General features: G+C 64.2%; 52 protein-coding genes, 1 tRNA gene and 1 pseudogene (2 of these 54 cut by a window edge). 39 read left to right on the forward strand and 15 right to left on the reverse strand.

Translation table 11 applies throughout. From position 1 onward, the window contains the following. The 19 genes from ftsH to E3O06_RS04205 all read left to right on the forward strand — a co-directional run. Positions 1-992 carry the final stretch of an ATP-dependent zinc metalloprotease FtsH gene (ftsH, locus tag E3O06_RS04120; RefSeq protein WP_134501730.1) on the forward strand. Its footprint begins 1,018 nt before the window's first position, so only the last 992 of its 2,010 coding nucleotides appear in the window; its start codon lies beyond the left edge, outside the window; it ends in the stop codon at positions 990-992. A gap of 6 nt (positions 993-998) precedes the next feature. Next, positions 999-1,568, forward strand: a complete 570-nt coding sequence (folE, locus tag E3O06_RS04125; RefSeq protein WP_134501731.1) for a GTP cyclohydrolase I FolE — start codon at positions 999-1,001, stop codon at positions 1,566-1,568. Next, positions 1,565-2,422, forward strand: coding sequence for a dihydropteroate synthase (folP, locus tag E3O06_RS04130; RefSeq protein WP_134501732.1), 858 nt, complete (start codon positions 1,565-1,567; stop codon positions 2,420-2,422). The genes folE and folP overlap by 4 nt, the downstream gene beginning before the upstream one ends. Then, positions 2,415-2,777 carry a dihydroneopterin aldolase gene (gene folB, locus E3O06_RS04135; protein WP_134501733.1) on the forward strand — a complete coding sequence of 121 codons (363 nt, stop codon included), beginning with the start codon at positions 2,415-2,417 and terminating at the stop codon, positions 2,775-2,777. Before folP ends, folB begins: the two co-directional genes overlap by 8 nt. Beyond that, entirely contained in the window at positions 2,774-3,307 is a 534-nt protein-coding gene (gene folK / locus E3O06_RS04140; protein ID WP_134501734.1) for a 2-amino-4-hydroxy-6-hydroxymethyldihydropteridine diphosphokinase, read from the forward strand. Before folB ends, folK begins: the two co-directional genes overlap by 4 nt. Next, positions 3,304-3,786, forward strand: a complete 483-nt coding sequence (locus tag E3O06_RS04145) for a DUF3180 domain-containing protein (protein WP_134501735.1) — start codon at positions 3,304-3,306, stop codon at positions 3,784-3,786. Before folK ends, E3O06_RS04145 begins: the two co-directional genes overlap by 4 nt. Next, a complete protein-coding gene (locus E3O06_RS04150; RefSeq protein WP_420898866.1) occupies positions 3,779-4,342 on the forward strand; it encodes a PH domain-containing protein in 564 nt (187 codons plus the stop codon). Before E3O06_RS04145 ends, E3O06_RS04150 begins: the two co-directional genes overlap by 8 nt. Next, complete coding sequence (locus E3O06_RS04155) at positions 4,339-5,994, forward strand: PH domain-containing protein (protein ID WP_134501737.1); 1,656 nt, start codon at positions 4,339-4,341, stop codon at positions 5,992-5,994. Before E3O06_RS04150 ends, E3O06_RS04155 begins: the two co-directional genes overlap by 4 nt. After that, on the forward strand, positions 5,991-6,752 hold the full coding sequence (locus tag E3O06_RS04160) for a Rossmann-like and DUF2520 domain-containing protein (RefSeq protein WP_134501738.1): 762 nt from the start codon (positions 5,991-5,993) through the stop codon (positions 6,750-6,752). The genes E3O06_RS04155 and E3O06_RS04160 overlap by 4 nt, the downstream gene beginning before the upstream one ends. Next, positions 6,749-7,621, forward strand: a complete 873-nt coding sequence (gene panC, locus E3O06_RS04165) for a pantoate--beta-alanine ligase (protein WP_134501739.1) — start codon at positions 6,749-6,751, stop codon at positions 7,619-7,621. The genes E3O06_RS04160 and panC overlap by 4 nt, the downstream gene beginning before the upstream one ends. Positions 7,622-7,736: 115 nt before the next feature. Beyond that, positions 7,737-9,206, forward strand: coding sequence for a lysine--tRNA ligase (gene lysS, locus E3O06_RS04170; protein ID WP_241979863.1), 1,470 nt, complete (start codon positions 7,737-7,739; stop codon positions 9,204-9,206). Further along, positions 9,206-9,352: a hypothetical protein gene (locus tag E3O06_RS17445; protein ID WP_166788096.1), complete on the forward strand. Its 147-nt coding sequence runs from the start codon at positions 9,206-9,208 to the stop codon at positions 9,350-9,352. Before lysS ends, E3O06_RS17445 begins: the two co-directional genes overlap by 1 nt. A gap of 34 nt (positions 9,353-9,386) precedes the next feature. Continuing rightward, positions 9,387-9,566, forward strand: coding sequence for a hypothetical protein (locus E3O06_RS04175; RefSeq protein WP_134501741.1), 180 nt, complete (start codon positions 9,387-9,389; stop codon positions 9,564-9,566). Positions 9,567-9,572: 6 nt separating this feature from the next. Continuing rightward, positions 9,573-11,036: a cardiolipin synthase gene (cls, locus tag E3O06_RS04180; RefSeq protein WP_134501742.1), complete on the forward strand. Its 1,464-nt coding sequence runs from the start codon at positions 9,573-9,575 to the stop codon at positions 11,034-11,036. 193 nt (positions 11,037-11,229) lie between these two features. Beyond that, on the forward strand, positions 11,230-13,755 hold the full coding sequence (locus E3O06_RS04185) for an ATP-dependent Clp protease ATP-binding subunit (protein ID WP_134501743.1): 2,526 nt from the start codon (positions 11,230-11,232) through the stop codon (positions 13,753-13,755). A gap of 202 nt (positions 13,756-13,957) precedes the next feature. Continuing rightward, the gene (locus E3O06_RS04190) at positions 13,958-14,473 is read left to right on the forward strand and encodes an amino-acid N-acetyltransferase (protein ID WP_134501744.1); all 516 of its coding nucleotides are present in this window, start codon (positions 13,958-13,960) and stop codon (positions 14,471-14,473) included. 168 nt (positions 14,474-14,641) lie between these two features. Continuing rightward, positions 14,642-19,372, forward strand: a complete 4,731-nt coding sequence (locus tag E3O06_RS04195) for an ExeM/NucH family extracellular endonuclease (protein ID WP_134501745.1) — start codon at positions 14,642-14,644, stop codon at positions 19,370-19,372. 133 nt (positions 19,373-19,505) lie between these two features. After that, on the forward strand, positions 19,506-20,153 hold the full coding sequence (locus tag E3O06_RS04200; protein ID WP_134501746.1) for a hypothetical protein: 648 nt from the start codon (positions 19,506-19,508) through the stop codon (positions 20,151-20,153). A 76-nt stretch (positions 20,154-20,229) separates the two neighbouring features. Beyond that, the gene (locus E3O06_RS04205; RefSeq protein WP_241979854.1) at positions 20,230-20,637 is read left to right on the forward strand and encodes a dehydrogenase; all 408 of its coding nucleotides are present in this window, start codon (positions 20,230-20,232) and stop codon (positions 20,635-20,637) included. 88 nt (positions 20,638-20,725) lie between these two features. Here the strand turns inward: E3O06_RS04205 and radA are convergent, their stop codons facing one another. Continuing rightward, positions 20,726-22,090 (reverse strand): DNA repair protein RadA, encoded by a 1,365-nt coding sequence (gene radA / locus E3O06_RS04210; protein ID WP_134501748.1) that lies wholly within the window; start codon positions 22,088-22,090, stop codon positions 20,726-20,728. A 53-nt stretch (positions 22,091-22,143) separates the two neighbouring features. Beyond that, the gene (locus E3O06_RS04215; RefSeq protein WP_134501749.1) at positions 22,144-22,923 is read right to left on the reverse strand and encodes an SGNH/GDSL hydrolase family protein; all 780 of its coding nucleotides are present in this window, start codon (positions 22,921-22,923) and stop codon (positions 22,144-22,146) included. An 86-nt stretch (positions 22,924-23,009) separates the two neighbouring features. On the opposite strand from E3O06_RS04215, the gene E3O06_RS04220 reads away from it, so the two are divergent. From E3O06_RS04220 to E3O06_RS04265, 10 genes are all read left to right on the forward strand, one after another. After that, positions 23,010-23,099 (forward strand) — tRNA-Ser (locus tag E3O06_RS04220). Between the two features lie 283 nt (positions 23,100-23,382). Then, positions 23,383-23,625 carry a hypothetical protein gene (locus tag E3O06_RS04225; protein WP_134501750.1) on the forward strand — a complete coding sequence of 81 codons (243 nt, stop codon included), beginning with the start codon at positions 23,383-23,385 and terminating at the stop codon, positions 23,623-23,625. 63 nt (positions 23,626-23,688) lie between these two features. Then, the gene (locus tag E3O06_RS04230; protein WP_134501751.1) at positions 23,689-24,402 is read left to right on the forward strand and encodes a phosphatase PAP2 family protein; all 714 of its coding nucleotides are present in this window, start codon (positions 23,689-23,691) and stop codon (positions 24,400-24,402) included. Beyond that, entirely contained in the window at positions 24,392-25,066 is a 675-nt protein-coding gene (locus E3O06_RS04235; protein ID WP_134501752.1) for a response regulator transcription factor, read from the forward strand. The genes E3O06_RS04230 and E3O06_RS04235 overlap by 11 nt, the downstream gene beginning before the upstream one ends. Continuing rightward, positions 25,063-26,070, forward strand: coding sequence for a sensor histidine kinase (locus E3O06_RS04240; protein WP_134501753.1), 1,008 nt, complete (start codon positions 25,063-25,065; stop codon positions 26,068-26,070). Before E3O06_RS04235 ends, E3O06_RS04240 begins: the two co-directional genes overlap by 4 nt. Positions 26,071-26,254: 184 nt before the next feature. Further along, positions 26,255-27,058: a COG4705 family protein gene (locus tag E3O06_RS04245; protein WP_198415777.1), complete on the forward strand. Its 804-nt coding sequence runs from the start codon at positions 26,255-26,257 to the stop codon at positions 27,056-27,058. A gap of 69 nt (positions 27,059-27,127) precedes the next feature. Further along, a complete protein-coding gene (locus E3O06_RS04250; protein ID WP_166788097.1) occupies positions 27,128-27,781 on the forward strand; it encodes a DedA family protein in 654 nt (217 codons plus the stop codon). 138 nt (positions 27,782-27,919) lie between these two features. Continuing rightward, a complete protein-coding gene (locus E3O06_RS04255; protein WP_134501756.1) occupies positions 27,920-28,600 on the forward strand; it encodes a response regulator transcription factor in 681 nt (226 codons plus the stop codon). Continuing rightward, positions 28,600-29,547: a sensor histidine kinase gene (locus E3O06_RS04260; RefSeq protein WP_134501757.1), complete on the forward strand. Its 948-nt coding sequence runs from the start codon at positions 28,600-28,602 to the stop codon at positions 29,545-29,547. Before E3O06_RS04255 ends, E3O06_RS04260 begins: the two co-directional genes overlap by 1 nt. A gap of 101 nt (positions 29,548-29,648) precedes the next feature. Then, a complete protein-coding gene (locus E3O06_RS04265) occupies positions 29,649-29,963 on the forward strand; it encodes a hypothetical protein (protein ID WP_134501758.1) in 315 nt (104 codons plus the stop codon). A 665-nt stretch (positions 29,964-30,628) separates the two neighbouring features. Here E3O06_RS04265 and E3O06_RS04270 read toward each other — a convergent pair. The 3 genes from E3O06_RS04270 to E3O06_RS04280 all read right to left on the reverse strand — a co-directional run bounded on the left by E3O06_RS04270 (position 30,629) and on the right by E3O06_RS04280 (position 33,039). Further along, the gene (locus E3O06_RS04270) at positions 30,629-31,333 is read right to left on the reverse strand and encodes a hypothetical protein (RefSeq protein WP_134501759.1); all 705 of its coding nucleotides are present in this window, start codon (positions 31,331-31,333) and stop codon (positions 30,629-30,631) included. A 90-nt stretch (positions 31,334-31,423) separates the two neighbouring features. Further along, positions 31,424-32,500: a TM2 domain-containing protein gene (locus E3O06_RS04275; RefSeq protein WP_166788098.1), complete on the reverse strand. Its 1,077-nt coding sequence runs from the start codon at positions 32,498-32,500 to the stop codon at positions 31,424-31,426. A 50-nt stretch (positions 32,501-32,550) separates the two neighbouring features. Further along, entirely contained in the window at positions 32,551-33,039 is a 489-nt protein-coding gene (locus tag E3O06_RS04280) for a hypothetical protein (protein WP_134501760.1), read from the reverse strand. Positions 33,040-33,274: 235 nt separating this feature from the next. Between E3O06_RS04280 and E3O06_RS04285 the strand changes: the two genes are divergently transcribed. From E3O06_RS04285 to E3O06_RS04310, 6 genes are all read left to right on the forward strand, one after another. Continuing rightward, positions 33,275-35,296 carry a hypothetical protein gene (locus E3O06_RS04285; protein WP_134501761.1) on the forward strand — a complete coding sequence of 674 codons (2,022 nt, stop codon included), beginning with the start codon at positions 33,275-33,277 and terminating at the stop codon, positions 35,294-35,296. A gap of 38 nt (positions 35,297-35,334) precedes the next feature. Continuing rightward, positions 35,335-36,912, forward strand: coding sequence for a class I SAM-dependent DNA methyltransferase (locus tag E3O06_RS04290; protein ID WP_166788105.1), 1,578 nt, complete (start codon positions 35,335-35,337; stop codon positions 36,910-36,912). Next, positions 36,909-38,129: a restriction endonuclease subunit S gene (locus E3O06_RS04295; protein ID WP_134501763.1), complete on the forward strand. Its 1,221-nt coding sequence runs from the start codon at positions 36,909-36,911 to the stop codon at positions 38,127-38,129. The genes E3O06_RS04290 and E3O06_RS04295 overlap by 4 nt, the downstream gene beginning before the upstream one ends. Before the next feature lie 298 nt (positions 38,130-38,427). Next, positions 38,428-39,543 carry a PDDEXK nuclease domain-containing protein gene (locus E3O06_RS04300; protein ID WP_134501764.1) on the forward strand — a complete coding sequence of 372 codons (1,116 nt, stop codon included), beginning with the start codon at positions 38,428-38,430 and terminating at the stop codon, positions 39,541-39,543. Between the two features lie 133 nt (positions 39,544-39,676). After that, positions 39,677-40,678, forward strand: a complete 1,002-nt coding sequence (locus E3O06_RS04305; RefSeq protein ID WP_241979855.1) for a 5'-nucleotidase — start codon at positions 39,677-39,679, stop codon at positions 40,676-40,678. A gap of 33 nt (positions 40,679-40,711) precedes the next feature. Next, entirely contained in the window at positions 40,712-43,924 is a 3,213-nt protein-coding gene (locus E3O06_RS04310) for a type I restriction endonuclease subunit R (RefSeq protein WP_134501765.1), read from the forward strand. Positions 43,925-44,626: 702 nt separating this feature from the next. Here the strand turns inward: E3O06_RS04310 and E3O06_RS04315 are convergent. From E3O06_RS04315 to E3O06_RS04340, 6 genes are all read right to left on the reverse strand, one after another. Beyond that, positions 44,627-45,268: a nucleoside/nucleotide kinase family protein gene (locus E3O06_RS04315; protein WP_134501766.1), complete on the reverse strand. Its 642-nt coding sequence runs from the start codon at positions 45,266-45,268 to the stop codon at positions 44,627-44,629. Then, positions 45,268-46,365 carry an ABC transporter permease gene (locus tag E3O06_RS04320; protein WP_134501767.1) on the reverse strand — a complete coding sequence of 366 codons (1,098 nt, stop codon included), beginning with the start codon at positions 46,363-46,365 and terminating at the stop codon, positions 45,268-45,270. Before E3O06_RS04320 ends, E3O06_RS04315 begins: the two co-directional genes overlap by 1 nt. Further along, positions 46,362-47,390: an ABC transporter permease gene (locus E3O06_RS04325; RefSeq protein WP_134501768.1), complete on the reverse strand. Its 1,029-nt coding sequence runs from the start codon at positions 47,388-47,390 to the stop codon at positions 46,362-46,364. Before E3O06_RS04325 ends, E3O06_RS04320 begins: the two co-directional genes overlap by 4 nt. Continuing rightward, on the reverse strand, positions 47,377-48,951 hold the full coding sequence (locus E3O06_RS04330) for a sugar ABC transporter ATP-binding protein (RefSeq protein WP_134501769.1): 1,575 nt from the start codon (positions 48,949-48,951) through the stop codon (positions 47,377-47,379). The genes E3O06_RS04325 and E3O06_RS04330 overlap by 14 nt, the downstream gene beginning before the upstream one ends. A gap of 74 nt (positions 48,952-49,025) precedes the next feature. Next, positions 49,026-50,051 (reverse strand): autoinducer 2 ABC transporter substrate-binding protein, encoded by a 1,026-nt coding sequence (locus tag E3O06_RS04335; protein ID WP_134501770.1) that lies wholly within the window; start codon positions 50,049-50,051, stop codon positions 49,026-49,028. A 116-nt stretch (positions 50,052-50,167) separates the two neighbouring features. Further along, the gene (locus E3O06_RS04340; RefSeq protein ID WP_134501771.1) at positions 50,168-50,749 is read right to left on the reverse strand and encodes a phosphoheptose isomerase family protein; all 582 of its coding nucleotides are present in this window, start codon (positions 50,747-50,749) and stop codon (positions 50,168-50,170) included. 161 nt (positions 50,750-50,910) lie between these two features. Here E3O06_RS04340 and E3O06_RS04345 point away from each other — a divergent pair, with 161 nt between their 5' ends. Then, positions 50,911-52,035, forward strand: a complete 1,125-nt coding sequence (locus E3O06_RS04345; RefSeq protein ID WP_166788099.1) for a LacI family DNA-binding transcriptional regulator — start codon at positions 50,911-50,913, stop codon at positions 52,033-52,035. 319 nt (positions 52,036-52,354) lie between these two features. Here the strand turns inward: E3O06_RS04345 and E3O06_RS04350 are convergent, their stop codons facing one another. Then, positions 52,355-52,747, reverse strand: coding sequence for a MerR family transcriptional regulator (locus tag E3O06_RS04350; RefSeq protein WP_134501773.1), 393 nt, complete (start codon positions 52,745-52,747; stop codon positions 52,355-52,357). Positions 52,748-52,929: 182 nt separating this feature from the next. Here E3O06_RS04350 and E3O06_RS04355 point away from each other — a divergent pair, with 182 nt between their 5' ends. Then, entirely contained in the window at positions 52,930-54,459 is a 1,530-nt protein-coding gene (locus E3O06_RS04355) for a SulP family inorganic anion transporter (RefSeq protein ID WP_134501774.1), read from the forward strand. A 172-nt stretch (positions 54,460-54,631) separates the two neighbouring features. After that, the gene (locus E3O06_RS17900) at positions 54,632-55,798 is read left to right on the forward strand and encodes a Fic family protein (protein WP_166788100.1); all 1,167 of its coding nucleotides are present in this window, start codon (positions 54,632-54,634) and stop codon (positions 55,796-55,798) included. A gap of 210 nt (positions 55,799-56,008) precedes the next feature. Here E3O06_RS17900 and E3O06_RS17905 read toward each other — a convergent pair. Next, positions 56,009-56,233, reverse strand: a pseudogene (locus E3O06_RS17905) (ABC transporter substrate-binding protein); the annotation flags it as partial. Between the two features lie 290 nt (positions 56,234-56,523). Continuing rightward, on the reverse strand, positions 56,524-56,742 hold the full coding sequence (locus E3O06_RS04370; RefSeq protein WP_134501776.1) for a hypothetical protein: 219 nt from the start codon (positions 56,740-56,742) through the stop codon (positions 56,524-56,526). A gap of 83 nt (positions 56,743-56,825) precedes the next feature. Between E3O06_RS04370 and E3O06_RS04375 the strand changes: the two genes are divergently transcribed. Next, positions 56,826-57,596, forward strand: coding sequence for a hypothetical protein (locus tag E3O06_RS04375; protein WP_134501777.1), 771 nt, complete (start codon positions 56,826-56,828; stop codon positions 57,594-57,596). Here the strand turns inward: E3O06_RS04375 and E3O06_RS04380 are convergent. Further along, positions 57,589-57,671, reverse strand: partial view of a heparan-alpha-glucosaminide N-acetyltransferase domain-containing protein gene (locus tag E3O06_RS04380; protein ID WP_134501778.1) — the end only. Its footprint extends 937 nt past the window's final position; 83 of the gene's 1,020 nt are visible here — the last part of the coding sequence; the start codon falls outside the window, past its right edge; it ends in the stop codon at positions 57,589-57,591. The two genes, E3O06_RS04375 and E3O06_RS04380, sit on opposite strands and share 8 nt — an antisense overlap.

Here is a 57,671-nt window from a genome sequence, read left to right on the forward strand (position 1 = left end):
GCATCCTCGAGGTGCACTCCAAGGGCAAGCCGATGGCTGACGGCGTCGACCTCGAGGTGCTCGCCCGCAAGACGCCCGGCTTCACCGGTGCCGACCTGGCGAACGTGCTCAACGAGGCCGCGCTGCTCACCGCGCGATCCAACGCCCAGCTCATCGACAACCGTGCCCTCGACGAAGCCGTCGACCGGGTCATGGCCGGTCCTCAACGCCGCACCCGCGTCATGCGCGACAAAGAGAAACTCATCACCGCGTACCACGAGGGCGGTCACGCCCTGGTCGCGACCGCGATGAACTTCACCGACCCGGTGACCAAGATCACCATCCTGCCGCGCGGCCGGGCCCTCGGTTACACGATGGTCATGCCGCTCGAAGACCGCTATTCGGTCACCCGCAACGAACTGCTCGACCAGCTGGCCTACGCCATGGGCGGCCGCGTCGCCGAAGAGATCATCTTTCACGACCCGACCAGTGGCGCCTCCAACGACATCGAAAAAGCCACGGCGACCGCCCGCAAGATGGTCACCGAGTTCGGCATGAGCGCGGTCGTCGGTCCGCTCAAGCTGGGCCAGGGTTCTGGCGAAGTCTTCCTCGGTCGTGACATGGGACACCAGCGCGACTACTCGGAGCGCGTTGCCGAAAGCGTCGACCGTGAGGTGCGCCAGCTGCTCGAAGACGCCCATGACGAGGCCTACGAGGTGCTGATCAAGAACCGCGCGATCCTCGACAGCCTCGCAACGGCCCTGCTCGAGCACGAGACACTCGACCAGACCTCCCTCGCCGAGATCTTCGCCAACGTGGAGAAACTGCCAGCACGCCCGCAATGGCTCTCGAGCGACAAGCGCCCCGTCTCGGACGTACCGCCGATCGCCATGCCCGCGCCGAAGGCTCCCATCGACGGCGCCGCCGTTGACGGTGGCATCTCCAGCGGAGACGCCGCCCCCGCCAAACCGAAGCGCGCGCCGGCCCGCAACCCCCGCCCCGCGACCGCCTAGGCGCCCGTGGCAGTGGATAGGGCGCGCATCCAGGCGGCCGTCGCCGAGATTCTCGCTGCAATCGGTGAGGACCCGGCGCGGGCCGGCCTGGAAAGTACCCCACGACGGGTAGCGGATGCCTACGCCGAGTTCTTCGTCGGGCTCGACCAGAACCCACAGGAGTTGCTGGCGGATTTCGTTCCGGTTGGCGAGAGTACCGGCGAACTCGTGCTGCTGCGCGATATCGCCTTTCGTTCGATTTGCGAACACCACCTGCTGCCGTTTCTCGGCATCGCCCACGTGGCCTACCTGCCCAGGGACCGCGTCGTCGGCCTCGGCCGGCTGCCCGCCGTCGTGGAGACCATCGCCGCCCGGCCCCAGCTGCAGGAGCGACTTACCGAGGAAATCGCCGATGCCCTGTACGAAGGGCTCGACCCGCTCGGCGTGCTCGTTGTACTCGACGCCGTGCACGGCTGCGTCGGCACCCGCGGCCCGCGCCAGACCGCGAGCTCAACGGTGACCATGGCCTCGCGCGGAGCCCTGACCGAACCGACGGCCCGCGCAGAGATCATCGCGCTGATTGCCGCCGGCGGATGACGCTCATCATGGGTGTGCTCAACGTCACCCCTGACTCCTTCAGCGACGGCGGCCGGTGGGCGTCGACGGATGCCGCCATCGAGCACGGCCTGCTGCTGCACGCCCAGGGCGCCGACCTCATCGACGTGGGCGGTGAGTCCACCCGGCCCGGTGCCACCCGCGTCTCACCGGAACAAGAGCAGCAACGCATCATTCCCGTGGTCACCGAACTCGCCAGGCAGGGCCTGCGGCTGAGCATCGACACCCTCAACGCCGGCACCGCCCTCGCGGCGGCGAAAGCGGGCGCGAGCGTGATCAACGACGTGTCCGGCGGGCTCGCCGACCCCGGCATGGCCGCCGTCGCCGCCGAGACCGGCCTCACCTACGTGGCAATGCACTGGCGCGCGCACGCGCAGCAGATGGACACCCTCGCCGACTACGGCGACGTGGTCACCGACGTCATCGCCGAACTGCGCACCCGCGTCGAGGCATTGACCCTGGCCGGAGTAGCCAGGGAGCGGATCGTGCTCGACCCCGGACTCGGATTCTCCAAGAAGACCGAACATAACTGGCAGCTCATCAACCGGCTCGACGCCTTCGCCGAACTCGACCTTCCCGTCATGGTCGGGGCGTCACGCAAACGTTTCCTCGCCGAGGTGCTGCCGGTCGGCGCTCCGGTTCAGGGCCGCGACCTGCCCACCGCCGTGGTCAGCGTGCTGGCCGCGCAGGCCGGCGCCTGGGCGGTGCGCGTGCACGACGTCGCGGCGACCCGTACGGCCCTGAACGTGTTGGCCAGCGTGCAGCAGTCGACGCCCCGTCGTGCGCCGGGATTGCCGCGCGGCGCGGTGCGTCCGTCACAATGGACCCATGACTGATTCGATCACCCTCACCGGCCTGCGGGTGAACGCCCACCACGGCGTCTACGACTTCGAGAAAGAAAACGGTCAGGACTTCGTCATCGACGTGACCGTCTGGCTGGATCTGCTGGCCGCAGCGGCGAGCGATGACGTGACCCGGACCATCCACTATGGTGAACTCGCCGAGGAGGTCACCGACGCGGCCCGGCACAACCCGGTCGACCTCATTGAAACCGTCGCCGAGCGCATCGCGGCCGTCGTGCTGGCGCACCCGCCAGCATTGCGCGTGCAGGTCACGGTCCACAAACCCCAGGCTCCGATCTCGGTGCCGTTCACCGACGTGGCCGTGCAGATCACCCGGTCTCGGGCATGACCGGGCCCGCCGAGCGAGTGGTGCTGGCCCTCGGCAGCAACCTCGGCGACCGGGCGGCCACGCTCGCCCGTGCCGCGGCGGATATCGCGGAGCTGCCAGGGGCCGCGCTCGTGGCCGCCTCGCCCGTGTATGAGTCCGCGGCGGTGAAACTCGACGGCGTCGACGAGAGCGCGCCCCGCTACTTCAACGCGGTGCTGACCATCGACTACAGCGGTGGCCCGCACGCCTTGCTCGATGCCGTCAACGTCATCGAGGCCAGGCACGGCCGGGTGCGCGCCGAACGTTGGGGCGACCGCACGCTCGACATTGACGTCATCGTGTTCGGCCAGCTGAGCGTCGACGACGACCGCCTGACCCTGCCGCACCCGCGTGCGGCAGAACGTGACTTCGTCCTGGCCCCGTGGCTCGACCTCGACGCGGCGGCCGTCATCCCCGGCCGTGGGCCGGTACGTGACCTGCTCGCCGCGACCGGCACCACGGTGCGCCGGGCAGCGGATGCCGCAGCCCTGGTGCCGAGGGCCGGCCGATGAAGCGCTCGCAGGCGACCGGTCTGCTCGCCGTGCTGCTCATCGGTCTCGTGATCGGCTTCCTGCTCGAGATCGCCTTCGCGGCGTCCGGCGCGCCGATCGTTGTGCCGCCGGTGACCCTGCCGTTGACGCTGATCCTGCTGGCCGCGGTCGTCGTGAGCCTGGCCTGGCAGGTGCGCCAGGGCAGCCGTCGCAAGGCGCTACGCAGAATCGATCCGTTCTGGGCTATGCGGGTGGCCGTGCTGTCGAAAGCCACGTCGTTGTCGGCTTCGTTGCTGCTCGGCGCTGCCCTCGGCCTCGTGCTCTACATTCTCACCCGGTCGGTGGTGCCCGCGGTCTCGTCGTTGTGGCTCGCGATCGGTACGGCCGTCGGCGCGGCACTCATGCTCACGGCCGGCCTGGTGGCCGAACACTTCTGCACCCTGCCACCCGACGATGATCTGAACGGCGACACCGATGAGTCCGGAGGTACCCGTGCCTGAACTGCCCGAAGTGAACCCGCCAGCTACGCCGCTGCCTGTTCCACACGACTTGCCCGTTCCACACGACACGTCGGCGCGGCTTGAATTGACCGAGACCGGCGAATGGAAGCGCGTCTCCCCGAAGTACGTGCTGGTCGAGATCGTGGGCACCATTGTGAACGCCGTCGTCGTGTGCGGCGGAGCGAGCCTGCTCTGGCTGCTGCTCGGCCAGACCTGGGCCCTGTGGGTCGGCATCATCGTGCTCGTCGCGTCGATCATCAATCTCGTGTTCGAACCGCGCCGGGTGCGTTCCATCGGGTATCTGCTCCGCGAGGACGACCTGCTGTTTCGCCGCGGCATCCTCTTTCAACGATTTGTGGCGGTTCCCTACGGGCGAATGCAGCTCATCGACATCACCCGCGGTCCGATCGCCCGGTGGCTCGGCCTGGCTGATCTCAAGTTCGTGACGGCTGCGGCGACCGCGAGCGTGTCGATTCCCGGGTTGGCCGAAGCCGACGCCGAGAACCTTCGCGACCGGCTGGTGGAACTCGCGGAGAGCCGCCGGGCTGGCCTGTGAGCGAGACTGCCGCTTCCGTTCCGGCTCCGCTCGCTGCGCCGCGCACCGACCTCACCGACGGTGAATGGCACCGGCTGCACCCAGCGACGCCGGTTTTGCGGGGCGGCATCTTCATGGTGGCCATCATCGGCTTCATCATCGCCAACCTGCGCGAGCGACTCATCGACCTGTTCCTGGGTGAGGAGAACTATCGGGGCGATCCGATCGACGCGATCTACGAGCGCGGAGTCACCGGTTGGGCCCTGCTGATCCTGGCCGGGGTGCTTCTGGTCATCATCGGGGTGTTCTACCTGTCCTGGCGAATGCACACCTTTCGGGTGACCGGCGAGATCGTCGAAGTGCGCAGCGGCGTGGTTTTTCGCAGCAACCGCAAGGCACGCCTCGACCGGGTGCAGGGCGTCAACCTGGCCCGGCCGTTCGTTCCCCGGCTGTTCGGTGCGGCCCGGCTGGACGTGACGGTCGCCGGACAGGACGGCAACGTGCAGCTCGCCTATCTCGGCTCGAAGCTCGCGGATGACCTGCGCCGCGACATCCTGCACCTCGCCTCTGGCCTGCGTCAGGCCAAACGGCCCGCCGAGGATCCCGCAGCGATCGACGCAGAGTGGACCGCCGCGCCGCCCCTGATCGGCCCGGTCAACGTACCCGTCGCCCACTCGGCCTTCGGCGACGTCGCGAGCGCTCGCTTGACCGCGTTTCGGACTCCGGAACTGGACCCCGATGCTGCACCGCCCGAATCGGTCGTGCGCATTCCGCCTGGTCGACTGATCGGATCGATCGTGCTCAGCGGCTTCACCGTCTTCCTCCTGCTGGCCGGCATCGGTCTCATCGTCAGCGTGTTCGCCGGCAGCAGCGGCTGGGTGCTCGTGGCGGTGCTGCCGGGCCTCATCGGCAGTGTCGGCTACTACTTCTCCCGTATCGCCAAGACCTTGCGGTTCAGTATCGCGGGCACGAGCGATGGCGTGCGCATCGGCTTCGGGCTGCTGTCGACGAGCAGCCAAACCCTGCCTCCCGGTCGCATCCACGCGATCAAGGTGTCCCAGCCCATTCTCTGGCGTCGTTTCGGTTGGTGGCAGATCAACTTCAACACGGCCGGACAGGCGTCTGGCGGCAGTACGACCACCACGACGCGCGCCACCCTCCTGCCGGTCGGCACCCTCGCCGACGTCGAAAAGGTACTTCAACTGGCGTTGCCCGGGTTTGACACCGACAGGCAACGCGCCCTAGTCGAAAACGGCCTGCTCGGCGGTCGCAAGCGCGACGCCGGCGTCGCCGACTTCTTCAGCAATGCTCCCGCCCGCGCCGTCTGGCTGCGCCCGTTCTCATGGTGGCGCACCGGCTGGGCGGTCTCGGAAAACCTCGCCCTGATTCGCCGCGGAGTGCTCTCACGGGACCTGATCATGGTGCCCCTGGCCCGGATGCAGAGTGTACGCGTTAGCCAGGGACCGATTCGCCGGCGCCTGCGCCTCGCGTCGGCCGATCTGCTCACGGTCTCCGGGCCGGTGACCGCCTCGCTCAGCGTCATCGACGTGGATGAAACACTGGTCTTGTTTGAGTGGATGTCGACCGGTGCGGTGCGGTCGGCACTCGCCGACACCAGCCACCATTGGAGCCGCGCCGAGCCGACGGCCCACGACGAGGAAGCAGCGGAATGAACGAGAAACCCGGACGCCTCGGCGTCGGAATCATCGGCGCCGGCCACGTCGGCCCCATTCTCGGGGCAGCCCTCGCCGGCGCCGGGCACGCGATCGTCGGCATCTCGGCGATCTCCCGGGCCAGCCGGGACCGTGCCGAAGCCATTCTGCCGCTCGTTCCCATTCTGACCGTGCCCGAGGTCGTCGAACGCAGTGAACTGGTCATCATCGCGGTGCCTGACGCCCAGCTGGAAAGTCTCGTGCAGGGCCTCGCCGCGACGAACACCTGGCAGCCCGGCCAGCTCGTGCTGCATACCTCCGCCCGCTACGGCACCGCAGTGCTCGCCCCGGCGCAGGCCGCCGGCGCCATTCCGCTGGCCATTCACCCAGCGATGGCCTTCACCGGCACCAGCCTCGACCTGGCCAGGCTCGCCGACAGCTATTTCGCCGTGACCGCACCCGGCCCGGTGCTGCCGATCGGGCAGGCGCTCGCCGTGGAGATGGGCGGCGAACCGCTCATCATCGCCGAGGCCGACCGTGCCAGCTACGCCGAAGCCATCCAGATCGCCACCGCCTTCTCTACGTCGATCGTCGAACAGGCCACCCGTCTGCTCGCCGGAATCGGCCTCGAACATCCAGGGGCTATTCTTGGTCCGCTGCTGCGCTCCGCCATGGAAAACGCCCTCGGACGCACGAGCCCCGAACGGCTGGACCTGGCGGGATTCGACGAAATCGAGCAGCGGCAGCATCCGCTTGACGACGACCGGGAGGTCGAATGACCACGCCAGAAATGATCAGCTCCATCGCCGAGCTGCACGACCGTCTCGGCCAGGCGCGCGACCGCGCGGCGCTGACTGGCGGCGACACCCGCATCGTGCTGGTGCCGACGATGGGGGCGCTGCACGCCGGCCACCTCGCGCTGGTGCGGCGCGCGCACACGCTCGGCGACATCGTGGTGGTGTCGATCTTCGTGAACCCGCTGCAGTTCGGCGTCGGCGAAGACCTCGACAGCTATCCGCGCACCCTCGAGGCCGACCTGGCCGCCCTCGCGGCTGAGAACGTGGCGTTCGTGTTCGTGCCGAGCGCGCGAGAAATGTATCCGGGCGGGGCGATCGACACCCGGGTGACAGCCGGGCCGGTCGGCTCGCTCTACGAGGGAGCCGCGCGCCCTGGGCACTTCGACGGCATGCTCACCGTCGTGGCGAAACTGCTGGGCATCGTGACACCGGATGCCGCGGTGTTCGGCCAGAAAGACGGCCAGCAGGCTTTTCTGGTGCAGCGTATGGTCGCCGACCTGAACGTGCGCACCACCATCGAAGTCGTCGATACCGTGCGTGAACCGAGCGGACTGGCCCTGTCGAGCCGCAATCGTTACCTCGACGACGCGCAGCACACGGCGGCGCAGGCGCTGTCCGCCGGGCTCAGCGCCGCTGTGGCGGCAGCTCCGGCCGGACCCGGTGCAGCGCTCGCCGCCGCGCACGCGCGCATTGACGCCCAGCCGCTGGTTAAACTGGACTATCTCGTGATCGTGCACCCGAAGACTTTCCTCGCGGTGCCGGGCGACTATCGCGGGCCGGCCCGGATGCTCGTGGCCGCGCGGGTCGGCACCACCCGGCTGATCGACAACGTGTCGATCAGTGTCGGGTGAGGCGCGGCATCCGCTTAATTGTGAACTGACAGCACCAACGGAGAACCAGATGAGCCAGAACACCCCGCCAATCATTGTCCAGGCCTCGCCCGACGACGCTTTCTCCGACGCGGAGATGAACGAGCAGAAGGCCGTGCGCCTCGGCAAGCGCGACCGCCTGAACGCGGCCGCCGCGAGCCCGGCCGGCGGCGCCTACCCGGTCTCGGTGCCGGTCACCCACACCATTCCGGCCGTGCGGGCCGAATTCGGCGAGCTCGAAGCGGATGCCGTCACCGGCGTCACCGTGGGACTGGCCGGACGCATCGTGCACCTGCGCAACACCGGCAAGCTGTGCTTCGCGAGCCTGCAGAGCGGCGACGGCACCCGCATCCAGGCCATGGTCTCGCTCGCCGCCGTCGGCGAGGAATCCCTCGCCGCCTGGAAAGACCTCGTCGACCTCGGCGACCACCTGTTCGTCACCGGCGAGGTCATCTCAAGCCGTCGCGGCGAGCTGTCGATCATGGTCACCGACTGGCAGGTTGCCGCCAAGGCGCTGCTGCCGCTGCCCAATCTGCACTCCGAGCTCAGCGAGGAGACCCGGGTGCGCAGCCGCTACCTCGACCTGATCAGCCGCGAACAGGCCCGCACCAATGTGCTGTCCCGCTCCAAGGCCGTCGCGAGCCTGCGCCGAACGTTCACCGACCTCGAGTTCATCGAAATCGAGACTCCGATGCTGCAGGTGATGCACGGGGGGGCCTCCGCTCGCCCGTTCCAAACCCACAGCAACGCCTTCGACACCGAACTGTTCCTGCGTATCGCGCCCGAACTGTTCCTCAAGCGGGCCGTGGTCGGCGGCATCGACCGCGTCTACGAGATCAACCGCAACTTTCGCAACGAGGGCGCGGACTCGACACACTCGCCCGAGTTCGCGATGCTCGAAGCCTATGAGGCCTACGGCGACTACAACTCCATCGCCGACCTCACCCAGAAGCTGATCCAGGATGCCGCGTTCGCGATCGCTGGGTCGCACGTCGTGACCTGGGCCGACGGCACCCTGTTCGACCTCGGCGGAGACTGGGACCGCATCGGCATGTATGACAGCCTCTCGGCGGCCGCCGGCATCGTGATCACCCCCGAGACGCCGCTGGCCGAGCTCGTGGCGCTCGCCGAGCGCGAGGGCATCGAGATCGACCACCCCCTCCACGGCAAGTACGTCGAAGAACTATGGGAGCACTTCGTGAAGGGCGATCTGGTGCGCCCGACCTTCGTGCTGGACTTTCCGATCGATACGAGCCCGCTCGTGCGCGGCCACCGCTCGGTGGCCGGCGTGGTCGAGAAGTGGGACCTCTACGTGCGCGGCTTCGAACTGGCCACCGGCTACTCCGAGCTCGTGGACCCGGTCGTTCAGCGCGAACGCTTCATCGAACAGGCGAGCCTCGCCGCCGGGGGAGACCCCGAGGCCATGCGTCTCGACGAAGAGTTTCTGCGCGCGCTCGAGTACGGCATGCCGCCGACCGGCGGCATGGGCATGGGAATCGACCGGATGCTGATGGCCCTGACCGGCCTCGGCATTCGTGAAACGATCCTGTTTCCGTTGGTGAAGTAGTGGGTTACCTGCCGGGCGATGAGTCAAGGCCCGACAAGGGGGGCCGCAAGCCGCCGTCGATGAACCGCATCGCCCTCTGGGTGATCGTCGGCGGCGTCGGCCTGTACTACTTGGGCAGCGGCATCGTCGGCCTGCTCAGCAAGTAGCGGCTATCCCCGCCTTTACGCGTAGGCTGAGACCGTGATTGAGAACTTCTGGGGTAACGCGCTCTTTTCGATTGTGCCCACCATTGCGCTCGGCCTCATGTTCTGGCTGATGATGCGCTCGATCCTGCGCGCCGACCGCACCGAACGCAAGGTGTACGCCCAAATCGAAGCCGAAGAACGCGCCCGGCTCGGTCTCGACAAACCAGCCACCTAAGTACCAATGTTCGGCATCGACGGCCTGACCATCACCGTTCTGCTGGCCCTGATCGTCGACTTCTCGGTTCGCGTCATTGCCATCATCGTGGTACCCCGCAACCGGCGCCCGATGTCGGGCATGGCCTGGTTGCTGACCATCTTCTTCATCCCCTACCTCGGTGTTCTGCTGTTTCTGCTGATCGGCTACCGCACGCTGCCGCAGAAGCGCCGACTGATGCAGGATGAAATCAACAAGTTCATCCTCGACAGCACCGAGGGCATGGAGCTGGTGCGCCGCGACCACCCGTGGCCGGGCTGGCTCGAATCGGTCGTCGAACTCAACCGCAACCTCGGAGCCATGCCGCTGGTCGGCGACAACACCGCGAGCCTGATCGGCGAATACCAGGTGGCGTTCGACACCATGATCGCCGACATCGACCAGGCCCGAAAATACGTGCACGTCGAGTTCTACATCCTCTCCCTCGATCACACAACAGCCCCCTTCTTCGATGCACTCGAGCGTGCTAGGCGACGCGGCGTGACCGTGCGGGTGCTGCTGGATCACATTCAGTCCATGCGCAAGCCCGGCTTTCGCCAGACCAAGAAACGGCTGACGGATGCCGGTATCGCGTGGGAGCTCATGCTTCCGGTGCAGCCGTTCAAGGGCAAATGGCAACGACCCGACCTGCGTAACCATCGCAAGCTGCTCATCGTCGACGGCATCGTCGGGTTCATGGGTTCGCAGAACATCATCGACCGCTCGTACAACATGAAAAGAAACATCCGTCGCGGCCTGCAGTGGAAAGACTTCATGACCCGGCTGGAAGGCCCGATCGTGTCGGGGCTCAACGCGATCTTCATCACTGACTGGTACAGCGAGACCAGTGAGCTGCTCACCCGCGACGTCGAGCCGGTGCATCCGCGACCGGTGACGGATGCCCTCGACTGCCAGGTCGTGCCGAGCGGGCCAGGGTTCAAGGGCGAGAACAACCTGCGGCTGTTCCTCGCGTTGCTCTACTACGCCCAGGATCGCATCATCATCACGAGCCCCTACTTTGTGCCAGACGAGTCGATCATGTACGCCATCACGACCGCCGTGCAGCGGGGGCTGCACGTGGAACTGTTCGTGTCGGAGATCGGCGACCAGGCCGTCGTCTACCACGCGCAGCGCTCGTACTACGAGGAACTCCTGACCGCCGGAGTACACATCTACATGTACAAGGCACCGTACATCCTGCACGCGAAGCACTTCACGATCGACGATGAGGTCGCCGTCGTCGGGTCCAGCAACATGGACCAGCGTTCGTTCAGCCTCAACATGGAGGTGTCCCTCATGGTGCGCGGCCGCTCTTTCGTGCGCAACCTGCGGGCCATGGAAGACGAGAACCGGCGCAACAGCCGCGAGCTCACGCTCGAGGAGTGGCTCAAGCAGCCGTTGCGTTCGACCATCCTCGACAACCTCGCCCGGCTCACCTCCGCCGTGCAGTAGGTGAGTCAAACGGATGCTGCGTGCGGGGCCGGCGCGCAGCATCCGTCACGCTGTTCATATAAAAACAAAGGCGTGAAGGACGCTGCTCCGTAGCATCCTTCACGCCTACGGCGAACAAACACCCGCGAGCGGCGCAGGCTGGTTACTCTCGATGTAACGGCACCAACTGCCCTGGCGCCAAGGGAGCGATCATATGTTTGAGAGATTTACCGACCGAGCTCGTCGCGTCGTCGTTTTGGCCCAGGAAGAGGCCAAGATGCTCAACCACAACTACATCGGTACCGAGCACATTCTGCTCGGGCTGATCCACGAGGGTGAAGGCGTCGCCGCGAAGGCTCTGGAGAGCCTCGGCATCTCGCTGGACGCCGTACGCGAGCAGGTTCAGGACATCATCGGCCAGGGGCAGCAGCAGCCCACCGGCCACATCCCCTTCACGCCGCGTGCAAAGAAGGTCCTCGAGCTGAGCCTGCGCGAAGCGCTGCAGCTCGGCCACAACTACATCGGTACCGAGCACATTCTGCTCGGCCTCATCCGCGAGGGCGAGGGCGTCGCCGCCCAGGTTCTCGTGAAGCTCGGCGCCGACCTCAACCGTGTGCGCCAGCAGGTCATCCAGCTCCTCTCCGGTTACCAGGGCAAGGAGCAGGTGCAGGTCGGCGCCAACGAGCAGGCGGCCAACACGGCCGGCAGCCAGGTGCTCGACCAGTTCGGTCGTAACCTCACCCAGATGGCCCGCGACAACAAACTCGACCCGGTCATCGGGCGCGAGAAGGAAATCGAGCGGGTCATGCAGATCCTCTCGCGTCGCACCAAGAACAACCCGGTGCTGATCGGTGAGCCCGGCGTCGGCAAGACAGCCGTCGTCGAGGGCCTCGCCCAGGCCATCGTCAAGGGCGATGTGCCCGAGACGCTCAAGGACAAGCAGCTCTACTCGCTCGACCTCGGCTCGCTCATCGCCGGAAGCCGCTACCGCGGTGACTTCGAAGAGCGCCTGAAGAAGGTCACCAAGGAGATCCGCACCCGCGGCGACATCATCGTCTTCATCGACGAGATCCACACCCTCGTGGGTGCCGGAGCCGCCGAGGGCGCCATCGACGCCGCGTCGATCCTGAAGCCTCTCCTCGCCCGCGGTGAGCTGCAGACCATCGGTGCGACCACGCTCGACGAGTACCGCAAGCACTTCGAGAAGGATGCCGCGCTCGAGCGCCGCTTCCAGCCGATCCAGGTGAACGAGCCGTCGCTGCCGCACACCATCAACATCCTCAAGGGCCTGCGCGACCGTTACGAAGCGCACCACAAGGTGTCCATCACCGACGGTGCCCTCGTCGCCGCTGCGAACCTCGCCGACCGGTACGTCTCCGACCGGTTCCTGCCCGACAAGGCCATCGACCTGATCGACGAGGCCGGCGCCCGCCTGCGCCTGTCGATCCTGTCGAGCCCGCCGGAGCTGCGCGAATTCGACGAGAAGATCGCCGTGGTGCGGGCCGCCAAGGAACTCGCCATTGAAGAGCAGGACTTCGAGAAGGCCGCCGGCCTGCGCGACGAGGAGAAGAACCTCCTCGGCGAGCGTCTGCGCCTCGAGAAGAAGTGGAAGTCCGGCGACGTCAAGACCACCGCGGTCGTCGACGAAGGCCTGATCGCCGAAGTTCTCGCCCAGGCCACCGGCATTCCGGTGTTCAAGCTCACCGAGGAGGAGTCCTCGCGGCTCGTCTTCATGGAGAAGGCGCTGCACCAGCGCGTCATCGGTCAGGAAGAGGCGATCTCAGCACTGGCCAAGACCATCCGTCGCACACGTGCCGGCTTGAAGGACCCCAAGCGTCCCTCGGGATCCTTCGTCTTCGCCGGCCCCACCGGCGTCGGCAAGACCGAGCTCGCCAAGGCTCTCGCCGAGTTCCTGTTCGACGACGAGGCCGCCATGATCTCGCTCGACATGAGCGAGTACGGCGAGAAGCACACCGTGTCGCGGCTGTTCGGTGCGCCTCCCGGGTTCGTCGGCTTCGAAGAGGGCGGCCAGCTCACCGAGAAGGTGCGGCGCAAGCCGTTCTCCGTGGTGCTGTTCGACGAGATCGAGAAGGCTCACCCCGACATCTTCAACTCCCTGCTCCAGATTCTGGAAGAGGGGCGGCTGACGGATGGTCAGGGTCGCGTCGTCGACTTCAAGAACACCGTGATCATCATGACCACCAACCTCGGTACGAAGGACATCTCGGGCGGACCGGTCGGCTTCCAGCTGGAAGGCGACACCACCACCGGGTACGAGCGCATGGCCGGCAAGGTGAAAGACGAACTCAAGAAGCACTTCAAGCCCGAGTTCCTCAACCGTGTCGACGAGATCATCGTGTTCCCGCAGCTGACCAAGCCCGAGCTGCTGCAGATCGTCGACCTGTTTATCAAGCGCCTCGGCGTGCGCCTGCTCGACCGCGACATGACCGTCGAGGTCACCGTTTCGGCGAAGGAACACCTGATCGAGGTCGGATTCGACCCGGCGCTCGGTGCTCGTCCGCTGCGTCGCGCCATCCAGCGCGAGGTGGAGGACCGCCTGTCGGAGAAAATCCTGCAGGGTGAGCTCAACGCCGGTGACCACGTGCACGTGGATTACGCCAACGGTGAGTACATCTTCACCACGACGACCCGGGTGGACCCGGTCGGCGTCGGAGTGAACACGGCCGCCGCAATCGGCACCGGCCCGGCAACGCCGGACCTCGCCATCACGAGCGACTAGGTACTAGTTCGGTAGAAAGGCCCGGCAGATTCGTCTGCCGGGCCTTTCTGTGCCCTCACCACTGTCGGGCATAACTCCTGCAAATTCTGAAGCATCCGGTCAACTTCCGCGTCTTTCCGGGGGTCGCCGGTCGAGGCATACACGAATTGCAGGAGTTATGCGCGGGGAGGAGTCGCTGGAAGGGGATCAATAGACTGGGGGAGTGAAAGTGGAAACCAGATACTCGGTGCGCCGCGCGCGCACGAGCGACGTGCCCGGCATCCAAGCACTCGTCGAGCCGCTGGTGCAGCAGCGCATTCTGCTCGGCAAGGACCGCGTCGTGTTCTACGAGGCGGTGCAGGAATTTCGGGTGGCCGTTGACTCCTCCGGCACGCTGATCGGCTGCGGCGCCCTGCACGTCATGTGGGAGGACCTCGGCGAAGTGCGAACTCTGGCCGTCGACGCCGAGTGGCTGGGCCGCGGTGTGGGCTACAGCATGATGCAACGCCTCGAAGCGGATGCCCGCGAACTCGGCCTGAGCCGACTGTTCTGCCTCACCTTCGAGGTGGGCTTCTTCACCCGTAACGGCTTCAGCGACATGGGCACCGAAACCGTCGATCCGGCCATCTACGCCGAGCTCGTGCGCTCCCCCGACGAGGGGGTCGCCGAGTTCCTCGACCTGGCCAGGGTCAAGCCGAACACGCTCGGCAACACCCGCATGGTGAAGCGCCTGACCTAACCCGTGGCTGATGCTCATACGAGCAAAATACGCGGAGTTCACCCCCCGGACACGGGGTCTCGCTAGGCTGCGAACCATTGCACCTGCCAAACCTTGGGCCGGGGGAACTTTCGACAGCTTGACCCCGGGTGCAATGAGACTCGCATCGTTCTATGAATGAGGAGATCCATGTCATCCGCCGTCCGCCGCCGCTCCAGGCTCGTTTTCGCCACATTTCTTGGAGTGAGCCTCGCGGCCGCTCCGCTCATTGCCGTACCGGCCAGCGCCAACACCGCCGGCACCGGCGTGGTCATCAACGAGGCCTACCTAAACGGGGGAAGCTCGGGCGCGACCTACCTGAACAAGTTCGTCGAACTGTACAACCCGACCGACGCCGACGTATCGCTCGACGGCACCTCGATTCAGTACCGTTCCGCCGGGGGAACCGCCAACCCGACCGGCGTCGTCGCCCTGACCGGCACCATCGCCGCCGGTGGGTACTACCTCGTGCAGGGTAGTTCGAACGCGGCCAACGGCGCAGCGTTGCCGACACCCGATGCCTCCTTCAACACGTCCTTCGCAGCCGGGTCCGGCACGATCTTCTTCGCCAACCAGCCCACCGCGCTGACCGCGCCCACCACCGGTTCCCTCACCGGGCAGGCCGAGATTGTCGACCTGATCGGCTACGGCAGCTCGAACACATTTGAGGGAGCGGCCGCCACCGCGGCATCCGTCAGCAGCTCGGTGAACCGCACGGCCTCGCTCGACACCGATGTCAACGCTGCCGACTTCAGCGCATCTGAGCCGACGCCGACGAACGCGGCCGGCGCCTCCGGCACCCCGGTGGAACCCGAGCCAGACCCCGATCCGACCCCGGTGCCCGACGAGCTGACGGCGATCGACGTGATCCAGGGCACGACTGACACGAGCCCGCTTGCCGGAACCGTCGTCAAAACCTCCGGCGTCGTCACGGCCGCCTATCCGACCGGCGGTTTCAACGGGTTCTACCTGCAGACTGCCGCAACCGGCGGTGACGTGGACTTCGCCAGCCACACCGCCTCGCACGGCGTCTTCGCCTATTCCAGCACGGCGACGGCCGATGTGCAGATCGGCGACCACGTGCAGGTCGTTGGCACCGTCGTGGAATTCTTCGGCATGACCGAGGTCACCTTCGGCACCATTGCTGACGTCACCCAGCTCTCCACCACCGACGTGGTTGCCCCAATGCCGGTCACGGTGTCGCTGCCGGCCAGCGTCGAGCAGCGCGAAACGCTCGAAGGCATGCTGCTGGCCCCGCAGGGTGATTTCACGGTCACCAACAACTACACGACCAACCAGTACGCCGAAATCGGCCTCGCCGCCGGAACGACGCCGCTCGTGAACCCGAGCGTTACCGCCCTGCCCGGATCGGCCGAATATCAGGCTGCTCTCGCCGAGAACGCCGGGCGCGCGGTCACCCTCGACGACGGCGCCACGACCAACTACCTCGCCGCAGCCAACCAGGGCAGCCCGGTTCCCTACCTGTCGACAACCGCACCGGTGCGGATCGGTGCCGCCGTATCCTTTTCCTCACCGGTCATCTTCGACTTTCGCAATGACACCTGGAAATTCCAGCCGACCACGGCCCTCGTTGCCGGCAACGCCGCGACCGTGCAGCCGGTGACGTTCGCCGATACTCGCACGAGCGCGCCGGAGAACGTGGGTGGGGACATCCGTCTGGCTAGTTTCAACGTTCTGAACTACTTCTCGACCACGGGCGACACTCTCGACGGCTGCCGGTATTACACCGACCGGGCCGGCGTGCCGACCACGGTGAGCAGCGGATGCGACGCCCGCGGCGCCGCCACGCAGCTCAGTTTCGAGCGCCAACAGGCCAAAATCGTCTCGGCGATCAACGCCCTCGGTGCCGATGTGGTGTCGCTCGAGGAGATCGAGAACTCGAGCGCGTTCGGCAAGGATCGCGACGATGCCCTCGCCAACCTGACCGCGGCTCTCAACGCTGCCTCAGGTAGTGATGTCTGGGCTTTCGTGGCCTCGCCGTCGGCGCTTCCGGCCAGCGAAGACGTCATCCGCACCGCCTTCATCTACCAGCCGGCCGTCGTTGAAACGGTCGGGGATTCGGTGATTCTCACCGAATCGGTCGCCTTCAACGGTCGCGCACGGGAGCCGCTCGCGCAGGCGTTCCAGCTGGTCGGCGACGACAAGAGCAGCTTTCTCGCCATCGTGAACCACTTCAAATCCAAGGGTTCCGGTACCGGGGACGACGCAGACCAGGGCGACGGCCAGGGGGCGTCGAACCCGACCCGGGTCGAGCAGGCCACAGCGCTCGTGGCCTTCGCCGATCAAGTTCAAGCCGATTCCGGCATAGACCGGGTCTTTCTCACCGGAGATTTCAACGCCTACGACCTCGAAGACCCGATTCAGGTGCTGCTCGAAGCCGGCTACATCAACCAGGGTGCCAAGACCGGCGAATACACCTACGCCTTCGGTGGCACGGTCGGCTCACTCGACCACGTATTCGCCTCGCCCGAAGCGGATGCCACGGTCAATGCCGTCGACGTCTGGAACATCAACTCGGTCGAATCGGTCGCCCTCGAATACAGCCGGTACAACAACAACGTGACCGACTTCTACGTCGCCGACGCATTCCGTTCCTCGGACCACGACCCGGTCGTGCTCGGCCTGAACGTGGCTGAGCCCACCGCCGTGATGCTCAACCTGCTCAACATTAACGATTTTCACGGACGTATCGATGCCAACACCGTCAAGTTCGCGGGAACCGTCGAACAGCTTCGCGCCGAGTACGGCGACGCGAACTCGCTGTTTCTCTCGGACGGCGACAATATCGGCGCGTCTCTCTTCGCGTCGGCATCCCAGAACGACCAGCCGACCCTTGACGTGCTCAATGCCCTCGACCTGGCAGCGTCGGGCGTGGGCAACCACGAGTTCGACCAGGGCTTCAGTGACCTCACCGGACGGGTGTCCGATACGGCCAACTTCGACTATCTCGGTGCCAACGTCTACACGGCCGGCACGGAAACCCCCGCAATGCAGGAGTACGCCCTTCTCGACCTGGCCGGCGTCACGGTCGGTGTGATCGGCGCCGTCACGGAAGAGACCCCGGCGCTCGTCTCGCCCAATGGAATCGCCAGCCTCAGTTTCGGTGACCCCGTCGCAGCGGTCAACCGCGTTGCGGCGCAGCTCACCGACGGTGACCCGACAAACGGCGAAGCGGATGTACTCATCGCCGAGTACCACGAGGGTGCCGGAGCCGGAATCCCCGATGGTGCCACGCTCGAGCAGGAACTCGCCACCGGCGGAGCCTTCGCGAGCATCGTCAATGATACCTCGGCCGAAGTCGATGCGATTTTCACGGGTCACACGCACAAGCAGTACGCGTGGGACGCTCAGGTTCCCGGCGCGGCCGACGGCGTGACGCGTCCGGTGCTGCAGACGGGCAGCTACGGCGAGAATATCGGCCAGGTCGTGCTCAGCTACGACCTTGCCTCCGGTGACACGACCACGGTGAAGAACCGTAACGTGGCCCGCTCAACCTCGACCGACGCCGACCTCGCGACCGCCTACCCGCGCGTTGCCGAGGTCCAGACCATCACGAACGCCGCGCTCGCCGAGGCCTCGATCCAGGGCAACGTGCCCGTGGGGTCAGTCACCGCCGACATCACCCGGGCGTGCCTCGGCGGGGTCGCACCGTGCGCCGAGAATCGCATGGCGCCCTCCACCATGGGCACCCTCGTGGCAAACTCGCTGCGCGCCTCCCTCGCCGACCCCACGATCGGTGGTGCCGAGATCGGCATCGTCAACCCAGGTGGGATGCGGGCGGACCTCTCGCTCGCTCCCGATGGTGTCGTGACCTACGCCGAGGCGAATGCGGTGCTGCCGTTCCTGAACAACCTGTGGACGACGAGCCTCACCGGCGCGCAGTTCAAGACTGTTCTCGAGCAGCAGTGGCAGACCAGCGCCGATGGCACGATTCCGAGTCGGCCGTTCCTGCAGCTCGGCTTGAGCGACAACGTGAATTACACCTTCGACGCGTCGAGAGACGCCGGCAGCCGAATCACGGGCATTTGGATTGATGGCGCCCCGATCGAACCGGCGCAGACCTACCGCATCGGTTCGTTCAACTTTCTGCTCACCGGTGGCGACAACTTCCGCGAATTCACGAACGGAACGGACACACGTGATTCGGGTCTCGTTGACCGCGACGCGTGGATCTCCTACATCCAGGCCAACAGCCCGCTGTCGCCGTCGTTCAAGGCCAACCAGGCCTCGATCACCGGCGCCCCCACGGCCGCAGTCAACCCGGGGGACACCGTGATCTTCACGGTGGGTGGCCTGAACCTCACCTCGCTCGGCGCTCCGAAAAACACCCAGCTGGCGCTGAGCTGGTCGGGCACCGACGTGGGTACGGCATCCGTTGATTCGACGGGTACGGCCACCGTCACCGTCACGGTGCCGGTCGATGCCGCCCCGAGCAGCGTTCTCGAGATGACCGCGGTTGAATCGGGCACGGTCGTGCGCCTCGCCGTCGCGGTTACCGTGAGTGCCGAACCGGGAGATGCGCCCGTCGCGGCACCGGAGAAAGAGCTCAGCAAGAAGCTGCGGAACGCGATCGACACCGACGAGAACTCTTATCAAGCCGGTGACACCGTCGTCGTTGAGGTCGGCAGTGAGCACGCCGGAGAGTACGTGTCGGTATGGGCGTACTCCAAGAATAAGGCCGACAACATGGGCGGCTGGTTACTCGTGACCGCCGACGGTACCGTGAGTGTCACGCTCTCGGATGACCTCAAGAACGGTAAATACAGCGTTTCTGCCCAAAACGCTGACGGTGACGTGATCGGCTGGACGGACGTCAAGGTCGACAAGGGTAAGAAGGCGCCGAAGCCAGGGCACCGTTAGGCTGCGGGTCAGCTCACAGGCCCGCTCGCAGCCTCCCGGCCGCGGGCGGGCCGCCGCGATTTTCGACAGCCTTTGCTGCCGACACGCACAGCAGTTAACGACTTCCGGCGCCGAACATCAATAACCTTGGGGCATGTCGACGATCAAGCAACCGGTCGGCCGCCAGTCCAGCAAGGTGTACCGGCGCCGGCGTTTCGTAGTGGGGCTCGGCCTGCTTGCCGTGCTCGTCATTCTCTTTCTCATCATCGTGCAACCGGGAGCCAGTAAGGGCGACGCAGACGCCCCGAAAACTCCGGCGGCGGACTCGACCGAATCGGCCGCCCCGACGGATCCCTCCACCTCGATTCCCGAGACGGCCACCGCCGTCGACGGTGCCGCCTGCGATCCGTCCGCTGTGCAGGTCGCGGCCATCACCGACGCCACGAACTACGCGGCCGACGCGCTGCCGCAGCTGTCGCTGAGCCTGACCAACATCGGAACGACCGACTGTGTGATCAACGCCGGTAACGCCAAGCAGGTGTTCACCGTGATGAGCGGGTCGGACGTTTACTGGACCTCGACCGACTGCCAGACCGACCCGATTGACGCGCAGGTGACCCTCAGGCCCGGGGTGGTCATGCCGCTCGCGACACCGATCACGTGGGATCGCACCCGCTCGGCCGTCGACACCTGTGAGGCTGAAACCCGCACTGCGGTTCCGGCCGGTGGAGCGTCCTACTACCTGCACGTGACCGTGGACGGCATCGAAGCGGCCGACCCGGCGCTGATGATTCTGAACTAGGGACTGCGCAATCCGTTCGCTCGTGGCATGCGCTGCCAGCTGGGTGTCGAGCAGCCTGGCCTGATTGAATGAACGGGTGACCGATACGACTGCCAACACCCGTTCCGAGGCTCTCGCCGCTGCCCTGGCGGCGCAAGACGTCGTCGCCGTCGCCTATGCGCTGCGCAACGACTACATGATCGTGCCGCAACTCGTCGTGAACGGTGAGGCGGCGCAGGTGCGCGTGTTCGGCCGCGAAGGCTCCGACAAGCGGATGCTGCTGCTCTTCTCCGCGGCGGAGAACTACGTGCGGGTGGTGCCCGACGACACCAACCCGCAGGTGATGGTCTGCGACGGCCAGTGGCTGCGGGAGTTTCTCACCGTGCATGCCGCCACCCTGGAGATGGTCTTCTTCGACATTGCCGGGCCGAATGTGATGCAGGCGGCTCCGGCCGACCTGCTGAAGGCTCTCAGTCCGGAGCTCGGCCAGGCCGACGGCGAATAACAGCCCGCGCGTATCGCGTCTTGATCGCACGACCGTGTCGAGTGCCTCGCAGGTGCTGCGGGTTTCGAACCCTCCCCGCGGCGCTGCCCTATTTCCACGCCCGATCGAGTTCGGCGTCACGCGGCGTGCGGGTGGTTCCGAGCGCGAGGGCAACCGCTGCGTGGATCGAGCCGCAGGCGGCGTCGATCTGGGTGGTGAACCCCAGCCGCACGGCCTCGTTCATGCGCTGCTTCGACATGAGCGCCCCACGCACCTCGCCGGCCAGGCTGATCTCACCGAACGCGACCACATTGTGTGCCACGGCGAGCCCGGTGAAGGCTGAAGCGATGGCCAGGGCAATGGCAAGATCGGCTGCCGGTTCGGTGAGACGGATACCGCCCACCGTCGACACGTAGACGTCTTTGGTGGAGAGTTTCATGCCCCCACGCTCCTGGAGCACCGCGAGCAGCATGGCCACGCGGGCGGCGTCGACGCCGCTCGTGACGCGGCGCGGGTTCGGTGCCTGGGTATCGGTGACGAGCGCTTGCACCTCGACCGGCATCGCCCGGCGACCCTCCAGGGCGACGGTCACGCAGGTGCCGTCGACCGGCTCGGTGGCGCGACTGAGGAACAGCCCGCTCGGGTCGGGCACCTCGGCGATGCCGTCACCGGTCATCTCGAAGCAGCCGACCTCGTCGGTGGGCCCGAACCGGTTCTTGAGCGCGCGAATGAACCGCAGCGACGTCTGCCGGTCGCCCTCGAACTGGCAGACCACGTCGACCAGGTGTTCGAGCACCCGCGGCCCGGCAATCGATCCGTCTTTGGTAACGTGGCCGACCAGCAGCACCGGCAGGTTGCGATCTTTAGCCACGCGAATGAGAGTGGATGCCACCTCCCGTACCTGGCTGGGCATGCCCGGCGAGCCGTCGGAGAGCGCACTCGACACGGTCTGCACCGAGTCGATGATGATGAGGTCGGGCTTGACCGCGTCGATCTGCCCGAGGATGACCCCGAGGTCGGTTTCGGCGGCGATGTACAGTTCGGGTTCGAGCGCGTTGGTGCGTTCGGCGCGCAGTCGCACTTGGCTAACCGACTCTTCGGCGCTGACATAGAGCACGCGGCTCTTCGCGGCCGCCGCCTTAGAGGCGACTTCGAGCAGCAGCGTGGACTTGCCGACGCCGGGCTCACCGCTGAGCAGAACTACCGAACCGGGCACGATGCCGCCGCCGAGCACCCGGTCGAACTCGTTGATGCCGGTCGGCCAGTGGGCGGCGGCATCCGTTTCAACGTGGGTGATGGGGCGCGCGATGCCATCGCCGACGAGAGTGATGGCCTTGAGCTTGCGGGTGATGCCAGCGGTCTGGCCGGCATCGACGACGGTGCCCCACTGCTGGCATTCGCTGCAGCGGCCCGCCCATTTCAGGGTGGTCCAGCCGCACTCGGAGCAGCGGAAAGAGGAGACGGATTTTGCCATGTTTCGAGCCTAGCCGGGACCACCGACAGGCGGCCGTGCGCGCGGCGACGACTCTAATCGGCGTCGGTTGAGATCTGGCCGACCGCCGAGAAACGGTGCGCAACCTCGGCACTCATCGCTGGCAGGAACGCCTCGGCCCAGGACCGGTACCCGCGGTCGTTGGGGTGGAACAGGTCCTTGGCGACGTGGGTGAGGATGCTCCGAATTCCTGCCCGTTTGGTCGTCGTGTGCAGCGGAACCACGGTCAGATCGTGCTCGGCGGCGACCCGGCGAATGATTTCGTTAGCCACCGCCACCTTGACCTCGTTGTGCGGCAGGTGGAAGCACGGGAGGTCGGCGACGAGGGCGTGTGGCGGCAGCACGGCGAACACGGAGCGAATGCCAGCTTCGAAGGCCGTCGGATTCCACGAGGCGATGTCGTTGGCGCCGATCGCGACCGTGACAAGGTCGGGCTCGAGCTTGTCGAAGCGCGGAAGCTGATCGCGAACGGCCAAAGCCACGGTTGCGCCGGACACGCTGAGATTCACGACGCGTACCGTCTGGCCGGTCGCCAAGCGCACGTGATCGGCGAGGACGCCGACGTAGCTCTTGTTCGGACTGGAAGCCCCGATCCCTTGGGCGGCGCTGTCGCCGATGGCGACGTAGAGCAGCTCTCCCGGTTGTTTGGCGTGGGCGCGCCACCAAGCCGAGTGCACCGGCAGAGTCTCGTTGAGAATGGCCTTCTGCTCTTCCAGGTCGCGTCGGTACCAGGTCGTGCCCAGCGCGATGCAGGCCGCTACCAGGGCGGCTCCGGTAGCGATGGCGGAGCGGATGCGTGGGGTCGGTAAGGTCACCCGCTGAGGCTACTCCGCGGCATCCGTGTGTCTGCTGCACGTTTGCCGATTCGCGTCGGACCCCAGTCTCTACTAGGATCGACGGCGGTACCGTGTCCGAGCGGCCGAAGGTGCGACTCTCGAAAAGTCGTGTGGGGGAGACTCCACCGTGGGTTCAAATCCCACCGGTACCGCCATTTTTATCCCTGATCAGAGGGACTTTAGTCCCTGTGCAGTGGTGTTTGCCCACAATTGACCCACATCATGGTGATTGACGGTCAATCTTTTGACCAGGAAGATCCGATTCGGACTGGGCTTGGCCGTCGATCTATGGATACTCCCTATTGAATTGACTATCGATTCTCAGGAAGTGCGTTCGTCTCGGAACGGTAGGAAAATCCGCGCTGGGCCCTGCATGCTCGCTATAGATGAGCGTTGTCGAAAGAGTAGTTCGGGGCGCGACGCCTCCGGCACCGGTGAATGAGCCGCACGGGGATCGGCGACGTTTCCGCCACGCTCAGCACGATGGCCGGTGTCGTCGGTGGAGTCGTCGACGATGATGATCACGGCCTTTCGTCCCTCGACCGCCTGACCAATCCGACGGATCAGCCCAAGGACGTTGGCTGCTTCATTGAACGTTGGTACGACAACTGCGACCTCCATCGGGGCCTCGCCTGCTCGGCGGAATTCCACTCTCGTCCTGGCCCTATAGAAATCCGCTAAGACGGGCGAGCCCGGCAAACGATTCTTAGACGGTTCTGTGACGTCACGGGCAACTCTAGGGGGATGAGCACAGACCTCCGACCACTTCACCGGTTCGCCCGGACCGCTCTTCCCGCCGCCGGAGTCATCCTCGCCGTCATTCTCATCGGGCTCATTCTGAGCGGTTCAGCAGGGTGGACGGCCGGAGAGATGGACCTGCTTCGCCTGGTGAACACGGCCCACACCGCGCCGCTGGACGCGGTGGTCCTCGGCCTGGACTGGCTGTTCAGCCCCGCCGTAGGCGCAGTGCTTGTCTTGTTGGCAGCCGGATCGGTGCTGCTGGTGACCCGGCGCCCCGGCCCGGCGATCCGCTTCGTGGTCTTGGTCATGATTCCCACGCTGGGCGCTGACGTGATTAAGCTGCTGGTGCATCGGGCCCGGCCCGACATTCCGTCGTTGCCGCACATCCTGCTGCTGGAACCGGGCGGTCTCAGCTTTCCCAGCGGACACACCAGCTTCGCCGCCTGCTTCCTGCTCGGGATTTTCCTCGTCACGGCCGGCCACCGCTGGCATCCGTTTGTGATCGGCACGACCACGGTGGTGGTGCTCGCCACCGCCGCGTCCCGGGTCTATTTGGGCGTGCACTACCCGTCGGATGTGGTGGCGTCGATCGTGTACTCGCTCTCCGCGGTGGCGCTGGTGAACGCCGCCTGGATGCTACTACTGGCACACTGGAGCGAACGTCGATCCGGCCGCCCCGCCGGGCCCGTGCACGAAGGAGTCACGAATGCCCGCTGAGAGCACCGCGCGCGCCCGGCTGCTGCTGATCGAAGACGATGCCAAGCTCGGCCCGATGATCCGGGACGTGCTCGCAGAAATCTATGACGTCACTCTGGTCGCCGACGGCGCGGACGGCCTGGCCGCCGGCCTCGCTGGCGAGTTCGAGGTGATGGTCATCGACCGGCGCCTGCCCACGCTGGACGGCCTCGGCCTCGTTGAAGCGCTCCGCCGTAAACTGGTCACCACCCCCGTCCTGCTCCTCACCGCCTTGGGAACCACCGGCGACAAGGTGGCCGGGCTCGACATCGGCGCCAACGACTACCTGGTCAAGCCGTTCGAGTTTGCTGAGCTCTTCGCCCGGCTCCGGGCTATCCGTCGGGTTTTCACGGGGGAGGGCCGCACGGTGCTGGTGGGCGGGTGGGAGTATTACCCGGACAGTCGCACCATCTATTCCCCGTATGACGGGCGGATCCTGCTGACGGTGAAAGAGAACGAATTGCTCAAACTGTTAGCGGATGCCCCGCAACGCACGTTCTCCCGTCAACAGATTCTGCAGACCGTCTTCAGCGCCGCGGACACCGCTGGAACGGTGGACACCTACGTGCACTACCTTCGGCGCAAGACCGACACTGACATCGTTCTCACCGTGCGCGGTGAGGGTTACCGCCTGGGACAACCATGACCCGCAGCACAGACCGCATCGTTGACAGCGACACCCTCGCCATCCGTCGGGCGTCCCGGCTCGTCGGCGCCCGCATCGCGATCGCGTGCGCCGCGGTCGTCGCGGTGGTCATGGTGGCTGTGTTCGTCTACATCCTGTCCGAGATCTCGCCCGGTGAATTGTTCGAACCGGTGCCGGACACCGAGAACCTGCAGGTCAGCGCCGTCAAGCTGCTGCGCGCTGCCGCCGTGTTGGGCGTGGGCTTGATCGTTCTGGCCGGGGTGTTGAGCTGGCTGGTCACCCGCCGGGCTGTGCAACCCCTCGGCGACGTGCTGCGCATCCAACGGGCGTTCGTCGCCGACGCCAGCCATGAACTTCGCACCCCGCTCGCAGTGCTCGATGCCCGCCTGCAAATATTGCAACGCACCCTCCCCGCCGACGACCCGTCGGCCTCGGTCGTCGCAGAGCTCCGCAGCGATGCGAAGGACCTCATTCACATCGTCAACGATCTGCTCGAATCGGCCGAAATCGGCGGCGCGGCCGTACCCGACACGGCAATAGTAGACATGGTCACTGCCGTTGACACCGCCGTGCAATCGATGACACTTATTGCCGTCGACAAACACATCACCATCGAACTGGATGCCCCTCATCCCGCGCCGGTGCGCGTGCCCGCCACCAGCATCACCCGATGCGTGGTCGCCCTGCTCGATAACGCGGTGCGCTTCGCCCCCAGCGAATCGATCATCACCGTGGGAGTGACCGTGACCAAAAAGACGGTGGCAGTCACCGTGCGCGATCGAGGCCCCGGCATCCAGGGCATCGACCCCGCCCGCATCTTCGACCGATTTGCACACTCCGGCACGGCCGTGGACGGCGGCGGAGAGGCCCGCACCGGATTCGGGATCGGCCTGTCCCTGGTGCGAGAAATCGCGGTCCGCTACGGCGGATCCGTGCACGTCGTCGACAGCTCGGCCGCGGGCACCGCGATCGCCCTCACCCTCCCGTGGGCGAAGCACCACTGATTCCTAGGTGTTTCTGAGACTCGGGGCGGTGAAGTTAGCCCATGTCGACCTCACTGCACGCGCGCAAAATGACGTGCAGCAATGGGTCCACGTCGTCGATCCAGCGGAAATAGGTCGGTTCTGTGAGAAGTCTTAGACGGGGCCGTGTTCGCTGGTGCTACCGACCCCATCCCAGGAGGAACACTTGTCCACCACCTCGACGCTCTCCACGACCGTTTTGCCCGTCCGGCACATCCTGACCAAGGTGCCCGAAGTGACCCTCATCTTCTGGGTGATCAAGGTTCTCGCAACGACCGTGGGGGAGACCGCCGCGGACTTTCTCAACGTCGACCTCGGCCTAGGACTGACGATCACGTCGGTCATCATGGCCGTCCTCCTGGGCGTCGCACTGATCGTGCAATTCAAGCTGCACAAGTACACTCCTGCCGTCTATTGGCTGGCTGTGGTACTCATCAGCGTCGTGGGAACTCTCATCACCGACAATCTAACCGACAGCCTCGGAGTGCCCCTGTGGGTGACGACGGTCGTCTTCGCCATCGCACTGGCTGCGACCTTCACCGTCTGGGCGATCTCGGAGAAGACCCTCTCCATCCATTCCATCTTCACGGCCCGGCGGGAGACGTTCTACTGGCTGGCCGTGTTGTTCACCTTCGCGCTCGGCACCGCCGCCGGCGACCTCGTCGCCGAGGGACTCAACCTCGGGTTCCTCGTCGCGCTGCTCGTCTTCACGGGCGCGATCGCGCTGGTGGCCGTGGCGTACCTCGTCTTCCACCTGAACGCTGTTCTCGCATTCTGGATCGCCTACATCCTGACCCGACCGCTGGGCGCATCCACCGGCGATCTGCTGTCTCAGCCTGTCGTTGATGGCGGCCTGGGGCTGGGGACCACGGGAACGAGTGTGCTGTTCCTTTCCGTGATTCTCATCTTGGTAGTCGTGCTCACCCGCCGCGCCCGAACCACGAACGCCCAGCTGACGGCCACCGTCTAAACCACCAGCGCACAGCGGATGCCGCCCATCTTCAGAATATTCAGAGAAAGCCCTTGCAGCATGAACACCATGATCGCCACCGCACTACCCACGTCCGGTTTTCTGGATCCGCAATCCGTGATCGCCGGCGCCGGCGTCTGGGGTCTCGTCGTCGTGTGCGCGATCGTGTTCGTGGAGACGGGCTTGCTCGTAGGGTTCTTCCTGCCCGGCGATACCCTGTTGTTCTTCACCGGCGTGCTCACCCTCAGCGGGGTGATCAGCCAGCCGCTCTGGATCGTGATTCCGGCCATCGCCGTCTCGGCCGCGCTCGGTGACCAGCTCGGCTACCTCATCGGGCGCACAACCGGTCGACGTATTTTCGACCGGCGCGACTCCGGCCTGTTCAGCCGCTCGAGCGTCGCCCGAACGCAGAGATTCTTTGATCGGTTCGGGCCGGCGGCCGTCACCATCGCCCGCTTCGTGCCGGTCGTGCGCACCTTTGCTCCCGTCGCGGCCGGCGTGGGCAAGATGCCCCGGAGGGTGTTCACTCTGTTCAACATTGTCGGCGCGGTGCTCTGGACGACCGCGGTGGTGCTCCTGGGCTTCGGTCTAGCTCATATTCCGGGCGTCTCCGACTTCGCCGCCCGATACATCGATCTTGTGCTGATCGGCATCGTCGTGCTCTCCGTCGTTCCCGTCGTCATCAGGGCCCTCGCCTCACGCCGGCAGAATGCTCGGGCGTGACCATCAGCGGAACGCCGCAGCGAATGGCGCGAGAGCTCGGGGCGTCTCATCCTGGTCTCATCGGCCACGGTCTAGGGTCGAGGCTATGACCATCACCCGCTGCCCGCTACGTCGCAAATCGGGCGGGACGGGCGGCGGGTGAAGGTGCTCGTGGTCGAGGATGACATCCGCATCGCGGATGTCATCCGGCGCACCCTCACCGAATCCGGCTACGCCGTCGACGTCGCCCATACCGCGCCCGCCGGCGTGCAAGCTTTCGAAATCGACACCTATGATCTGGTCGTTCTGGATCTGATGCTCCCGGGGCTGCCGGGTGGAGGGATGGACGTGTGCCGACGCATCCGCTTATTCAATAGCAACGTGCCCGTGCTGATGCTGACCGCACTGGATTCGATGCGCACCAAGGTGGAGGGCCTCGACGCCGGCGCCGACGACTACCTTGTCAAACCGTTCCACCTGGTGGAGCTGCTGGCCCGGGTACGTGCTCTCCTTCGACGATCACCGCGCGCTCACGCACCCGTCCTGCAGGCCCAGGGCGTCACCCTCGACCCGGCGACCCGCACCGCCCAGCGCGCGGGACGCACGATCCAGCTGACGGGCAAGGAATTCGCTGTGCTGGAATACCTCATGAGCAACGCCGGCACCATCATCAGCGCCACCGAGCTGATTGATCATGCCTGGGACAGTAACTATGAGGGGTTTAGCAACGTCGTACAGACCTACATCCGCTACCTCCGGCAGAAGTTGACCGCACCCGGTGAGGTGGACATTATCGAAACGCGGCGCGGTGCCGGTTATCTGATCCACGCGGACAGCTGATGTTTCGCCGCGCGCTGGTTCGACTCACCGTGACCTACACGATCGTGCAACTGGTGCTGTTCGCCGCGTTCGCGGTGGGAATCTACATTTTCGTCACCGGAACTTTCGACATCGATGCCGCCGAATCGGACGGTGCCGGCGCGCTGAACGCGGCCGAGCAGGGCTTCGCCAACCTCCGCTCCGGACTGATCGTGCTCTACGCCATCTTGTTGGTGCTGATCCCGAGCGCGAGTTTTCTCATGGCCCGCGCCGCCCTGGCGCCGCTGCAGAAAAGCTACGACCTGCAGCAACGCTTCGTCGATGGCGCCTCCCACGAGATGCGCAGCCCGCTGAGCATCATCCAGGGTGAGCTCGAACTCGCCCTCCTCACCCCCCGCACCCCGGCCGAGTACGAGCGGGCAATGCACACAGCCCTCGACGCCGTCGGCGGACTCACCCAACTCACCAACGACCTCCTCCTGTTATCCCGCGGCGCAGGAGCCGAACTGAAGAGAACCTACGAACTCGTCGACCTGAACGAACTTGTCCGTCTCGATATGGACGCGCGCGGCAGCAGCCCAGACGATGCCGCCCGCCTACACGTAAACATGGGGCAAGCCACTGTTGTTTTGGGCTCTCCAGTCCTGCTCGCTCGAGCGCTCTCGAACCTCATCGACAACGCGCTGAAATTCAGCGCGCCGCCGAGCATCGTCACCGTGAGCACGGACATCCACAACAGCACGTGCACCGTCACCGTTCGCGACTCCGGCATGGGCATGGACGACCACGACCTGAAGCATGCTTTCGACCGGTTCTGGCGCTCCGACCAAGCACGATCGCGGCCCGGGCACGGCATCGGTCTCAGCCTGGTGCAGCAGATCATCCACGCGCACGATGGCCGCATCACGATCACCTCGCAGATCGGGGTCGGCACGACCGTCACGGTGAAGCTTCCACTCCGCCCCTAAATTGGCTGAGTAGCTCTGGCTCTCATGCTCATCTCACGCGACCCTCTCTAGCTTGGAAGTACGGCCCCGCAATCGCGGAGCCCCCTTACGAAAGGCACACCATGCAGAAGAAGATGAAAATCGCCGGCGGCGCAGCAGCTGCCCTGGCTCTGGCCATCGTCGGCGGCATCACGCTTACCGCCGGAGCCCAGGCCACTCCCGCCAGCCCCTCGTCGTCCGCCTCGACCGTTGAGCCCGGGGCAGCCACGGCCGACACCGACAACGTGCAAAACGAGGTCGAAGACGGCACCAAGGACGGCGAAACCGCCGACGACAACGGCACCGAGTCAGGCACCGAGTCCGGTACCGAAACAGGCACCGAGAACACGAGTGACGACATCAACGGTGTCGCCGTCGAAGACGGCACACAGGACTAACCCGGCGCAGGAAGACCGGGGCGCACGTGCGCCCCGGTCTTCGTTGTCTTACCGACGGACTCAGCGAGGCGTGCGTCGTGCTCTACCGCGGGTCGAGGTCGCAACGAAAACGGTTTACCCGGCGGCGGCAAGCGCGGCCTACGCCGATCTAGAGGGGCACCCAACCAGTCCGGGTCGTCCGGACACACGATTTATCGACACTAGTTTTCGAGGCCGTGCCCACATTCTGCCCACACTTCAAAAAATTCGAGGTGATTGTTGAAGCCCGATGGTGACCGAAAACCGTTGAATTTACGGGGCAGCGGGCCTTCCGCCAGGCTGTGACTGGGCGGGACTTTGGGTTCAAATCCCACCGGTACCGCCACGAAAAACCCCCTACATCCCAGTGTTTCACTGGGGAGCAGGGGGTTTCGTTTTGCCCGGATGGCCGTTTTGCCCACACGTCAAAGATTCTGGACATGGAAAACACGCACCTCGAACGGGAGCACACATCTGGTGTCGCTCGGCGTGTACCCGGACCAGGCCAGCGGCTTCGCCGCCCTCACCCGGTTCATTCCCCTGCTTCTCGGCGACAGTGATGATGACCCACAGCTCGCAGATATCCTCGGAAACACACCGTCGGTCAGAGCGTTCCGACGGCAGAGTGCTCACGGAGGACAGCGACCCTAGCCGGACTTCGTGAACGGAGCACAGCGCGATGTTTTGATGAGGCCGTCCGAGGCTTGTACCGTTATCACGGCCGGACCCGAGCTGAGCTCATTGTCGATGATGTCGTCGCCGGTGGCGTTCAGACGCGCCCAGTAACAGTTCGATCCGCCGTCCGAGGAATACGTACCCGGCTGGATATCCGTGCCAACCCGAAATGTTCCGTCGCCGGCGAACGTGTTGGCGGCGACGACATCTTCGGCACCCTTGATTGCGCCCTCGCGCGTGTCCAAGGCCGATGAGCGAGCGGTCAATTCGGCGTCACGAACGCTGAGTGCGGCCTCCGCGCCCGCAAGGTTTTCCTCGCGCACCTCCGCAGCACCAACTTTCGACCGCAGCCCGCTGATCGTATCGTTTTGCTTGCCCCAGTCGGTTCGGAGTGAGTCGTAGTTGTCACTCTTCGAGGTGAACTCTGCTTGAAGGTCATTGGTTGCGCCGACTTGGCCCGCGAGTAAAACACCCAGCGTTGCGATTGCGATTGCTGCGACAGCCCCTGTGGCGACCAGGGCGAGGAAAGGGGTGCGCTTGGTGCGGAGGTCGGGAATCCGCTTTAACTTAGGGAGCCAACGGGTGAAAGGGTCGAACCTCTTTGATTTCGCACGTGGCGGTGTGGGAATCGCTTCGTTGCTGTCGTTGCTGTCGTTGCTGTCGTTGCTGTCGTTCATGGTGGTTCCCCCTGTGTCGATTTACGCTACTGCGTGGTGGCGGGGGCCGGACTGCTCTCGCCCGGCTTCCGCCACCCCATTTCGGGCAGACTATTCGGCCAGCAGCGTCCAGTTTCCGTCGGCGCTGACGACAATGGCGGACGGGCCTGAGCTCAGCGGCACCGTTCCGGAGTAGGCGCCGATCTCGTTGACGAGCAGCCCCATGTTGAAGGCTTCGCCGGTCTCCTCGATGATCGAGAAGTTCCTCGCGCCGTCGTGCGTGGCCGTGAGCTTGCCGGCGGAGCCGTCGAAGAGATACACGCCGTCGCCGGCACCGGATGCGACGAGTGCGGGTGCCGCAGAGATGGGTGCGATGGTCAGGCTCCAGTTTCCATCAGCCGTGATCTGCAGGGTCGTGTCTTCACCGAAAGAGTTGAAGCCGTACTGTGTTGTCCCACTGTAGGCGCCGATTGTGTTGACGAGCAGTTGCCCAGTGGATGCGTTGCTCGCGTCGAGCACAGAGACGGCGAAGTTTCTCGTGCCGTCGTGGGTTGCGGTGACGATTCCGGCAGTGGCGCCGGCCGGCAGCGTGACAAGGTTGTCGCCGGCACCGGCCTGGGTGACAACCTCGAAGGTGCCGAAGGCGTCGTCGGCCCATGACTGCACGGTGTCCTCCGGCACCGCTTCCACCACCGGCTCTTCAACGACGGGTTCCTCTGCGGCCGGTTCGACTGCCGAATCAACGACCGGAGCCACGGCTGCCGGAATGTCACTCGGTGCGTTACTCGCGTTGACTCCGGAGACGATCATTGACAGCACGGTTACCGCGCCCGTGACGATCCAGGCGATTTTCTTGTATTGGTCATACCCGGCGAGGCGCAGTCCCTGCTTGTCGCGGCCCTGGGCGAGAACGAGGATGAGGTCGACGAGCCACCAGATTCCCAGGCCGCCGAAGGTCAGCAGCTTGGCGATGCCGGAGCCGATTTTGCCGAGGTAGAAGCGGTCAACGCCGAAGACGCCGAGTAGCCAGGCGAACAGCCAGGTAGCCACAAAGGACTTCGGGGAAACCGCGGGGCCGATCATTCGCGCGTCCGTGGCCGGCACCGCTGTCGGCGCTGGCTGAAGGAACTGCTCCTGCTGAGTGGTCGGCACTCCGGCCGGGGGTGCGTTGTGGTTGGTCGTGGGCATGTTGTGATCCTCTGTTTGTTGTGGTGGGTGCGTGGAGTGGAAAGGCAGAGTTACTGCTGGGAAAGTTCGACGACGATGTCGAGACCGCTACCCGGGTGGTAGCCCCAGGAGGCGTCGAAATCGTCCCAGGTCGCGGTCTGTCGGCCGTCGAGTGCGCGGGTGCTGCCGATGCGCGTGTTGACGCTGTCCGGTACCTCGAGCTGGTCGAGAACGCAGAGCACGTCGACATAGTCAGCGCCGGGCGACTCTTCGCCGTCGCTCTGCATCGAAAGGCTTTCGCCCTCGTCGCCCACGGTGATCCACACGTTGTCGACAACGTCGCACGTCTCGGTGGCAGCGACGATGGCGGCGGACGGAAAGAAGGAGCCGGTCCCGCCACCGAGCGACGTTGCGGTGAGTGTGCCGCCAACACCGACGATGAGACCGATGCCCAGGCTGACTAGACCGATCGTGAGGTCGCGTCTGTTGAACGCGGTGCCCTGTGCCATCGGCGGTGATGCGAGTTCTTCGGACGGGTTCTCGGTTGGTGCTGGTTCCATGATGTGGCTCCTCTAGCTGGTCTGCAGTGGGAGCGGGTGGGGCGGTCATTCCCCCCAATGACAACGACCGTTCCTCACCCGCCGGTACCGACCGACTGAGGTGGGCACGACACCAAACTATTGGTTTGCTACAAAATCAACGGTTCTGCTAGCGATAACAGGGGTTATCACTAGTTCGTGTTGCATTACAAACCGAGGCGATCGTAGGCTGAGGTCACCACGAGAGGAGCGCCGCATGACGATCACCGACACCAGCCTGCTGATGACCATGTCCGACATCGCTGCCCTCGCCCACGTGCAGCGCCCGGTCGTCTCGGTTTGGCGCAGCCGCGCGGCCGGCACCGATGCGCCGTTTCCGGCCCCGATCAGCCGCCAGCGCGGCGTCGACCTCTTCGACGCCGGCCAGGTCGGCGGCTGGCTCGAACGCACCGGCCGCGGCAACAACCGCGAGGCCACAGCGGATGCCGCCGCCTACGCCGTCTCCGCCCGCCACGACTTCGACGAAGTCGCGTTCCGCGGCGTCACGGCACTGCTCGCCCTCCGCGAGGCGGGTGACCACGCGCTCGGCGGGCTGACCGCGGCCGAGTTGCTCGACGCCGCCGACGAGCACGACCCCGACGATGACCTGCTCTTTCGCGAGGTCGACGCTCTCGGCACCCGCCTGGTGGCCCTGGCCGAGTACGTCGACGCCCTCGTTGAGGCCGCTTACGGCCCAGCGCCCGCCTTCGAACGGATGCTCACCGACCGCGCAAAGCGCAACTTCGCCGACGAGGGCGACCTCACTCTCAGCCGCGCAGCCATCGACCTGATGACCCACACCGTTACGGCGCTGCGCTTCACCCAGCACGCCGACTCTGTAGTCGTCGATCCGACGGGTAGTGCGGGCGACCTCCTGGTGGCGATTCACGAGGCGCACCCCCGCGATCTGCCGGTGCTGACCGCGAATGACGACGATCCGGCCGCCCGGCTGCAACGGCGTCGCCTGATGGTGCACGGCATCGTGCGCACCGGGGTGCCGGTTCAGCCCTCGGGTGCCTTCACCGTGGACGGTTCCGCCGTACACATCGCGCAATACCCGTCCGCCGCCCAACCGACCATGACCCCGGTCGAGATGCTGTCGGCCATCGACGACATCGTCTTACAGCTCACCGACCAGCAACTCGCCGTGGTGTTGGCCCCGGCCACCGTGCTCACCGACATCGGGCTCAGCCCCGAAGCCGATCAACTGCGCTCCTCGCTGTTGCGCTCGGGCCGGGTGCGTGCCATCGTGCGCCTGCCCGCTGGAATGCTCAGCGGCAAACCCCAGCAGCTGCAGGCCATCTGGGTGCTCGGCGCCGCCCACACCCAGCACGCCCTCGCCGACCGCTACGCGATGGTGGCCGATCTCGTGGCCACACCGCTCGACACCGCGGTGATCGACGACCTTGTGAGCGACCTCGTCGCCTCCCTCGGCGACCGCAGCACCGTGCGAGCGCACTCCTTTCGCTTCGCCCGGCTCGCGCTCACCCGCACCCTGCTCGCGAGCCGTCAACCTCTGATCGCCGGAGTTGACACGGTGGCCGTCGCACCCGAGCAGTCGGCGGCGGCGCTTGCCATCGACATCGACAGGCTGGTCACGGCCCTCCATAGCGACCTCACCGTGTTCCCCGCGACCCCAGATCAAAGCTCCAACACGATGACCGTGCACGAGCTCCTCACCGCCGGGCACCTGCGATACATTCCCGGCAACCGAATCGCCGCCGAGGATGTGATCGTCGGAAAAGTGGACGGCATCCGCTTGATCGGCCCGGCTGAAGTCGCGAACCCCACAGAGCTCGGCCACCGTAGCATCGACCGCCTGAGGTTCGCCGCGGGGTATCCGTCCGGGCGGGTGACGGAGCCTGGAGACGTCGTGTTCTGTACCTCTCCGAAGCCAGCCGCCCTGGTCGATACCGAGGGAACTTCGGTCGTGCTGTTTCCGGCCCGAATTCTACGCATCGACCGCGCAGACCCGAACGGCCTGCTCGCCGAGGTGCTCGCCGCCGACATTGCCGCGCTGCCCCCGGGCCATCGCCGTTGGCGGGCGTGGAAAGCACGCCAGGTGGCCCTAACCCAACGCGCCGCGCTCGCCGATGCCCTCACCTCGCTACGGTGGGAACAGAAGCAGACGCGCGACCGGCTGGGGCAGCTCGACGAGCTCACCGATTTGCTCATGACCGGCATCACCGCCGGCACCATCACCCTTGCTTCTAACGCACCATCGAAAGGAACCACCTAGTGGCACCGAAGACCAAGATCGCCGCCCTGCCGTCGACCATGAAAGAGCTAAAGGACACCCTGTGGAAGGCCGCCGACAAGCTGCGCGGATCCATGGACGCCTCGCAGTACAAGGACGTCATTCTCGGCCTGGTGTTTCTCAAGTACGTCAGTGATTCCTTCGACGAGCGTCGCGAGCAGATTCGCACCGAACTCGCCGCCGACGGCCTCGACGAGGACCAGATCGGCCAGCTCATCGACGACGTCGACGAATACACCGGCCGTAGGGTGTTCTGGGTGCCGGCCGCCGCACGCTGGACCTACATCGCCGAAAACGCCAAGGGTATCCCGGGTGCGGCCGGTGAGCCGTTCAAACAGGTCGGCCAGCTCATCGACGAGGCCATGGACCTCATCATGGTCGCCAACCCCACCCTCGCAGCCACCCTGCCGCGCATCTACAACCGTGACGGCGTCGACCAGCGCCGCCTCGGCGAACTGCTCGACCTCTTCAACTCTGCCCGCTTCACCGGCGAAGGCTCGACCAAAGCCCGCGACCTGCTCGGCGAGGTCTACGAATACTTCTTGGAGAAGTTCGCCAAGGCCGAAGGCAAGCGCGGCGGCGAGTTCTACACCCCGGCCGGGGTCGTACGCGTGCTGGTCGAGATGCTCGAACCCACCCGCGGCCGCGTCTACGACCCGTGCTGCGGCTCGGGCGGCATGTTCGTGCAGGCCGAGAAGTTTCTCGAGAACCACCACAAAGAGGGCTCGGAGCTCTCGGTCTTCGGCCAGGAACTCAACGAGCGCACCTGGCGCATGGCCAAGATGAACCTCGCCATCCACGGGCTCAACGGCAACCTCGCCAGCCGCTGGGGCGACACCTTCGCCCGTGACCAGCACCCCGACATGCAGGCCGACTACATCCTCGCCAACCCGCCCTTCAACATCAAGGACTGGGCTCGCAACGAGCAGGATCCCCGCTGGCGCTACGGCGTTCCGCCCGCCGGCAACGCCAACTACGCCTGGATTCAGCACATCATCTCCAAGCTCAACCCCGGCGGCAGCGCCGGCGTCGTCATGGCCAACGGGTCGATGTCGTCCAACTCCGGCGGCGAGGGCGAGATTCGCGCCCAGCTTGTGGAGGCCGACCTCGTCACCTGCATGGTCGCCCTTCCCACGCAGCTGTTCCGCAGCACCGGCATTCCGGTGTGCACCTGGTTCTTCGCCAAAGACAAGACCGCGGGGGAGAAGGGCAGCATCGACCGCACCGGCCAGGTGCTCTTCATCGACGCCCGCAACCTCGGCACCATGGTCGACCGCGCCGAGCGCGCCCTCTCGGATGAGGACATCGCCAAGATCACCGCCAGCTACCACGCCTGGCGCGGCACGCCCTCCGCTGCGGATGCTGGCTTCACCTACGCAGACGAGCCCGGCTTCGCCTACTCCGCGTCACTCGCCGAGATCAAAGCCGCGGACTATGCGTTGACCCCTGGGCGTTATGTCGGCGCCGCCGAAGCCGAAGAGGATGCCGAGCCGATCGAGGAAAAGATCGCCCGGCTGAGCGCCGAGCTGTTCGCCCAGTTCGACGAGTCCGAGCGCCTTGCGGCGGTCGTGCGCGAGCAGTTGGGGCGCGTCTCGTGACTGACTGGGAGCAGACGACGCTGGGTGAGGTTGTTCTTGAGGGAGGGGGTTCTTTCAAGACGGGCCCATTCGGCACGACGCTCAAAGCGAGCGAGTATTCCTCTCATGGCGTGCCGGTCATATCCGTTGGTGAGGTCGCCTACGGATCCTTGGTTCTACGACGCGATACCCCGCGAGTCTCCTCTGAAGTTACGACGAGGCTTGCGGAGTACGTCCTAAGAAAGGGCGACATAGTCTTTGGACGCAAGGGCGCAGTGGACCGCAGCGCTTGGGTTCAACCCAACCAAGAGGGCTGGTTCCTCGGTTCCGATGGAATTCGAGCTCGACTTGCGTCGTCTGTAGATTCAAAATTCGTGGCCTATCAACTCCAAGGCCCCCACATTCGTGAGTGGCTCCTGCAGCATGCTTCCGGTTCCACACTCCTGTCGCTGAATCAAACAACGCTGTCGCGGGTGCCCCTTCTGGTGCCGCCCCTTCGTGACCAGCAAGCGGTCGCCGAGGTCTTGGGCTCGCTCGACGAGAAGATCGCCGCCAACACTAGGATCGCCGCGACATCCGCCGGGCTCTCCAGAGCGCTGTTCGAAGATGCGCTTCAGAAAGGATCAGTTGAATCGTTGCTTTCAGACGTCACGACCCTGGTTTCAAGAGGTGTAACGCCTGCGTATTCTGAGGACGCCGTTGGTACAACGATGATCCTGAATCAGAAGTGCGTGCGTGGTCAAAGAGTTTCACTTGCTCCCTCGCGCCGCACCAATGACTCCAAAGTCCGAGATGACAAGATCCTCTTGGTCAATGATGTTTTGGTGAATTCGACCGGCCAAGGAACTTTGGGGCGGGTTGCCCGTTGGACCCGCGACGACCGAGCGACGACCGATTCACACATCTCGATTGTGCGGTTTAATGCAACCCAGACGAACCCAGTTGCCGCCGGTTATGGCCTCCTGAGGATGCAACAATCAATCGAAGAACTCGGAGAGGGCAGCACCGGGCAGACAGAATTGTCGCGAGTCGACCTCGGCAATCTTCGTGTGCTGTTGCCTGCTCGTGAGCATCAGGACAAGCTTGGCGCGCGGTTGTCGGAACTCTCGCAGTCCGAGGATGCGCATCTAGCCGAAAACGAGACCCTCGCCGCCACGCGCGACGCCCTGCTCCCGCAGCTCATGTCGGGCAAGCTGCGCGTCAAAAACGCCGAGAAGTCGCTCGCGGGCGTGCTGTGATGCCCGCCCTGAAGACTGGCCCCATCCGTTGATCGAGCTTGCCGAGATCTCCATCAACCAACGCGACCCGCGTTGGGATCGCGGCCAGCGTCATGCGCATTGCGATCTGTAGGAAGGCCCGATCAACGAAATGGTCGCGCCGGTCATGGCAGGCACCTCGGGCAGCGGTGAAGGCGTACAAATCTAATGTCGGTGGTACCTGCCAGAATTTTCGTAGAGCGTCAATCGTGTGCGCGAGCTTGGGCTGCGACGAGGTAGGGAACATTGGTGCACTACATCGACTTGAGGAGACTGGGTCATGAGATCCACGAATGAACCGACAGACGCAGAGGCGAATGCGACGAATAACGCATCGTTCCCGAGCACGCCTGCTCGTGTGGCGATGCCTGACTGGTATCAGACGCTTCTCGATGCCATCACTCAACGTGTCAATGTAGGCCGACTTGGGGCGACGACTGCGGTGAATAGAGAGTTGGCGGCGACAAACTGGACCATTGGCTGGCTAATTCTGGACCGCCAGAGTGAGGAAGGGTGGGGCAGCGGCGTTATCGAACGGCTGTCGACCGATCTAAAGGCCGCCTTTCCGGGTTCCGGCGGATTCTCGCCCAGAAATTTGCGATACATGCGTACATTCGCTGCAGCATGGCCGAGTTATCCAATTCTGCAACGCGTTGCAGAATTGCCGTGGCGCCATCAGATTGTCCTAGTCGAGAAGCTGGATGATCCAGATATTCGCCTCTGGTACGCGGCCGCTGCAGTCGAGTACGGGTGGTCCCGCGTCATCCTGGCGCATCAAATTGACGCGCGACTGATCGAGCGCGAAGGAAAGGCAATCACAAACTTCGCGGCGACACTTCCGCCAGCAGACTCGGACATGGCCCAGCAGGCGACCAAAGATCCTTATGTCTTCGATTTTCTCGCGATGACCGACCGGCGCAACGAGCGTGAACTTGAAACGCAGTTGGTGACGCACGTGCAGAAATTTCTGGTGGAGCTCGGCCAGGGTTTCGCATTCGTTGGAGAGCAAGTGCGTTTGCAGGTCGGCGGCGACGAGTTCTTTGCCGACCTCCTCTTTTACCACCTGCAGTTGCGTTGCTACGTCGTCGTCGAGTTGAAGTCAACGGCCTTTAGCCCCGGCTTCGTTGGGCAGCTCGGCATGTATATGGCCGCCGTCGACGATCTCCTTGCCCACCCCGACGACAAGCCAACCATTGGGCTGTTGCTCTGCAAGACAAAGAACAATGTCGTGGCCGAGTACGCGCTCCGAAGCTCATCGATGCCCATTGGAGTGGCCGAGTGGAAGGATGCCATCACGGACTCCCTGCCGGAAGAATTCGCCTCCAGCCTGCCCACAATCGAGACGATCGAAGCCGAGCTCGCCGGTGAAGAGATTTCCCCGGACGCCCACGATTGAACAAACCACTAAAAATGACCACCCGACTGGCCTGTGTCTTGTGGGAACGCAGCCGGTCATAGTCAGAGTTTGATCTCTGGTCAGAATAAGCGACGGAGCTTGGAGTTGTTTCGTTAAGATCAGATGATGCGCCATGCGCAAGAAAGTTGGGGGGATCATGGCTTATGTACTTACTAACCGACTCGTCGTCGGTGTCGCATCGAGCGCGCTTTTTGACCTGAGCGAATCGGATGCCATATTTCGCGCGGAGGGGGAAGAACCGTATCGAACTTATCAAGATGCCAACATAGATACTCAGCTTCTTCCCGGGGTGGCTTTCCCATTCATTCAGAGACTACTGGGGCTGAACGACCTGAGTCCGATAGGCGACCCCTTGGTCGAAGTGATAGTCCTTTCGAAAAACGACCCAACTACTGGACTTCGAGTCATGCGATCCATCGAATCCCACGGGCTGTCCATTACTCGCGCAGTTTTCACGCAGGGCAAGTCGCCCTACGAGTACATCGGTGCATTCGAGATGTCCCTCTTTCTGTCCGCAGATGAACGTGACGTAAGAAAGGCTGTCGAACTCGGGTTTCCGGCCGGCCGTGTGATGCCTTCTGATTTGAGCTACGCCGAGGATGGTGGCGAAGTGCGCGTGGCGTTCGACTTTGACGGTGTCTTGGCCGACGACGAATCTGAAAGAATTTTTCAGGGCCCTGGCGGGTTGAAAGGATTTCAGGATCATGAAGTCTTCAACCTTGATCGATCTCTTAGCGCGGGACCGTTACGCGAGCTTCTGAAGGATCTACACATGATCCAGAATCTAGAAAAGATCAAGAAGCTGGAGCAACCTCAATATCAGCCACGGGTGCGAATCTCAATTGTCACGGCCCGAAATGCGCCCGCACATGAACGCGCCGTGAGAACACTCAGCGCCTGGGGAATAACGGTAAACGACGCCTTTTTCCTTGGCGGTATTTCCAAAGGCTCCGTCCTTAAAGTTCTACGTCCGCATATCTTCTTTGATGACCAGGAAGGCCATCTCACTGCCACGGCAGAATTTGTTGCAAGTGTGCACGTCCCGTATGGCATCGCAAATGAGTCACCACAGGGCACGGCAATTTCGCTCGACATATTGGAAACCGTGGCATGACAAATCAGCGTCGCCGCAGTTGAGGGGTAGGCAATGACGATCACGACATCGAGTCCACCACAGGGGCTGTCCGAAGCAGCGTGGGAGAACTTCGCGCTCGATCAGCTGGGGGAGCCGCTGGGCTGGCTGCCGCTGCCCGGTGAGAAGATCGCGCCGGGCACGGGGGAGCGCGAGTCGTGGAGTGAGCTGCTCATTCGCCCGCGCCTGCTCGAGGCGCTGCGCAACCTGAACCCGACGGTTCCGGTGGAGTACCTGCGGCAGGCGCTCGCCGAGTTGACCGCCCCCAAGTCGATGGACGCCATCACCGAGAACCAGCGCATGCACGAGTACTTCGTGCATGGCTTTCCGTTCACCTATTTGGATGCCAGCGGGGCCGAGGTGAGCCCCAGCATCCGCTTGATCAGTTCTGACCCGGCGCAGAACGACTGGTTGGCCGTGAACCAGGTCACCCTGCGCCAGGGCGACTACCTGCGCCGGTTCGACATCGTGCTGTACTGCAACGGCATGCCGGTGAGCATCATCGAGCTGAAGAAGGCGGGCAGTGAGCGGGCAACCGTGGCCGCCGCGCACGCCCAGTTGCAGACCTACCTGCGTGAGTTTCCGCTGGCGTTTCGGTTCTGCGTGTTCACGCTGGCCTCCGACGGGCAGTCGGCGTCGTATGGCACGCCGTTCACTCCGCTCAACCATTTTTCGCCGTGGAACGTCGACGAGGACGGTAAGCCGGTTCCACCCGGCTCGACCACGGGCGACGGCGACGCGGTCACCGGGCTCGACACCGCGCTGGCCGGGCTGTACGACCAGGAGAGGTTTCTGCAGCTGCTGACCTATTTCACCGCGTTCGATGAGGGTGATGATGGTCTCACCAAGCGCATCGCCAAGCCGCACCAGTTTTTCGCGGTGAACAAGGCGGTCGCGAGCACCGTGCAGGCCGTCGCGAGCAATGGCAAGGCGGGGGTGGTCTGGCACACGCAGGGGTCGGGCAAGTCCATGGAGATGGAGTTGTACACCAACCTGGTGACGCTGGATCCGAAGCTGAAGAACCCGACCGTGGTCGTGATCACCGACCGCAAGGAGCTCGACGGGCAGCTGTTCTCGTCGTTTGATCGCAGCCTGCTGCTGCCGGGCAAGCCGGAGCAGATCCTCCGGCGTTCCGACCTGCGGCAGAAGCTGACTGAGCGCAACACCGGCGGAATCTTCTTCACCACGCTGCAGAAATTCGGAATCAGTCAGGCCGAGAAGCATGCCGGGCTGGAGCATCCGCTTCTGTCGGACCGGCGCAATATCATCGTGATCGTCGATGAGGCGCACCGCAGCCACTACGACGACCTCGACGGGTATGCCCGCCACCTGCGCGACGCCCTGCCGCACGCGACGCTGATCGCGTTCACCGGCACGCCCATCTCGTTCGACGACCGCAACACGCAGGACGTGTTCGGTGACTACATCGACGTGTACGACCTGTCGCGCGCGGTCGACGAGGGCGCGACCGTGCCGGTGTACTTCGAGCCGCGGCTGATCAAGGTGTCACTCGCAGCCGATGTCACCGAAGAGATGCTCGACGACGCGGCCGACGACGCCACCCAGGGACTCGACGAAACCGAGCGCGCCCGCATCGAACAGAGCGTGGCCGTGGTCAACGCGGTCTATGGCGCGCCCGAACGCATCGCGGCCCTGGCTTTGGATATCGTGGAGCACTGGGAGAACCGCAGCAAGCGCATGCATAAGTTCATCGCGGCACCGGGCAAGGCCATGATCGTCGGCGGTACACGGGAAATCTGCGCGCTGCTGTACGAGGCAATCGTGGCGTTGCGGCCCGAGTGGCATTCCGCTGCGGTCGATCAGGGTGTCATCAAGGTCGTCTACTCTGGGGTTGCGACGGACCAGCCGCCGGTCAGCCTTCACGTGCGCCGCACCTCGCAGAACGATGCGATCAAGGCCCGGCTAAAGAACGTCGACGACCCGCTCGAACTCGTGATCGTGAAAGACATGATGCTCACCGGCTTCGACTCACCGCCCCTGCACACCCTCTACCTCGACCGCCCGCTCAAAGGTGCGCTGCTCATGCAGACGCTCGCACGGGTGAACCGCACCTTTCGCGGCAAAGAAGACGGGCTGCTCGTGGCCTACGCGCCGCTCGCCGAAAACCTCGCCAAGGCGCTCGCCGAATACACAGCGGATGACCAGACCGGCAAGCCGCTCGGCCGCAACATCGCCGAAGTGGTCGCCCTCACCGAGACGCTGGTCGAGACCCTGCGCGGTCTCCTGGCCGGGTGCGACTGGAAGGCCGTGCTGCACAAGGCCGGACCGAAGGCCTATCTGAATGCGGTGACCGGGGCTACTGAATTTCTGCGGGCACCTGGCACGCGCGGCAACCAGATCGTGGAGGGTGAAGAGACGCTGGGCGTGAAGTACCGCCGGTATTCGGGGCAGCTCTCACGGGCTTGGGCGCTGTGCTCGGGATCGGACAATATCGCCGAGTTGCGCCCCGAAGTGAAGTTCTATGAGGAAGTCCGCGTCTGGATGGCCAAGTGGGACGCCAACGAGCGGCAGTCCCGTGGTGAGCCGATTCCGGAGGAGATTCAGCGGCTCTTGGGGGAGCTGATCTCGTCCGCCACGTCGTCGGGTGAGGTTCTCGACATCTACGAGGCCGCCGGCATGCCCAAGCCGTCGCTCAGTGATCTGACACCAGAGTTCGTGGCCAAGACGCAGCAGGCGCGCAACCCGCATCTGGCGATTGAAGCGTTGCGCAAGTTGCTGACCGAGGAGGCCGTGGCATCCACTCGAAACAACATGGTGCGGCAGAGGGCGTTCTCGGAGCGCATCACCGAGCTGATGAACAAGTACACCAACCAGCAGTTGACTTCAGCCGAGGTGATCGCCGCGCTCGTGGAGATGTCGCGGGAGGTCGCCGCCGAGTCGCAGCGTGGTTTGCACTTCAAGCCGGCGCTGACCAGCGATGAGCTGGCATTCTTTGACGCGGTGGCCCAGAACGAGTCCGCAGTGGATCTGCAGGGCGAGGGCAAGCTGGCCGACATCGCGCGCGGCCTCGTGCAGGTGATGCGCCGCGACGTGCGCACCGACTGGACCGTGCGCCACGACGTGCGCGCCAAGCTGCGCTCATCGATCAAGCGGTTACTCGTCGTGAACGGCTACCCGCCCGACCAGCAGCCCGCTGCGATCAAACTCGTGATGGAGCAAATGGAGTCGATGGCGCTGCGCTTCGCCGGAGAGCGCGCGCACGCCTAGATGGCATCGGGTCTCGGCAGGGGCACCCGAGAGACGGAGCACTTCACACGGGGGAGGGTAGGAGACCCCCCTTGAAAGCAGACCAGATTGTTTGCGGTGCGGCACTGAATAAAGCGATACGAATAGGAAATGGAACGCAATGGCAGGCATCGTGCGTGTAGATGGTGAGTCGGCATGTCGACCGACGAACCCGAATAAAACGGTGCTCCTAAAGAGCCTGGCGCCACGTTTTGAGGGAGATAAGCATCAGTTTTACGGCTCTCCTGACGTAACCGTGGGTCCGTTGGGAGAGCCTCTCTTTCTTTGAATTGGTGGAGGTGGCGCGACTACTCGCTGGAAGCGACGAGGTCTCCGGTCTCGGCGGCGACGCGTGTCCGCTCTCGTCTTCCATGGCCACTCGCGCTTTGACACCGTTCGGCTTGACGTGGTCGCAGTCCGGCCCGAGCAGAGAGGGGAGCGTAGAGGAAAATGAAGACCAGCGGTGGGCAGTGCTGTTGACTCTGCGGCGCGTCCCCCGGGCAGGATCACACCGAAGTCTTCTGACACCGAAAGAAGCTGACCGCCGCGTGGTCCCGGCTTGGAACGCGAGGAGCGCGGTCATGTCGGCGAGGTGCTGTCCTTAAGACGCGAATTCCGGTTCGACTCTTCCCTGAGCGTGTCGGGGGACGGGAGGGGATGGTCGGCAGCGGTCGGCATGCCGGATCAACTCCATTCAATGATGCGGTTGGCGTGGATCTTCGTCGTCTCGATATACCGTGCGTTGGCCTCATCGGGGCCTTCCGCCCATGCTGTCGCAGCTTCCAGGTCCTTCCCAAAGGCGACGTGGCGTTCGATGAGGCGACCGATCCGAACTTCTCGGGGGGTGTCGACGAACCAGGTTTCGGACAGGAACTCCCGGACGCGGTTCCAGGGGTCTATGTCGGAGAGGAGGTAGTTGCCCTCCGTGATGACGAACGCTACCGACTTGGGGATAGCGATCGATGCTCCGATGGCCTCCTCAAGACCCCGCCGATAGCTGGGCGCATACACGACCGGCTCGTCCCGCTCCTTGAGGCGTCGCAGCAGAGACAGGTAGCCGCCAGCGTCGAAGGTGTCGATCGCACCCTTCCTAGATTGCAGGGGTGTGCCCTCGATGATGGTGTTCGCGAGGTGGAAACCGTCCATGGGCACGACAACGCATTCGTCGTTGCCGAGTTGATCGGCCAGATACTGGGCGAATGTGCTTTTACCTGTTCCGGGTGCCCCGACGATGCCGATGAGCTGGCGGGCTCCGGATTCCCGCGCTGTCCGGCGCAGTGTCTCAAGTAGTGGCGCTACGGATGCTGGGGCGACGATTGCCGGCATCAGCCCATCACCCGGTAGCGTCGGTTGGTGTATCCATTGAGCAGGGCCGCGAACACGAGGATGACGCCGAGGGCGAGGGACTGCAGCTGGGATCCAACGTTGCCGACGAAGAGCAGCAGGATGCCAGCGTTCAGCCAGATGATCAGGACCGTAGCGACTACGACGCCCGATACGCGTCCGATACCGCCGGTGATTGCGACGCCGGCGAGTACCGCGATGGTGATCGATGGCAGGGCCATTCCGCTTCCAGAATCGCCGGCATCGGGACGAGCGGATGCGAACTGCGAGACCGTGACCACCGCGACCAGTCCCGAGATGGCTCCGGATACGGTGTAGGCGATCGCACGGGAGGCGGCGACGTTCACGCCGGACCAGAGAGCGGCAATGTCGTTCGTTCCGATGGCGAACAGGCGGCGGCCGTAGGGTGCTCGGTTGAGCAGGAACCACACCACGACGACGGTGGGGAGGAGGAACAGGACGACGCCGAGCGGAACGTTGGGAAGATATTGGCCGATCAGGGGTATCTCGACGGAGTTTGATAGCGAGTAGAGGTCCTGAATCGGCTTGGTGCTGATCGGCTGCTGGTTGTTGATAACGATCGCTAGTGACCGAAAAACGTAGTACGTGGCCAGGGTGGCGATAAGGGGTGGGAATCCGAGGTATGCGACCATGACGCCGTTAACAGCGCCGAGGACGGCACCGACGGCGATGGCGCCGATGACGGACGCTAGTAGGGGGAGTCCCCAAACGCCGTAGAAGAAGCCGAAGACCATGCCGACCAGAGAGACGATGGCCCCGACGGACAGGTCGATGCCGCCACGCCCGGAGACGATCACGACGAGCTGGGCAAGTCCGAGCATTACCAGTGGGACCGCATTGATGAGGCTCGAGGACAGATAATCGGAATTGTACGACCCCGCCAGGAAGCCCGCAGCGTCGAGTGCCGACATGATGACGACGACGAGCACAACGAGGATGGCCAGCAGCATAACGCGCTGTGTGAGTATTGCCTTTACGAGCCGTTGAACCTGAGTCTGTCCAGAGTCGGGACTGGGCTTCGTGTCCGGAGTTGGTGCCGGAATCTTGATGGAAGTCATGCTCGCCTCCTTGCGCGCGCCCGAAGCAGATCGGTTCCGACCGCGACCATGATGAATAGTCCGACGAACAGGTCGCCGAGTTGCGAGGGAAGACCCAGCTGGGTCACTCCGGAGGCGACGGTCTGGACCAGAATTGCGCCGAGGATGGTGCCGAGGACCCCGCCGCGTCCGCCCAGTACTGAGGTGCCGCCGATGACGACGGCGGCGATCGTGGCCAGCGACAGGCCCGTACCGACGGTTTGGTCGAGGTTTTGGGTGCCGTTGGCGAGGATCATGCAGGAGGCGAGGCCGACCAGCAGTCCGGTCACGGTATAGGCGAGTACTGCGCGACGATCCACCTTGATCCCGGTCAGTCGTGCGGCGGGACCGTCACTGCCGATCGCGTAGAAGTGGCGCCCTCCCGCGACGTAGCGCAGGTAGTACCAGGCAGCTGCTGCGATGAAAATCATGACAAGAAATGAGACGGGGATGCCGAGGAACCGTCCGTTGATGCCCTTGCCGAGAACAGCGAGGGTGGGTGGAATGCCGGTGACGGTCTGCGAGTCGAAGATTCGCAGGCCGATGAAGAGGAAAATATTCGACGTTGCGAACGTAATGATGATCGGGTGCACACGCCCGACAGCGATCAACACACCGTTCAACAATCCGAGGAGCCCGCCGACCAGCATGGCGGCGGCGATCGTGACGATCAGCGGGGTGTCGAACACTACCATCAGTTTCGCGGCGACCACGGCGCAGACCAGGACCATGCTGCCGACGGAGACGTCGATGCCACCGGAGATCATGATGATGGTCTGGCCGATGGCGATGATCGCGATGGGGGCGATGTTCGACAGGAGCGGCTGCAGCGATCCGGCGGACAGGAATGCCGGGGTTGTGAGGCCCAGCAGTACCCACAGCGCAACGATCGCCCCGACGAGCACGACTTCCTGACCGGACACGGCGGCAGGTAGCTGCCGGATCCGATTGCGCCGCGGTGTGGAGGTTTCGCTGCCACGGGGTGAGAGCGCGCTAGCGGTTCTCATGGCCGGCTCCTTCTTGTGAGTTCTCGGGTTCTTCCCCTGCGGCGGCTGCCAGCAGGTCGACTTGTGATGCGGTGGGGGGAAGAGTGACTGTCGTCGTTCCCTTGCGGACGATCTGGATCCGGTCGGCCACGCGGAGTGCTTCGGGGAGGTCTGAGGTGACGACCAGTACCGCCGTGCCTTGGTCGGCCATCTGGGAGATAAGGAGATGGATCTCTTCTTTGGCGCCGATGTCCACGCCCTGGGTAGGTTCTTCGAGGATGAGCAGCCGCGGGTTGACCACCAGCTGGCGGGCGAGGACAACCTTCTGGGCGTTGCCGCCGGAGAGGGCGCCGATCGCCTGCAACTCGTTTGGGGTTCGCACGGCGAGCCGGGTGATCATGTCCTTCGCGATCACTGTCTCGCGTTTGCGGTCTACCCACAGTCCGAACTTGGTCAGGAGGGGGAGGTGGCCGATAGAGACGTTGAACGCGATGGTCTGGAAGGCGAACATTCCCTGGCGTTTCCGGTCGGCTGGAAGTAGGGCGATGCGCAGCTTTTGGGCGTGGCGGGGGTTGCGGGGGGTGACAGGGGAGCCGTCGAGCAGCATGGTCCCAGCGTCGGCCTTGAGGATGCCGAAGATAGTGGCGGCGATGTCGGAGGCACCCGATCCGACGAGGCCGTATAGCGCTACGATCTCCCCAGCAGCGACGGTGACGTTGACGTCGTGGAACCGGTTGCTGCGTGCCAGGCCGACCAGCTCGAATCGGGCCGGTCCTGGCTCCGCCTTATGCTCACGAGACTGGACCGCATGCATTCCCCCGACCATCGCCTCGGCGATGGCGCGGATGCTGACATCCTTCATCTCGTGCGTCGCGATCGTTCGACCGTCGCGCATGATCGTGACTTCGTCGGCTATTCGCGCCAGTTCGTCCAGCCGGTGCGAGATGTAGACGACAGCGACGTTGCGTTCCTGGAGCCGACGAATGACGGTGAACAGGTTCTCGATCTCGGCGTCGGTGAGTATTGCGCTGGGCTCATCGAGGATGAGGACGGTCACGTCTTGAGCGAGTGCCTTGGCTATGGACACCTGCTGCTGCTCGGCGATGGAGAGGTCGGAGACCGTCATCGGCGCGTAACGTTCCTCGAGGCCGATGAGTGCCAGGAGTTCGACGACGGCTTCGTGCTGTTTCGCCCAGTCAATGCGACCGTGGCGGCGCAGTTCGCGGCCCGCGAAGATGTTCTCGGCGACCGTAAGCTCTTGGAATAGCTGCGGCTCCTGGTAGACGGTAGCAATTCCCAGGGCGATGGAGCTCGAGGTTGTTCCGAGGGTGACCGGGCGGCCGTCGAATTCGATTAGTCCTGCGTCCGTGCTCTCCGCGCCGGCGAGAATCTTGATCAGCGTGGACTTGCCTGCACCGTTCTCTCCGACGAGGGCGTGCACGCGGCCGCCGTAGAGAACGATGTCGGCGTTGCTGATGGCTCGGACTGCTCCGTAGCGTTTGGCGATGCCGGTGAGCTGCACGCGGGCCGGGTTTTGTGGGACTTCGTGGCCCCCGTCAGGGCCAAGTGCGTGGTTTTCCACGATGAATCACGCCTTTCTTGGCGGTCTGAGGGTTGCGCGACATTGTGCCGCGCAACCCTCAGGCCAGTGGTGGGCTAGTAGTTGTAGTTGTCGACGTTGTCCTTGTCGAAAATGAATGCCGGGCCGAGGACCAGCATCTTCTTCGCGGAATCGTACGCGATCGCGGAGAGGTCGCTGCTGACGTTGTTGGTGGTATCGAAGCTCTTGCCTTGGGCGAGTTGCGCTCCGGCCCATGCCGTGAGGTAGCCGAGGTTCTGGACGTCCCAGAGGATTGAGCCCGAAGACGACCCGTCGTGCAGGTACGGCGCCATCGACAAGGGGGTGCCGAGGCCGACGGTGAAGACCTTATCGATCTTGCCGGCATCCCGGACCGCCTGGGCGACGCCAACGGCGGAGGTGGAGCACTGTCCGATTATGCCGGTCAGGTTCGGGTGGGCGTTCATAAGGTCGGTAGCCATCTGGGCACCCTTGGCTTGGTCCTCACCGGAGTAGACGACATCGACCAGCTTGAGGTCGGGGTACTCCTCCGGCGCGTACGCCTTCTCCGCCGCGATCCAGGAGTTCAGGTTCTCAGCGGTTTCCCCGCAGGAGACGATTGCGTACTCGCCCTTGCCGCCCATGGCGCCGGCGAGGCTGTCGATAATAACAGAGCCGATTCCGTCCGCGGTGGCCTGGTTGACGAACACTTCACGGACCGAGTCGGGTGCATCGGTATCAGCGGTCAGTACCTTGATGCCCGCGTCTGCAGCCTGCTTGAGGAGGGGGGCCATCGAATTCGGGTCATTGGGGGCGACGACGATGGCATCGACCTTCTGCTGGATGAAGGAACGGACGATGTCCGACTGTGCGGCGGCATCGGCGGTAGTGGGGCCCTGCATGATCCACTTGATTCCGAGGTCCTTCGCCGCCTGCTTGGCACCGGTATCCATGGCCTCGAAGTACGGTGCACCCTGCAGCTTCGGCACGAAGGCGACGGTGATTTCCTTGTCGGCGGAGCCGCCGGTGGTTGTGGCCGTATCGTTCTTCGCGGTGCAGCCGGTAAGTGTGATGGCCGCGATGGCGACCGTGGCGAAAACTGTGGCGAAACTACGGTGTTTCATGTAAGACTCCTCTGTCTGTGGTGCTGTTTGATGGGCTGTGCTGGAAAGCGTATTTCGGTTTCTCCCGGGTTGGAGCCGGGCCTCCTTGACCTGTCGCAGCGGCGACGCGGTTTGGCCTATTCGAGGTTGGTGTGGCGTGAACGCATCAGGTCGGATGACTCGGCGCGGAGCTTACGGACTCGGTTCGTGATGAGGTCGACGAAGACGAACTCGGCGATCTCAAATCCACTGCCCATCGGAAGTACTGTCTCGGGTCCTGTGTCGTTTGCCATGGTCTGTGCGTTGATCAGGACGACGGTGTCCGCGAGCTCGGCCGGCGTGGTGTCCGGTTCTGCCGTGAGGTAGAGGATGCGGGCGCCGGCGTTCTTCGCGACTCCGGCGAGGGCCATGACCATGGAGATGTTTCCGGGGCCGCAAGACAGGATAAGGAGGTCACCTTTGCCTACGGCGGGCGTGGTCATCTCGCCGACGTAGTGGGCGTCGATTCCCGCGTGGAAGAGACGCATGATCAGGCCGCGCATGACCAAGCCTTCTCTGCCCCCGGCAAAGGCCGCCACGACATTGGCGTGGACGATCTCTTCGGCAATGAGGTCGAGCGTCGTGGCTGGCACGCTCCGGACGGCTTGGGACAGTTCGTCCAAGGCGATCGAGACGTCGTCCTTATCCGTGAGCAGATCCGAATCAGGCGGGTGTGCCATTGGTAACCTCCATGCGTCATTGCACTATTTTGTCCGCATCTGACACGTGTCAGACGCTCTGTTGGATAATGTAGAACACGCAACTGACTCGTGTCAAGTGGAGTAGGGTATTGATATTTACTGTGGCGCCAAATCATGGGGAGGCCGGCACGATGATCAGCATGGATGATGTCGCCGTCGAGGCCGGAGTCTCGCACGGGACCGTCTCGCACGCGCTGAACCACCCCGACCGGGTTTCCAAGAACAGTCTCCGGAAAGTGCAGGAAGCTGTCGACCGTCTCGGGTTCGTTCGCAATGAATCTGCCCGGCACTTGCGTTCTGGAACGTCGAGCACCTTAGGGCTCGTACTATTTGACACTTGGGACCCGTTCTTCACCGAGATGACCAAGGGCTTTGAAGATGTCGCCATCGCCAACGGGCGCAACGTCGTCGTCGCCAACAGCGCTTTGAGCGTGAACCGGGAAGCCGCGAACCTAACTTCATTCGAGCAGCGCCGCCTCGAGGGAATCCTGATAATCCCTCAGTCATCAGAGACCCTTCCCAAGCTGGAGCAGATCCGCCGGAGGGGTACATCGTGTGTCCTCCTCGACCATCCGTCGGGTGGATTCAACCTGCCCTCAGTCTCGGTCGACAACGTCGAGGGCGGAGCTGTCGCGGGACGACATCTCATCGAGCTTGGATGCCGTCGCATCCTCTTCGTGGGTAACGCGACTCTGTTTACTCACAGCAAAGACCGGCTCGAGGGCCTATTGAGTATCACGGATCCTGCAGGCATCGACGTTCAAATATTCACCGTCGCCCACCTGGATTTCGATCGAGGACACGACGCAGGAGCGTATATCGCTTCCCTGGCGCCGGAAAATCGCCCGGATGCCGTGTTTTGCTCCAACGACATGCTTGCGCTCGGTCTCATGCAGATCTTTGCCCGGGCTGGCATCGCAATGCCCGCAGACGTCGCCGTCATCGGTTATGACGACATTGGACTGGCCGGGCAAGTCGCAACGCCTCTTTCAACGGTCCGTCAGCCCGCCTACGACATCGGGAAGAGTGCCGGAGAAGTACTTCTCCGCGACATTGAATCTGGTCGAAGCGCCGAGACTGAACACATCGTCTACACGCCTTGGTTGGTCGCAAGGGAGAGCACGACAGGGGCGAAAAGGGCTATCGACGGTGTAGGGCAGACTGCGGACGTCCGCGCTGCGGCCTTGACGGGATCGTCGGCCGAACTCTCACCCAAGCAACTCGCACCAAGTCCACCACGTCCGGCGCCACTCGGCGCCAAATAGACCGGCCCGCGGCTTGGCTAAGGCACCAGAACTTAATTACAACTTGGTTAATTGGAGAAGGAAGGACCTCGGCGGCTAGTTTCGTCTCCGTCGGTCTCGTTGGCTTCTGCTGGTTGGTTGTTCCAGACGGTCGTCCTCAAACATCGGCGGAGAACGGTCAGGACCGAACACCGCAGAAGTGTAGAGATGTCCTGATACAGATTTGTCACCCATGTCCCGATACGTCACACTGTCCCTGCTCCTGAGGGCTTGCCCGCATTTTGCCCACACGTGAAAACCTTGACGTCCTCAAATGGCCTTTGCCAGGTCGAGGCGCCCACTATTGCTCGCGAAGGAGCGTCAGGAATTCGTCGGCCATGGCAACTTGTTCCTGCAACTTCCCCCGGCGCTGGTCCGCCTCGGTAATGAAGGCGTCCAGTTCGTCGCGAACGCCCGGGTCGGCCGTACCCGTACTGGTCGTGCGGCTGAGGGTGTCGATAACACGCAGGAGGGCGGTCATCTCCTCGAGGGGGAAACCCAGGGGTTTCATGCGCCGAATGAGCATGAGTCGGTTGAAGTCGCCCTGCGTGTACAGGCGGAAGCCGCCATCGGTGCGTCCCGTCGGCTTCAGGAGGCCGACCTCGTCGTAGTGCCGGATCGTACGCAGCGAGAGGCCGGTCTTCTCGGCGAGCTCACCGATGTGCATCGTGACGGCGGGTGTTTCGGACTCCATGCCACTCCCTCTTTCAACTTAACCCTAACGTTAGGGTAGTGTTGCAGTTCTGGCCGACAGTTTCCTGCACGCCCACACCCCGCCCCATTGTCGAACACGACATTGTTGGGCCCGCGCACTGAAGCGCCCACCTACATTGCCCATCGGCTCTCTTACGGGAGGGCCCGTCACGGGAGTCTCCTATGGCTATTGCCGAAAAATCCCCCCTGCCTAAAGTTAATCGATACCAAGCCGAACCGTCGGTGCTGACCGCCCTAAAAACACCGCGCATCCTGACCCGCGAAGTGCTCGCCGGGCTGGTCGTGGCGATGGCCCTGATCCCTGAGGCGATCGCCTTCTCGATCATCGCCGGCGTCGACCCGCGCGTGGGTCTGTTCTCCTCGTTCGTGATGGCCGTGACCATCGCGTTCGTCGGCGGACGCCCCGCCATGATCACCGCCGCGACCGGCGCCGTCGCGCTCGTCATTGCGCCGGTCGCCCGCGACTATGGCATGGAGTACTTCATCGCCACTGTCATCCTCGCCGGGATCTTCCAAATCGTGCTCAGCCTGGTCGGTGTCGCCAAGATCATGCGGTTCATTCCCCGCAGCGTCATGGTCGGCTTCGTCAACGCCCTCGCCATCCTTATTTTCACCGCGCAGCTGCCTCAGCTGCTCGGCGTGCCGTTCATGGTCTACCCGCTCGTCGCCGCCGGACTGATCATCATGGTGGTCATGCCGCGCATTACCAAGGTCATCCCGGCTCCCCTCGTCGCCATCGTCGTACTCACCGTGGCGACCGTGGTCATCGCCATCACCGTGCCCACCATCGGAGACCAGGGCGAACTTCCCGACAGCCTGCCCGCACTCTTCTTTCCCAACGTTCCGCTCGACTGGGACACCTTCACGATCATCGCCCCCTACGCCCTTGGCATGGCCCTCGTCGGAATTCTCGAGTCGCTCATGACCGCGAAGTTCGTTGACGAGATCACCGACACCCACTCCAACAAGACGCGGGAAACCTGGGGCCAGGGCGTCGCCAACGTCATGTCCGGCATCTTCGGCGGCATGGGTGGCTGCGCCATGATCGGCCAGACCATGATCAACGTCAAAGCCTCCGGCGCCCGCACGCGCATCTCCACCTTCCTTGCCGGCATCTTCCTGCTGGTGTTGGTGCTCGGCCTCGGCGACCTGCTCGCTGTCGTGCCCATGGCCGCCCTGGTCGCGGTGATGATCATCGTGTCGTATCTCACATTCGACTGGCACAGCATCCGTTTGTCCACCCTTAAGCGGATGCCGAAGAGCGAGACCACGGTCATGGTCGCCACGGTCATCGTCATCGTTCTCACCCACAACCTCGCCATCGGCGTCGTCGTCGGAGTCGTCGTGGCGATGGTCGCCTTCGCTCGTCGCGTGGCTCACCTCGCTAAGGTTGAGCGCAGCATCACCGACGTTGCTGGTGAAGCGCCGACGGCGTACTACACGGTCACCGGCGCATTGTTCTTTGCTTCCAGCAACGACATGATGACGCAGTTTGAGTACGCCGACGATCCGGAACGAATCGTCATCGAGATGTCCGGATCGCACATCTGGGACGCGTCGACCGTGGCCACCCTCGACGCGATCACGTACAAGTACGAACGCCACGGCAAGCACGTCGTCATCGAAGGCCTCAACGAAGCCAGCAGCATCCTGCACACGCGCCTCGCCGGCAACCTCGGCAGCGGCCACTGATTCGAAGCAGGATGGCAGATGTCGGGCCTTCTGCCTGTCCTACATCGTGGCGGCGGAAGATGCGCGGGTCGCCTCATGCAAACAACGACACGAATGAGGTATAGATAGTTTCCAACTGCTATTCTGAGGGTTATCAACCGTCATAATGTCAGATAGTAAAGGGATATCACTCATGATCTTCGCGACGCCAACGCTCGACGCTCGAGAGCTTGAAGTGCTGGCAGAAATTGAAGCGCTCAAGATCAAACTCCAATTCCAACTGAACGAGCCGAAGAGATGGACTGGCTCCCTCCGGCGCCTGTCTTTTGCACGCAATATCCGAGGCTCCAACAGCATCGAAGGATTCGATGCAACCCTGGACGACGCGGCAGCCGTCGCGCTGGGTGAAGAACCTCTAGACGCCACCACGGAAACTCGGTTGGCATTGGACGGGTATCGCAATGCAATGACATACGTCCTCCAGATTGCCCAAGAGCCGCACGTTGAGGCCAGCGAGGCCCTGATAAAGAGCCTGCACTTCATGATGACGCACTACGATCTCAGCAACTCACCTGGCCGATGGCGACCGGGCGCAATATTCGTTCGTGATGAGGAATCGGGCGAGATCGTGCATGAAGGAGCGGACGTAGACGATGTTCCCGCGCTCATGGCGGAACTCGTCAACGACCTCAACAGCAACACGGCTGATCCGCCAGTCATTCGGGCAGCCATGGCCCACCTCAATTTGGTGATGATTCATCCGTTTCGCGATGGAAACGGACGAATGTCGCGCTGCCTGCAGAGCCTGATTTTGGCAGCCGAAGGGGTATTGTCGCCAGTTTTCATGAGTGTGGAAGAGTATCTCGGGAAAAACACTCAGGCCTACTACCAGATACTGGCCGAGGTCGGAGGAGGACACTGGAGCCCGTCACGCGACGCTCGCCCGTGGATCCGCTTCATGCTGACGGCCCATCTGCGGCAGGCTGAGACGCTACAACGACGAGTGAAAGAGAGCGAGCGGCTCTGGGTAGAGCTTGAACGCATTCGAGTTAGGCAGGGGCTACCCGAGCGAGTCATTTCTGCGCTGTTTGACGCGGCCTACGGGTACCGCGTTCGCAATGCGACGTATCGGGCCGTACTCGCGCAGGACGAGGAAGTCTCAGAGCAGACTGCCGGTCGCGATCTCAAGCAATTAGTTGACGCCGGCCTGCTCAACTCCATGGGCGAACGTCGAGGGCGACACTACGTGGCGGGCGAAGAGTTGCAGGCGCTGAGAAGAGCCATCTTCGGAGCCAGGACTCCACGGAGCGTCGCTGATCCGTTTGCGATCCGGGTGCCCGAACAGCCTTCCCTCTTCTGATCCGCCCGAGCGCGTTGGTCTCACCGTCTGCGGCGGGAAGCACGATCCAGCCCCCGTCGGGCATACGTTAGGAGTTCTGCGCGAACGTGGCTGCCGTTGGCCAGGGCGGTGGGCATGAGTTCGACGTCGGTGATCGAGAGCCCGGCGTCTTCCAGGGCCATCCCCACGTAGAAGGCACCGGTTCCGCCAGCGCTGCTTGATCGCCTCCAGCTCGAGCTGGATACCCTCGTCTTCGAAGTAGCCCTTGGCCTCGGCAACGTAGAGCGGCGAGAAGATCGCGAGCTGAACGTGACCCACGTTCACCGTTTGCAAGTCTCCCGACGCGGCGGGGGCATCCGCTGCGGCGCGCCCCGACAGTGCCAGCCCGATCACCGACATGCCTGCGGCCACGCGCAGCCCGGTCATGATGGCTGGTGCTGCGGCCGGCAGGAGCACGTTCAGAAACAAGCGGATGCCGGTGGCCTGGTAGGCGCGCGCCGATTCCAGGATGCGGGGTCGATCTGCATGATGCCGGCCAGGGTGTTGATCTGCACGACGAAGAACACCGAGATGGCCACAGCGAGGATCTTCGGGGTGCTGTGTCACTGGCAGCGAACATCCGTTCGGCGAAACGTTCGGAATCGCCCTCGGGCCTCAAGCCTATTGCAGCGCCGCCCCGTGCCGGATGGACGATCCCGGTGCACGCCGAAGTACGCCCGCTCGGGCAGACCAGCTCGTGCCAGGCGTCAGCTGGGCTCTTCTTCGTTGGCGACCGTCTCGATCCAGTCGACGTCGTCGTCGGAGAGGTAAGTGCCGGACTGTTCCGTCTCGCTGTCCGGTTCGACCTCACCGCCGGCTCGAATGATTTCGGCGACGATCCGGGGCGGCACGGCGTCACCGTTGTTCTGCATCAGCCATTCCCGCGTCGACGGCGTCAGCTTGGGCCACCACAGCTCGATATCCATACGGCGCAGTCTGCCATGCCGGCTGGTGCTGCGCGACGGGCATCCGCGCGGGAGTGTCCCTGCACGATCGATAAACTCAAAGCATGTCAGACCAGCACTTCGAGCAGGATGAAACCCTGCGCCTGCCGACCATCCAGTTTCGCGTCGTACTCGACCTGGGTCCCCGGCTCGCCGCGGCCGTCACTTTGCCCCCGGAGCTGGCGCATCCCGACCTGTTCGCCGACCGCGACGACGAGGGCGGGGCGCTCAACCTGTCCATTGACTACGACAGCGGCCAGCTGCACGTGCTGCTCGACGAGGCCGGCCCGAGCTTTCACTACCACGGCACGAGCGACCCGTTCGAGAGCCCGTGGCCGGCCGACCAGACCGAAAAACTACTCGAGTGGGCGCTCATTCTGGTGCAGGAGGTCGACGCCCTCGATGACCTGCTCGACTCGATCTTCGAGGCCGCAGAGTGGTTCGAGCAGGGCCTCACACTCTACGTTCCCGAGACCGAACCGACCCAGCTTGAACTGATCGAGGTCGGCATCATCGGCGAGCTGCTGACGCTGCCCTGGCTCGGTTCCGGCCGAGTCGACCACGAGCATATCGACGGCGACAACCACCCGATCGCCCTGCTGTGGAACATGAACAACGATGACCCCGATCAGCCGATCGCCCGCGCCTGGCTCGACCCGGAGACCGGCGAGCCGCGCACGACCGCCGAGCCGGGGGTGGACTGGAACGCCGTCGCCATGAGCGAAGACGAAGTTCTGCAGTGGCTCGTCGGCATCTACACGAACCACCACGTGGCACCGACGCCAGAGGCGCAGATCATGCGCGCGGCCCTCGAACGCTTGGGTGGCATCAGCTGAGCTGGCTCCGGCGCTGCGCCCTGGTCAGCCAGGCGAGCAGACGTTCGAGGGGACCCTTGCCCAGGAACTGCCGCC

It is taken from the genome of Cryobacterium glaciale, assembly GCF_004402535.1.
In the GTDB taxonomy this organism is placed as follows: Bacteria; Actinomycetota; Actinomycetes; order Actinomycetales; family Microbacteriaceae; genus Cryobacterium; species Cryobacterium glaciale.

Excerpts from the sequence above, each read along its gene's own strand:
- E3O06_RS04290 (WP_166788105.1), top strand. The coding sequence starts at position 35,335 with ATGAAAGAGCTAAAGGACACCCTGTGGAAGGCCGCCGACAAGCTGCGC.
- E3O06_RS04250 (WP_166788097.1), top strand. The coding sequence starts at position 27,128 with ATGATCGCCACCGCACTACCCACGTCCGGTTTTCTGGATCCGCAATCC.
- E3O06_RS04300 (WP_134501764.1), top strand. The coding sequence starts at position 38,428 with ATGAGATCCACGAATGAACCGACAGACGCAGAGGCGAATGCGACGAAT.
- E3O06_RS04185 (WP_134501743.1), top strand. The coding sequence starts at position 11,230 with ATGTTTGAGAGATTTACCGACCGAGCTCGTCGCGTCGTCGTTTTGGCC.
- E3O06_RS04340 (WP_134501771.1), bottom strand. The coding sequence starts at position 50,749 with ATGGCACACCCGCCTGATTCGGATCTGCTCACGGATAAGGACGACGTC.
- E3O06_RS04375 (WP_134501777.1), top strand. The coding sequence starts at position 56,826 with ATGTCAGACCAGCACTTCGAGCAGGATGAAACCCTGCGCCTGCCGACC.
- E3O06_RS04230 (WP_134501751.1), top strand. The coding sequence starts at position 23,689 with ATGAGCACAGACCTCCGACCACTTCACCGGTTCGCCCGGACCGCTCTT.
- E3O06_RS04265 (WP_134501758.1), top strand. The coding sequence starts at position 29,649 with ATGCAGAAGAAGATGAAAATCGCCGGCGGCGCAGCAGCTGCCCTGGCT.
- E3O06_RS04160 (WP_134501738.1), top strand. The coding sequence starts at position 5,991 with ATGAACGAGAAACCCGGACGCCTCGGCGTCGGAATCATCGGCGCCGGC.
- E3O06_RS04200 (WP_134501746.1), top strand. The coding sequence starts at position 19,506 with ATGTCGACGATCAAGCAACCGGTCGGCCGCCAGTCCAGCAAGGTGTAC.
- E3O06_RS04305 (WP_241979855.1), top strand. The coding sequence starts at position 39,677 with ATGCGCAAGAAAGTTGGGGGGATCATGGCTTATGTACTTACTAACCGA.
- folK (WP_134501734.1), top strand. The coding sequence starts at position 2,774 with ATGACCGGGCCCGCCGAGCGAGTGGTGCTGGCCCTCGGCAGCAACCTC.
- folP (WP_134501732.1), top strand. The coding sequence starts at position 1,565 with ATGACGCTCATCATGGGTGTGCTCAACGTCACCCCTGACTCCTTCAGC.
- radA (WP_134501748.1), bottom strand. The coding sequence starts at position 22,090 with ATGGCAAAATCCGTCTCCTCTTTCCGCTGCTCCGAGTGCGGCTGGACC.
- panC (WP_134501739.1), top strand. The coding sequence starts at position 6,749 with ATGACCACGCCAGAAATGATCAGCTCCATCGCCGAGCTGCACGACCGT.
- E3O06_RS04320 (WP_134501767.1), bottom strand. The coding sequence starts at position 46,365 with ATGACTTCCATCAAGATTCCGGCACCAACTCCGGACACGAAGCCCAGT.
- E3O06_RS04270 (WP_134501759.1), bottom strand. The coding sequence starts at position 31,333 with ATGAACGACAGCAACGACAGCAACGACAGCAACGACAGCAACGAAGCG.
- E3O06_RS04355 (WP_134501774.1), top strand. The coding sequence starts at position 52,930 with ATGGCTATTGCCGAAAAATCCCCCCTGCCTAAAGTTAATCGATACCAA.
- E3O06_RS04195 (WP_134501745.1), top strand. The coding sequence starts at position 14,642 with ATGTCATCCGCCGTCCGCCGCCGCTCCAGGCTCGTTTTCGCCACATTT.
- E3O06_RS04145 (WP_134501735.1), top strand. The coding sequence starts at position 3,304 with ATGAAGCGCTCGCAGGCGACCGGTCTGCTCGCCGTGCTGCTCATCGGT.
- E3O06_RS17900 (WP_166788100.1), top strand. The coding sequence starts at position 54,632 with ATGATCTTCGCGACGCCAACGCTCGACGCTCGAGAGCTTGAAGTGCTG.
- E3O06_RS04260 (WP_134501757.1), top strand. The coding sequence starts at position 28,600 with ATGTTTCGCCGCGCGCTGGTTCGACTCACCGTGACCTACACGATCGTG.
- E3O06_RS04325 (WP_134501768.1), bottom strand. The coding sequence starts at position 47,390 with ATGAGAACCGCTAGCGCGCTCTCACCCCGTGGCAGCGAAACCTCCACA.
- E3O06_RS04350 (WP_134501773.1), bottom strand. The coding sequence starts at position 52,747 with ATGGAGTCCGAAACACCCGCCGTCACGATGCACATCGGTGAGCTCGCC.
- E3O06_RS04275 (WP_166788098.1), bottom strand. The coding sequence starts at position 32,500 with ATGCCCACGACCAACCACAACGCACCCCCGGCCGGAGTGCCGACCACT.
- E3O06_RS04240 (WP_134501753.1), top strand. The coding sequence starts at position 25,063 with ATGACCCGCAGCACAGACCGCATCGTTGACAGCGACACCCTCGCCATC.
- E3O06_RS04345 (WP_166788099.1), top strand. The coding sequence starts at position 50,911 with ATGGATGATGTCGCCGTCGAGGCCGGAGTCTCGCACGGGACCGTCTCG.
- cls (WP_134501742.1), top strand. The coding sequence starts at position 9,573 with ATGTTCGGCATCGACGGCCTGACCATCACCGTTCTGCTGGCCCTGATC.
- E3O06_RS04315 (WP_134501766.1), bottom strand. The coding sequence starts at position 45,268 with ATGCCGGCAATCGTCGCCCCAGCATCCGTAGCGCCACTACTTGAGACA.
- E3O06_RS04370 (WP_134501776.1), bottom strand. The coding sequence starts at position 56,742 with ATGGATATCGAGCTGTGGTGGCCCAAGCTGACGCCGTCGACGCGGGAA.
- E3O06_RS04310 (WP_134501765.1), top strand. The coding sequence starts at position 40,712 with ATGACGATCACGACATCGAGTCCACCACAGGGGCTGTCCGAAGCAGCG.
- E3O06_RS04235 (WP_134501752.1), top strand. The coding sequence starts at position 24,392 with ATGCCCGCTGAGAGCACCGCGCGCGCCCGGCTGCTGCTGATCGAAGAC.
- E3O06_RS04225 (WP_134501750.1), top strand. The coding sequence starts at position 23,383 with ATGAGCCGCACGGGGATCGGCGACGTTTCCGCCACGCTCAGCACGATG.
- E3O06_RS04335 (WP_134501770.1), bottom strand. The coding sequence starts at position 50,051 with ATGAAACACCGTAGTTTCGCCACAGTTTTCGCCACGGTCGCCATCGCG.
- E3O06_RS04285 (WP_134501761.1), top strand. The coding sequence starts at position 33,275 with ATGACGATCACCGACACCAGCCTGCTGATGACCATGTCCGACATCGCT.
- folB (WP_134501733.1), top strand. The coding sequence starts at position 2,415 with ATGACTGATTCGATCACCCTCACCGGCCTGCGGGTGAACGCCCACCAC.
- E3O06_RS04280 (WP_134501760.1), bottom strand. The coding sequence starts at position 33,039 with ATGGAACCAGCACCAACCGAGAACCCGTCCGAAGAACTCGCATCACCG.
- lysS (WP_241979863.1), top strand. The coding sequence starts at position 7,737 with ATGAACGAGCAGAAGGCCGTGCGCCTCGGCAAGCGCGACCGCCTGAAC.